Here is a 55,298-nt window from a genome sequence, read left to right as displayed (position 1 = left end):
CCGAAGGCCGGGTGCGCTCCATCGGCCAGACGCGCTCGCGCCGCTGGCTGTCGCCGCCGCTGGCGGGATTCACGACGATCTTGTTACTCCCCGCTGCGCTGCCGTTTGAATAGAGTTGTCTCCAGGCGCCAATCCGAGGCGTTTCACAAGGAGCCAACGATGAGCAGCAACAACAAGACGAGCAAGAGCAGACCCCAGCCCACCGTGCGGCCGGCCGAGATCGTGCGCGAGTACGGCCCCTTTGCCGACGCCACCCAGGTGGCCGGCGTGACCTACGACGGCCAGCGCGTCTGGGCCGCCACCGGCGCCAGGCTGGTGGCCTTCGACCCCGCCAGCGGCGAGACCACGCGCACGCTGAACACCGCCTGCGATGCCGGCACAGCCTTCGACGGCAAATACCTCTACCAGATCGCCGAGTCGCGCATCGACAAGATCGACCCGGCCACGGGCAAGGTGCTGGCGTCGATCCCCTCGCCCGGCCATGGCAACGACTCGGGCCTCACCTGGGCCGAAGGCAGCCTGTGGGTGGGACAGCACCGCGACCGCAAGATCCACCAGATCAACCCCGAGACCGGCGCCGTCGTGCGCACCATCGAGTCGAACCGCTTCGTCACCGGCGTGACCTGGGTCGACGGCGAACTGTGGCACGGCACCTGGGAGGCTGAAGAAAGCGACATCCGCCGCATCGACCCGCAAAGCGGCGCTGTGCTCGAGCGGCTCGAAATGCCGCATGGCATCGGCGTCAGCGGGCTCGAGTCCGACGGGGCCGATCTTTTCTATGCCGGCGGCGGCAAGAGCGGCAAGGTCCGCGCCGTGCGCCGTCCCCGCAACTCAACGGAGCATTGACATGACCGAAATCAATCACGCAGCAAACCACCCCGTCGTGTCCAGCGACCAATGGCTCGCCGAGCGCAAGGCACTGCTGGCGCGCGAGAAGGAGCTGATGCACCTGCACGACCAGATTGCCCGCGAGCGCCGTGCGCTGCCATGGGAACGTGTCGAGAAGAACTACGTCTTCGACACGCCCGAGGGCAAGCGCACGCTCGCCGAGCTGTTCGAGGGACGCCGCCAGCTGATGGTGCAGCACTTCATGCTCGGCCCGGGGTGGGAACAAGGCTGCCAGAGCTGCTCTTTCATGGCCGACCACACCGACGGCATGAACGTGCATCTGGCGCCTCGAGACATCACGATGGTGGCCGTCTCGCGCGCACCGCTGGCCGAGATCGCGCGCTTTCGCGAGCGCATGGGCTGGCAGTTCAGGTGGGTGTCGGCGAACGGCAGCGACTTCAACCACGACTTCCACGTCAGCTTCACGCCCGAGGAGCAGGCCACCGGCAAGGTCTACTACAACTACGCCGTACAGCCCTTTCCCCAGGAAGAGGCGCCCGGCGTCAGCGTGTTCTACAAGGACGACGCAGGCGAGGTGTTCCACACCTACTCGACCTTCGGTCGCGGCGTGGAAGTGATGATGGGCGCCTACTACATGATGGACCTCACGCCCAAGGGCCGCGACGAGCGCGAGGTGCCCTACAAGATGGAGTGGGTGCGCCACCACGACCGCTACGAGCCGCAGGCAAAGACGGCGGGCGATTCGTGCTGCTCGGCACACGGCTGAAGCGCGAAACATCATGGCAAGCCTCTGGCCCTGGCTGGCGGTTGCGGGGATCGGCGCCCTTCACGGGCTGAACCCCGCCACCGGCTGGGCCTTCGCAGCCGCCTGGGGCGTGCGCTCACGCGACCGGTCGCAGGCGCTGCGGGCCCTGGTGCCGATCGCGGTCGGGCACGCCGCATCGGTCGCACTGGTTGCCGCTGCTGTAGCGCTGGGCCTGTCGATGGATCGGATGGCGCTGCAGGCGCTGGCGGGTGGGTTGCTTGTCGCGGTCGTGGCGTACCACGTGTGGGGCCGCAGCTCGGGCAAGACGGCCGGGCATGCCGGGCTGGCGCTCTGGTCTTTCATGATGTCCACCGCGCACGGCGCCGGACTGATGCTGGTGCCGGCGCTGATTCCGCTGTGCATGGGCGACGCTCCGGCAGCTCGCGAGATCACCGCATCGGGCTCGCTGATGCTGGCGCTCGCGGCCGTCGGCGTTCACACAGCGGCGATGCTCGGCGTTACCGGCGTGATCGCTACCGGCGTGTGCCGCGGCTTCGACTTCAGGCGGAAGTCGCCCGCAACGCCACATTGAAGGCGATGCCCGGCCGCACCACTACCGCCCTTTCGGCACGTGGAAATCCGGCGACCCGGCCACCACCTTGCGGATCTCGTCCATCAAGGCCCGCGCGCCCGGTGAAGGAAACGCGCCCAGTCGCTGCGTCAGGCCGATCTCGCGCCGTGTTTCCTCGAGCGGAAAGTCCAGCACCACCAGGCTGCCGTCGCGAATCTCGTAGCGCAGCTGGTGCGCCGAGATCGCGGTCAGCATGTCGCTTTCCAGCAGCAGGCCGCGCAGCACGGCAAGGTCGCCTGTCTCGACCGCAGGCAGCGGCGGCGCCTGCCGCGCATCAGAGAAGAAGCGCTCCAGCAGCTCGCGCGATGGCGAGCCATGCCGAGAGAGCGTCCAGCTCGCCTCGCGCAGCATCCTGAAGTCGATGCGCTTCGCGCGTGCGAGCGGATGGCCGGCACGGGCGATCACCGAGATGCGGTCTTCGAACAGCGGCTCCTGCTGCAGGTCTTTCGCTTCACCTGCACTGCGCAGCGCGCCGAGGATGAAGTCGATGTCGCCGCTGCGCAGCGACGCGGCCAACGCGTCGTACGGGCTCTCGACCGTGGTGACGTGCAGGCCCGGATGCCGCGCGAGCAATGAGGCAATCGCCAGCGGCAGGATCTGCGTGCGCCCGAGCGGCAGCGCACCGACGTTCACGCTGCCCTGCAAGGTGCCTTCGCTGGCCGCGATGTCTGGCCCGATGTGCCGCAGCTCCGACAGCACGCGCTTGAAGTAGAAGGCCACGATCTCGCCCGCCGGCGTCGCGGTGAGCCCGCGCGCATTCCGATTGAAGAGCGTGACGCCGAGCCCGCTTTCCAAGTCTTTCAATGCGCTGCTGATGGCCGGCTGCGTGATGCCGAACTCGCGCGCGACGGCGGGCATGTTGCGCTTCTCGGCAAGGCTCGCTATCACGGCGAGGCGTCGGCCGTTCAGGATCGAAGTGAAGAGCGAATGCACGTCGGCGGAGCTGTCGATTCCGCCGCGCGCCGCCAGCTGCGTTCGCGCCTCCTCGAACTCGCGCTCGATGCGCAGGGCACGCGCCAGCACCAGTTCTCCGTATGCGTTGAGCGCCACGCCGCGCGAGCGCCGGTCGAACAGCGGCCTGCCGATCGCGGCCTCCAGATCGAGGATCGAACGCGTCACCGCCGACGCCACGCGGAACAGCGCCTCGGCAGCCGCGGCAATGCTCCCGGCAGACGCCACGGCCGAGAACGCGCGCAGGTGGCGCAGGTTGATGCCGAGCGCCACGCTGTCGGCGTGCGCAATAACTTTGTGATGCTCGTTTTTTTTGTTCACGGGTGGAGGCGTCGCTCTCGATCATGCATTTTCATGCTTAAGGGTAAACCCTTTATCGATAAAAAAGAATGATGGCAGCGCAACGCTAACTCACCCCACGCAAAGCAACCGCCGCGCAGACTTCTCTTCATGCTTGAAGCACCCCCTGCACACCTTCCGGAGCGTTGCGAATGATCATCGACTGTCACGGCCACTACACGACCGCGCCCAAAGCCCTCGAGGCGTGGCGCAACCGGCAGATCGCCGGCATCAAGGACCCGTCGGCCAGGCCCAAAGTCTCGGAGCTGAAGATCAGCGACGACGAACTGCGCGAGTCCATCGAGGGCAACCAGCTGCGGCTGATGAAGGAGCGCGGCAGCGACCTGACCATCTTCAGCCCGCGCGCGAGCTTCATGGCGCATCACATCGGCGACTTCGAGGTGTCGTCCACCTGGGCCGCCATCTGCAACGAGCTTTGCCATCGCGTGAGCCAGCTCTTTCCCGATCACTTCATCGGCGCGGCCATGCTGCCGCAGTCGCCGGGCGTCGATCCGGCCAGCTGCATTCCCGAGCTGGAACGCTGCGTGAACGAATACGGCTTCGTGGGCGTCAACCTCAACCCCGATCCATCGGGCGGCCACTGGACCAGCCCGCCGCTGTCCGACCGGCACTGGTACCCGCTCTACGAAAAGATGGTGGAGCTGGACATTCCCGCGATGGTGCACGTGAGCACGAGCTGCAACGCCTGCTTCCACACCACGGGCGCGCACTACCTGAACGCCGACACCACGGCCTTCATGCAGTGCCTCACCTCGGACCTGTTCAGCGACTTTCCGACGCTGCGCTTCGTCATTCCGCACGGCGGCGGCGCGGTGCCCTACCACTGGGGGCGTTTTCGCGGCCTGGCGCAGGAGATGAAGAAGCCGCTGCTCAAAGACCACCTGCTGAGCAACATCTTCTTCGACACCTGCGTGTACCACCAGCCCGGCATCGACCTGCTCACGCGCGTGATCCCGGTCGACAACGTGCTCTTCGCCAGCGAAATGATCGGCGCGGTGCGCGGCATCGACCCCGAGACCGGCTTCTTCTACGACGACACGCGCCGCTACATCGACGCCACGCCGATGCTCGACGACAAGGCGCGCCATCAGATCTACGAAGGCAACGCGCGCCGCGTGTACCCGCGGCTGGACCGCGCACTCAAGCAAAAAGGACTTTGAACATGTCGACCACTCCCCTCCTCCAGGAACTCGGCGTCGTGCACCGAAACGTGGTGCGCGCCGATGCGGCCGCCGTCGAGAAGCTGTCGCGCTTCGGCGTATCCACGGTGCACGAAGCACTCGGCCGCCTGGGCCTGATGGCGCCGCGCATCCGCCCCATCCATCCTGAAGCGCGCATTTGCGGCACCGCCATCACGGTGCTGCTGCAGCCCGGCGACAACTGGATGCTGCACGTCGCGGCCGAGCAGATACAGCCCGGCGACGTGGTCGTGGCCGCCTGCACCGCCGACAGCACCGACGGCTTCTTCGGCGACCTGCTCGCAACCTCGTTCAAGGCGCGCGGCTGCAAGGGCCTGGTGATCGACGGCGGCGTGCGCGACGTGCGCGACCTCATCGCCATGGACTTTCCCGTGTTCAGCCGTGCCATCCATTCGAAGGGAACGATCAAGTCCACGCTGGGTTCGGTCAACGTGCCGGTGGTGTGCGCCGGCGCGCTGGTGCAGCCGGGTGACGTGGTGGTGGCCGACGTTGACGGCGTGGTCGTTGTGCCGGCGCAGCTGGCCGCACGCGTAGCCGATGCCGCCGAGGCCCGCGAAGCCAACGAGGCCGGCAAGCGCGCGCGCTTCGCGGCCGGCGAGCTGGGGCTGGACATGTACGCCATGCGCGAGCCGCTTGCCAAGGCCGGCCTGCGCTACATCGACTGAGCAAGGGACCGCACTGTGGCTCGCATCATCGGCGCCGTCGCCTGCTCGCACACGCCCACCATCGGCTTCGCCTTCGACAAGAACAAGCAGCAGGACCCGGTCTGGGCGCCCATCTTCGAGGCCTTCGCGCCGGTGCAGCAGTGGCTGGCTGAGAAGAAGCCCGACGTGCTCTTCTTCATCTACAACGACCACGTCAGCTCGTTCTTCTTCGACCACTACTCGGCGTTCTCCCTGGGCGTGGGCGAGCGGCACGAAGTGGCCGACGAAGGCGGCGGCGCGCGCGACCTGCCGGCCCTGGCGGGCCATCCGGCACTGGCGCGGCACATCGGCCGCTCGCTGGTGGCCGACGAGTTCGACATGTCCTTCTTCCAGGACCGGGCGCTGGACCACGGCGTGTTCTCGCCGATGTCGCTGTTGTGCCCGCATGAGCCCGCATGGCCGATACCGGTGGTGCCGCTTCAGGTTGGTGTGCTGCAGTCGCCGGTGCCGTCGGCACGGCGCTGCTACAAGCTCGGCCAGGCGCTGCGGCGCGCGATCGAGAGCTATCCGGACGACATCAAGGTGGCAATCGTTGCCACCGGCGGGCTCTCGCACCAGGTGCATGGCGAGCGCGCGGGCTTCAACAACACCGCCTGGGACGCCCAGTTTCTCGACCTGATCGAGAACGACCCGGTGCGGCTCACCGAGATGACGCAGGCCGAACTGGCAACGCTCGGCGGCATGGAAGGCGCCGAAGTCATCATGTGGCTGGTGATGCGCGGCGCCCTGTCGTCCAACGTGCGCAAGACGCACCAGAGCTACTACCTGCCCTCGATGACGGGCATTGCCACCGCCATCTACGAGAACCTGGCGAGCCCGCCCGTCGCCGGTGAAGTCGAGCGGCATCTCCGCCACATCGACAAGGAACTGGCGGGCGTGGAAGCGCTGCAGGGCACCTATCCGTTCACGCTCGAGACCAGCGTGCGCGCCCACCGCCTCAACAAGTTCCTGCACGGCATGACGCGCCCGGCGCACCGCGCGGCCTTTCTTGCCGACGAAGAGGCCGCGTTCGACGCTGCCGCGCTGACGGGCAAGGAGCGCGACATGGTGCGCGGCCGCGACTGGCGCGGCCTGATCCAGTACGGCGTGATCTTCTTCATGCTGGAGAAGCTGGGTGCGGTGGTGGGCGTGTCGAACCTGCACATCTATGCCGCGATGCGCGGCCAATCGCTGGAAGAGTTCCAGCAGACCCGCAATGCGCCCGGCGCCCTGTATTCGGTGGCCGGCAAGGACGCCGCGCCGCAGGCATGGGACCGCCGCTGAGCCGCACCTGATTTTTTGATTCTGGAGACAACACAAATGAAGCCCCTTTCCCGACGCCTCGCCCTCGGCGTTGCCGCACTGGCCGCATTCGGCCAGCTCGGCATTGCCAGCGCGGCCGACGCCTTTCCGTCGAAGCCCGTGAAGATCCTCGTGGGCTACAGCGCCGGCGGCGCGGTCGATGCCATTGCGCGCTCGGTCGGCCTGCGGATGTCGGCCATCCTGGGCCAGCCGGTCATCGTCGAGAACAAGCCCGGCGCGGGCACCAACATCGCGGTGAAGTCCGTCATCACGAGCGCGCCCGACGGCTACACCCTGCTGCTGGCCGCCAACGCGCTGGCCGTGAATCCTTCGCTGTTCCAGCCCACGCCCTACGACCTGGAGCGCGAGCTGACGCCGGTGGCCTCGGTCGGCCGGGTGCCCGTGGTGTTCACGGTGCGCGAAGAATCGGCCATCAAGACGCTGCCCCAACTGGTCGCTGCGGCCAAGGCCAAGCCGGGCAGCGTGACCGTCGCCACGCCAGGCAACGGATCGACACCGCACCTGGCCATGGAACTGTTCCAGCACACCGCCGGGCTGCAACTGCGGCATGTGCCGTACAAGGGCGGCGCGCAGGCGCTCACCGACGTGCTCGGTGGCCATGTGGACGTGGTTGCGGTCAATGCGCTCGAAGCACTGCCGCTGGCCAAGTCCGGCAAGCTGCGCGTGCTGGCGGTGATGAGCGCCGAACGCTCCGCCGTGCTGCCGGGCGTGCCGACCGTTGCAGAGTCAGGCTACCCGGGGTTCGAGGCCAGCGTGTGGTACGGCTTCGTGGGGCCAGCCGGGCTGCCGAAGCCCATCGTCGACAAGCTGCACGACGCCGTGCAGAAGGCCATCGACTCGCCCGAGGTGCGCTCACAGCTCGCCGCGGCCGGCGGCGTTCCGCTGCCGGGGCCGACCGAGCAGTTCGACAAGCTGCTCAAGGCCGACGTGGCGCGCTACGGCAAGCTGATCCGCGAAGCCAACATCAAGCCCGATTGATCGCCATGACCACGACAGGCATCACCCGTCGCCACGCCTGCCTCGCGGCAGCAGCTGCTGCCCTGCTGCCGGCAAGCCGCGCCGCCATGGCGCAGCAGGCCTATCCGTCCAAGCCGATCCGCATGATCATTCCCTTCCCGCCCGGCGGCTCCACCGACGTGCTCGGGCGGGCCATCGGCATCGAGCTGGGCCGCGCGTGGCACCAGCCCGTGGTGGTCGACAACCTCCCCGGCGCCGGTGGTTCCATCGGTGCCGACAAGGTCGCCAAGTCGCCTGCCGACGGCTACACGCTGCTGATGGGGCACATCGGCACGCTGGCCATCAACCCATCGCTGTACCCCAAGCTCGACTACGACCCCGTGCGCAGCTTTGCGCCCGTGGCCTGGGTGGCGCGCGTGCCGAACGTGCTCGTGGTGCATTCCTCCGTTCCGGCGCGCACGCTGGCCGAACTGGTCGCGCTGGCCAAGGCACGGCCGGGCCAGCTGGCCTTTGGCTCCGGCGGCAACGGCAGCGCGGCGCACATCGCTACCGAATATCTGAAGCTGCAGACGGGCGCCTCTTTGCTGCACGTGCCTTACAGGGGCACGGCCCCGGCCGTGACCGATCTGCTCGCGGGCCAGCTGCAGCTGCTCTTCACCGGCGCGCCCGCTTTGCTGCCGCACATCAAGTCCGGCAAGCTGCGTGCGCTGGCGGTGTCGAGCCCGAAGCGCATCGCGCTGCTGCCCGAGGTGCCGACGGTGGCGGAAAGCGGCGTGCCAGGCACCAAGGACTTCGAGGCCGACCAGTGGTACGGCGTGGTTGCCCCGGCCGGGACTCCCGCGGACATCGTCGCCATGCTCAACCGGCAGATCAACCAGTCGCTCAACACGGCGGACGTTCACGCGCGGCTGGCAGCCGAGGGCGCCGAGCCCACGCCCACGACGCCGCAGGCCTTCGGCCAGCTGATCGCGAGCGAAATGAAACGATGGGACCGCGTGATCAAGAGCGCCCACATCACCGTCGACTGAAGTTGGACAGGAACACACCGGCCATGAAATCGCTCGCCCGTCTGCTGCTCGCCCTTGTCGTCGCGGCACTGCTCGCCGCCTGCGCGCAATCGCCCCAATCGCCGCCCTCCACGAGTGGTGGCAAGACCGAAGTGCTCTGGCTCGGCCAGTCGGCATTCCGCATCACCACGCCGGGCGGCAAGGTGATCGTGACCGACCCGTGGCTCAAGCTGAATCCGCTGACGCCCGCGGCATACAAGAACCTCGAAGCCCTCGGCAAGGTCGACGTGCTGCTGGTCACGCATGGTCACTTCGACCACTTCGCGGATGCGCCTGCGCTGGCGCTGCTCAACCAGGTGCCGATGTACGCGCCCGGCGACATGAACCAGACGGTGGGCGTGCTCGGCATCCTGCCGCCCAACCTGGTGCCGCGCTTCAACAAGAGCGGCACGATCAACCCGGTGCCGGGCATCAAGGTGACTGCCGTGCACGCTGAGCACTCCTCGGTCATCGTGTGGAAGAACCCGGCCACCGGCAAGGACGAAGTGCACCCCGGCGGCGAGCCCGTGGGCTACATCATCGAGCTGGAGAACGGATTCCGCATCTACCACATGGGTGACACGGGCCTGTTCGCCGACATGAAGTTCATCGCCGACTACTACAAGCCCGACCTCGTGCTGATGCCGATCGGCGGCCACTTCACGATGGACCCGGTGGACGCCGCCTACGCCACGCGCGAATGGCTCAAGCCGCGCGCGGTGATTCCGATGCACTATGGCGCCAACCCGCTCGGCAAGGGCACGCCCGACGAATACATCCGCGCGCTAGGCAGCACAAGCACGCGCGTGCTGGCTTTGAAGCCCGGCGAGAAGGCCATCTTCTGACAAGGACACACACGATCATGGGAACGACACTGGGCCTCATCGGCTACGGCGAAGTGGGCGGCATCTTCGGACGCGGGTTGCGCGGGCAAGGCGGCGTGGATGCCGTCTGGGTCTGGGACAAGCGCTTCGCCGATCCCGCGACGGGCGCGGCAGCGCGTACTGCGGCAGAAAGCGACGGGATGCACGTGGCGAGCGGCATGCAGGAGCTTTGCAGCCACGCCGACCTGCTCATATCCGCCGTCACCGCCTCCAACACGCTGGCGGTAGCCGAAGAGGCCGCTCGCCACGCGCGCACCGGCAGCCGTTTTCTCGACCTCAATTCGGCATCGCCCGGCACCAAGCAGCGCGCCGCGGCGGCGCTGGAGCCCGTGGGCGTCGCCTACGTCGAGGCCGGCGTCATGACCTCGGTGCCGCCCTACGGCATCCGCGTGCCGATGCTGCTGGGCGGCGCGCAGGCCGCAGCGCTTGCCGAAATGCTGAGCGGCTGGGGCATGGACGTTCGCGTGGTGAGCGACCAGCTCGGCGTGGCCTCGGCGATCAAGATGAGCCGCAGCATCATGATCAAGGGGCTGGAGGCGCTGGTCATCGAGAGCTACACCACCGCCAGGCGCTATGGCGTCGAAGCGCATGTGCTGCCGACGCTGAAGGAAACCTTTCCGCAGATCGACTGGGACAAGCAAGGCGCCTACTTCTTCAGCCGCGTCGTGCAGCACGGCAAGCGCCGCGCGGAAGAAATGCGCGAAGCGGCGCAGACCGTGCGCGAGGCCGGCTTCGAGCCCCTGATGACGGCCGCCATCGCGGCCAAGCAGGATTGGGTTGCGGCGCAGGCACGCGATGGTCTGTTCGAAGGGCTGGATGCCGCAAGCGACTGGCAGGCCTACGCGGATCGCCTCATCGGCCGCGCATGACCATGTCGAATTCGATACGGGGCATCTGCTCCATGGCCACGAAGGGCCTGCTGCTGGAGCTGGCCGCGGCGTACACGCGTGCGAGCGGCGTGGCGGTTTCGTTCGAGGCAGTGGGCGGTGTGGATGCCGCACGGCGCGTCTCGGCAGGAGAGCCATTCGACGTGGTGGTTCTCGCCTCGGATGCCATCGACAAGCTGGCGGCTGCCGGCAAGGTGGACGCATCGCGCAAGACCGACGTGGTGCGCTCCGGCGTTGCCGTGGCCGTTGCCGCGAACGCCGCGCGAGTCGATATCTCCACGGAAGAAGCGGTGCGGCGCGCCGTGCTGGATGCGGCCAGCGTCGCGTATTCGACCGGGCCCAGTGGCGTTGCCCTGGCCGCGCTGTTCGAGCGCTGGGGCATCGCCGACACCATCAAGGGCCGATTGGTACAGGCGCCACCCGGCGTGCCGGTGGGCTCGTTGATCGCACGCGGAGAAGCTGCGCTGGGCTTTCAGCAACTGAGCGAGCTGATCGGCGTCGAAGGCATCGCGCTACTGGGGCCGTTGCCGCCGGCGATCCAGATCACCACGGTGTTCAGCGCAGCGCCGGGCTCTTGCGCTTCGCAGCCGGATGCCGCAAGCGGGCTGCTCGCGTACCTGGCCTCCGGCGACAGCGCAGAAGCCAAGCGCCGGCACGGCATGGAGCCTGCCTAACGGGTCACAGACTTGCGAGAGCCGTTTCCCTTCCCGGCAATGACAAGCCCCGCACTCTCGACAAAGCCGTGAATCAACCTCAGCCGTGGCGACGCCCGCAGCCACAGCACGCCGAAGCGCCGCGTCTCCGAAGGCAGCGGCAGCGGGATCTTGGCGATGCGCTGCCCGTCGAGCAGCGGCGAAGCGATGTCGGGCACGACCGACACGCCAAGGCCTCGATCGACCATCATCGCGATTGCCAGCAATGAACTGAGTTCGAAGCGCTCCTGCGGCACGATGCCCGCCGAACGCAGGTAGCGGTCGGCCTGCTTGCCGCCACCGAGGTTGCGGTCGTAGCGGATGAGCGGAGAGGTCCGCAGCAGCTCGTGGGGATCGCGCCGCGCGAGGCGGCTCGGCGCGAGCAGCACCAGGGGTTCTTCGCGCAGCAGGGCCCAGTCGAAGGTCTTCGCAAGCGCGAACGGTGGATACAGGCACACGGCAGCATCGAGCTCGCCCTGCTGCATCGCCTTGTAGAGCGTGGCAGTGTTGCCCGACTGCAGGTACACCTTGACGCCCGGATGCGTCTTCACGAAGCGCGCGAGGATGTCCGGCAGCAGGCTGTGGATGGCCGTGTTGATGGTGCCGATGACCAGCTCGCCGCCGGCCGCCTCGCTGCCCACCAGCGCCTTGATGTCGCTCACCTCGCGCAGCAGCGTGCGGGCGCGCTGCACCAGCCGGTGCCCCGCCTCGGTCGGCTGCACCGTGCGGCCGGCGCGCGCGAGCAGCGGTGCGTTGAGCTCCCGCTCCAGCGCGCGGATCTGCTGCGCCACCGCGCCGGGCGTCAGGTCGAGCCGGCGCGCGGCCTCCGACATCGAGCCCGACTCCACCACCAGAAGAAAGCTTTGCAGGTAGGCCGTTTCCATGAAGATAGATTTTCTGCGATCTGATCGCAGGGAGCAGCTGTTTTTCTCTTCTCATGAACTGCGGACACTGCATGCATGAGAAGCAAACTCTTCGTTCCCGGCACCCGTCCTGAACTGTTCGCCAAGGCACTGGCCAGTGCGGCGGATGCCATCTGCCTCGACCTGGAAGACGCGGTGTCCGAGCCGCGCAAGGACGAGGCGCGCGAGACCGTGCGCCAGCTGCTGCTTGCCAGCGGCGATGCGGCCTCCTCGCAAAAGACACTGATCGTTCGCGTCAACGCCATGGACACGCCGCACTTCGAGCGCGACGTGGCGGCGGTGGCGCAGGCCGGCGTGCATCTGATCAACCTGCCGAAGCCGCAAAGCCCGGCGCACGTACGCACGGCGGTAGAAGTCATCGAGCGCGCCGAACGCGCCAACGGCGTGCAGGCGCCCATTGGCCTGCTGCTGAACATCGAGACACCCACTGCATTGCGTACGGCAGCGGAACTCGCACTGGCGCATCCGCGCGTGTCGGGGCTGCAGCTGGGGTTGGGCGACCTGTTCGAGCCGCTGGGCATCGCCCGGCGCGAACCTTCCGCCATCCGCCAGGCGATGTTCGCGGTGCGCATCGCAGCCGGCGAAGCGGGCGTGTATGCCTACGACGGCGCGTTCGCGAACATCCGCGATGCCGAGGGCTATCGCGCCGAAGCCATGCTGGCGCGCGACCTCGGGTTTCTGGGCAAGACCTGCATCCACCCGAGCCAGATCGCCATCGCCAACGAGGTGTTTCGCCCCACCGACGAAGAGATCGCGCACGCCTGCAAGGTGGTCGAGGCGGCCCGCGAGGCCGATGCCAACGGCGTCGGTGCCTACGTGGTGGACGGAAAAATGATCGACATCCCTTTCGTGATTCGCGCGCGCGCCATCGTCGAGAGTGCACGCAGCCTTGGGCTGCTTCCCAATTGAGCCTTGGGCTGCTGCCTGGATGAGCCGAGCTTCCTATTAATAAAAACCGGAGACAAGAAAATGCAATTCCCTTCCATCCTTCGCCCTCGCGTGCTCGCTGTTGTTGCAGCGGCAGCGCTCGCCGGCGCGGCATTCGCCCAGGGCGCCTATCCCGGCAAGGCCATCACGATCGTCGTGCCCTACCCGGCCGGCGGCTCCAACGACACCTTCGCGCGCCAAGTGGCCAAGGAATTGGGCGACCAACTCAGGCAACCGGTGATCATCGACAACCGCCCCGGCGCGAGCGGCAACACCGGCACGGCGCAGGTGGCGCGCGCCGCGCCCGACGGCTACACGCTGGTGGCGGTGTCGTCCAGCATGACGACCAACGCAGCCGTGCAATCGAAGATGCCCTTCGATCCGGTGAAAGGCCTCGCACCTGTGGCAATGTTCGCCAAGGGTCCGTTCATCGTCGCGGTCAACAACGAATTTCCCGCGAAGACGCCGGCCGAGCTGATCGCCGCCATCAAGGCCAAGCCGGGCCAGTACAACTACGCCTCGTCGGGCTCGGGCAGCGTGAACCAGTTCGGCACCGAGCTGCTCAAGGCCAAGGTGGGCGACCTGCAGATCGCGCACATTCCCTACAAGGGCATGGGCCCGGCCGTGACCGACCTGATCGGCAACCAGACGCAACTGCTGATTTCAAGCGGCCCGTCGCTGCTGCCGATGGTGCGTGCCGGCAAGCTGCGCGCCGTGGGCATCACGAGCCTGAAGACAAGCCCCATCGCCCCCGATCTCACGCCAATGGCCACTGCGGTGCCCGGCTACGAATTCGAACTCTGGTGGGGCCTGCTGGCACCGGCGGGCACGCCGCCCGACGTGGTCGCAAAGCTCAACGGCGCCGTCAACCAGATCCTGGCCAGGCCCGAGATCACGGCCAACTTCCTGCGCGAAGGCGCCATCGCCACGCCGCTGACGCCTGCGCAGTTCGGCACCGTCATCGCCGACGACGTGGAGCGCTGGAAGAAGCTGGCCAAGCAACAGAACATCACAGCCGACTGAGGAAAGAAGAACCCATGAGCACTACCGCCCCCGACAACGCTGGCGACGACAAGCACCTGCCCGCGCGCCAGGGCCCCGTCGGGCCGTTGAGCGGCCTTCGTGTGCTCGACCTGAGCGCCTACATCGCGGGCCCCTACGGTTGCTCGCTGCTGGCCGACCAGGGCGCGGAAGTCATCAAGATCGAGCCGCCCACGGGCGACAACCTGCGCAAGTACCCATCGACGCTGGAAGCCGAAAGCCGTGCGTTCATCGGCGTCAACCGCAGCAAGCTGGGCGTGGTGCTCGACCTCAAGAGCCCGCAGGACCTCGCCGCGCTGATGGCGCTGGTGCGCACGGCCGACGTGCTGGTGCACAACTTCCGCCCCAGCGTGCCGCCGCGGCTGGGCATTGCGTACGACCAGCTGAAGACGGTGAACCCGCGCCTGATCTACTGCGCCGTCACCGGCTATGGCGAGACCGGGCCGCTGCGCGAGAAGGCGGGCTACGACCAGGTGCTGCAGACCATGACCGGCATGTGCGCGCTGCAGGGCAAGCGCGGCGAGCCGCCCGAGATCATCTACGGCTCGGTGGTCGACTACTACGCGGCCGCGCTGGTGGCTGCCGGCGTGGCCTCTGCGCTGTACGAGCGGGAGAAAAGCGGCGAAGGCCAGTTCGTCGGCGTTTCGCTGCTGCGCTCCGCGCTCACGATGCAGTCGGCGCGCATGGTGTGGGCCGAGGGCGAGCCGAAAGACGTGGGGCGCGACATGCGCTCGGGCGGCATCACCGGCCTCCACCCCACGCGCGAGGGGCACATCTACATCTCGGCCAACACGCCGCACTTCTGGCAGGCGCTGTGCGCCAAGGTCGACCTGCCGGAACTGGCGACCGACGAGCGCTACGACTCGGTGCGCAAGCGCGCCCAGCACGCCGCCGAGATCGTTCCGAAGCTGCGCGCCGCGCTGGCCGCGCGCACCGCACTCGAATGGGAAGAACTGTTCGGCGAGGAAGTGCCCTGCGCGGCAGCACGCACCGTGGAAGACATGTTCGACAACGAACAGGTGCTGGCCGAGGACATGGTGGCGAACTTCGCGCACCCCACGCTCGGCTCGTACCGCGGCTTCACCCGGCCGGTGCGATTCGGCCGTACGCCTGGGCCTGAGCCCTTTGCCGCGCCGACGCTGGGGCAACACACAGCAGGCGTGCTGGCCGCGCAGCGCTTGGACGAATAGGACATGCCCACCGATATCGTGGTGCCCCACAGCAGCGGCACGAACAAGCCCACCAGCACAGCGCCTGAGGGTGCATGCGACGCGCACATGCATGTGTACGACCGACGCTTCGCGCTGCACGGGCCGCCCGATGCCATGCTCGACCACGCCACGGCCGCCGACTACCGCCTGCTGCAGCAACGCATCGGCACACAGCGCACGGTGGTCGTTCAGCCGCGCGCCCACGGCACGGACAACAGCGTGACGCTGGCCGCCATTCAAGCGCTTGGCGCCGAGCACACGCGCGGCGTGGCGGTGGTACGGCCCGAGGTGAGCGATGCCGAACTCGAACGCCTGCACGCGGGCGGCATCCGCGGCATCCGGTTCACGCTGTACACACCGGCGAATGCGGCGACGGACTTCGCCATGGTCGAGCCGCTGGCGCAGCGCGTGCATGCGTTCGGCTGGCATGTGCAATTGCACTGGAACGCCGACCAGATCGTCGAGCATGCGGCGCTGCTCGCGCGCCTACCCTGCACGATCGTCTTCGATCACCTTGCCCGCCTGCCACTGCCCGATGCGCTGGCGCACCCCGCATACGACGTCGTGCGCCGGCTGCTCGACAACGGCCGCACCTGGATCAAGCTGTCAGGCGCCTACCTCGATTCGCAGGTGGGCGCGGCAGGCGGCTACGCCGACACGACCGGCATCGCACAAGCCTGGGCGCAGCAGGCACCCGACCGCGTGGTGTGGGGCAGCGACTGGCCCCACCCGACCGAGCGCACCGCCAAGCCTGACGACGCACAGCTGTTCGACCTGCTGGGCCAGTGGGTTCCCGACGAGGCCGCGCGCCGCCGCGTGCTGGTCGACAACCCGGCGCGGCTCTACGACTTTTCCTGAACTACAAGCAAACTCCGAGACATTGGCATGAAGCAACCACAGAAGCGCCTTCTGAAATCCGTCGTAGCGCTGGCCGCCTGCGCCGCTCCCCTGCTGGGCTGGGCCGCCTGGCCCGACAAGCCGATCCGCATGGTGGTGCCGTACGCCGCGGGCGGCGGCGCCGACAACACCGCGCGAATCGTCGCGCAGCAGATGAGCGCTGCGCTGGGCCAGCAGATCGTCATCGACAACAAGCCGGGCGCGGGTGGCGTGATTGGCGCCGACAACGTGGCCAAGGCGGCCGGCGACGGCTACACCGTGCTCTACGACGCATCGGCGTTCTCGGTGAATCCGTCGCTGCGCAAGCTGCCCTTCGACGCGGCGAAAGACTTCATTCCCGTGTCGCTGGTCGCCACCGCGCCGCAGATCCTCGTCGTGCCGACGAGCGCACCGTACAAGACCGTCGCGGAGTTCATCGACTTCGCGCGCAAGAACCCGGGCAAGCTGAGCTTTGCGTCGGCGGGCGGCGGCACCGGCTCGCACTTGGCGGGCGAGGCGCTGAACGAGCAGGCGAAGATCAACCTGATGCACGTGCCCTACAAGGGCGGCGCGCCCGCACTTACTGACGTGATGGGCGAGCAGGTGTCGGCCTATTTCGGCAACGTGGCGTCGACGCTGGGCTACGTCAAGGGCGGCAAGCTGCGCGCGCTGGGCGTGAGCTCCATCAAGCGCGTGCCGGGGCTGCCCGACACGCCGACGCTCGCGGAGTCGGGCCTGCCGGGCTACAACGTGGTCGAGTGGAACGGCGTGTTCCTGCCCAAGGGAACGCCGGCCGACATCGTGCAGAAACTCGGCAAGGCGGTGCAGGCTGCGGTCAACGACCCGACGGTGCGCCAGAAGCTGCTGCAGCTCGGCCTGGAGCCGGCCGGCACCACGCCCGAGGCCTTCGCGAAGTTCGTGCAGGACGAGACGGGAAGAGTGAGCGCGCTGGTGAAGGCACGCAACATCAGGGTCGATTGATCCTGCACTCGACTGGGTGTGCGTGAAACGTAGTGTGTGGGTTTCCCCCCGCGGATACAGAGGCATACGCGTTTCGCGCCACGGCAGAGCGGCCCAACGAAGAATCGGCTCCGTTCACAGACGAACGCCCGTCACTCTTCCGAAGGAACCACCATGCGCTTTCGCTCTTCCACCCTCTTCTTCGCCGTCGCCATCGCGGCCTCGGCGGCGGCCCTCACGCTGACCTTTGCCGCACCATCGCCGCTCGGCGGCGACGTTCCGGCCGCCGAGGCGGTGCCAGCGCCTGAATTCCAGAACATCGACACCTGGCTCAACTCGCAGCCGCTGAAGCTCAGTGAGCTGCGCGGCAAGGTCGTGCTGGTCGACTTCTGGACCTACACCTGCATCAACTGCCTCAACCACCTGCCTTACGTGAAGGACTGGAACGAGAAGTACAAGGACAAAGGCCTGATCGTCGTCGGCGTGCACACGCCGGAGTTCGCGTACGAGAAATCGACGAAGAACGTGAAGGACGCGATCCAGCGGCTGCAGATCAGGCACGCGGTGGCGCAAGACAACAGCTACGGCACCTGGAAGGCCTTCAGGAACCAATATTGGCCTGCGGTGTACCTGATCGACAAGCAGGGAAAGATCGTCTATTCGCACTTTGGCGAAGGCAGCTATGGCACTACGGAAAAGAAGATCCAGGCGCTGCTGGCTGAGCCTGCGCCGGTGGGATCTTGAGAACTTTGTTCAGGGCGCGATCACGCCGACGGGGGACATTCGCGGAGGGGAGCACCCGGTGTCATTCGCACTCACCCCGAACACGAACACACAAACACAACAAACGCTGGAACAACAGAATGAAGAAGCTCTGGTTCGCCCTCCTCTTCTTGGCAGGCGGCATCACGCACGAGATACGCAACCCGGTGAGCTGCCAGTGCATCACAGCACGATTCAGTCCAACGCCTCGACAGTCGAAGAAAAAACGTAGCCCTCACTGCGCACCGTCTTGATGAAGCGCGGCTCGCGCGCATCGTCTCGTAGACGCTGACGCAGCCGGCTCACGAGCAGGTCGATCGAGCGCTCGAAAAGCTCGGCCTCGCGCCCCTGCGTGAGACTCAGCAGTTGGTCGCGGCTCAGCACCTTCTGCGGGTGGTCGAGAAATACGCGCAGCAGCCGGTACTCCGCACCGCTGAGAGCCACCATCACCCCGCTGTCGTCGATCAGGTGGCGCGCAGTGGTGTCTACCTGCCACTCGCCGAACCCCAGCTTCGAAGCCGACTCGGTCGAGCGCATGTTCGGCGGCAGCATGCGCGTGCGGCGCAGCACCGAGCGCATGCGCGCCAGCAGTTCGCGGGCGGAAAACGGCTTGGCCAGATAGTCGTCGGCGCCCATCTCCAGACCGAGGATGCGGTCTGCCTCCTCGCTGCGCGCAGTGAGCATGAGGATCGGCGTGGCCTTGTACTTGCCCGTGCGAAGGTCACGGCACAGCGTGAGCCCGTCTTCGCCCGGCAGCATCAGGTCGAGGATGATGAGATCGAACGGCCCCGACTCCTCCAGCGCCGCGCGCATGTGCCGCCCCGTGGGCACCGCGACCACGCGCAGGCCGTTCTTGACCAGGTACGTGGTGAGCAGTTCGCGGATTTCCCGGTCGTCGTCGACGATGAGGATGTGGTCGGAGGTCTTCGAGGTCGTCATGCGGGTGGCCGGTACGTCGGAAGCCGCAATGTAGCCCGGCTGCGGGCCGGGACAAGCGGGTTTGTATTCCTGTGTATCCGGCGCCCCGGACGGCCACACTACGTTGCCGACGCAAGCTTCCACACCGCATCGGCAAACACCTGCGGCGTCTCCTGCGGCACGTTGTGGCCCGCGTTCACGACCAGGTGCGTGCGCGGCCCGGTGAACTTGGCAGCGTAGGCCTTGCCGTCAGTGGCCGGCACGACACCGTCGGAGTCGCCGTCCATCGTGATCGCCGGCACCTTGATCGTCGGAAACGCGGCCAGGCGCTTCTCGTATTCCTCGTACTGCGCGAAGCCGTCCGCAAGACCGAGGCGCCAGCGGTAGTTGTGGATGACGATCTGCACATAGTCAGGGTTGTCGAACGACGCGGCGGTGCGCTCGAAGGTGGCGTCGTCGTATGCCCACTTCGGCGAATTCGTGGTCCACAGGATGCGCGCGATGTCGCGCCGGTTCGCTTCCAGCCCGAGGCGGCCGCGCTCGGTGGCGAAGTAGTACTGGTACCACCAGCCCAGCTCGACCTTCGCAGGCAGCGGCAGCTTGTTGCCGGGGCGGTTGGTCATGATGTAGCCGTTGACCGAGAGCAGCCCGATGCAGCGCTCGGGCCAGAGCGCCGCGATGATGCAGCCGGTACGCGCGCCCCAGTCGTAGCCGACGATGACGGCGCGGTCGATCTTCAGGGCGTCGAGCAGCGCGATCTGGTCGAGCGCCACCGCCGCCTGCTGCGCGGAGCGGGGGTTGGCGCTGTCGAGAAAGCGCGTGGTGCCGTGGCCGCGCAGGTGCGGCACGATGACTCGGCAGCCACGGGCCGCGAGCAGCGGCGCGACTTCGGCATAGCTGTGGATGTCGTAGGGGTAGCCGTGCATCAGCAGCACCGGAATACCGTCGGCAGGGCCGGCCTCGTAGTAGCCGACATCGAGCTCACCGGCCTTGATCTGGCGGATGGGCTCCAGCTTGCGCGGCTTGGCAGCGGGCACGGCATCGGCCGCGTGGACGGTGCTGCTCATGAATGCCAGCTCGACGGCGGCGAGGCTGGCGGCGGCGCCTCCCAGCAGGAAACGGCGTTGACGGTTGACGGGTTCTTCGGACATGGGGTGTTCCTTCGTTTGTGTTGGCGACGGAACGATTGAATGCGCGGGATGTATGCGGCATGTGTCATGCCAGGGGTGTTCTTGTATGGCCGTGTGTACGGGCTGCGCCGGATACACGGCCATACAAAGCCGAAGCTGCGACGGCATCTGAGCCCCGGCAGGTAATGTTGTATGTCCCGTTTGCCGCCCAACACACTGCAATACAAAGAAGTGATCTGCGGCGCGAGCCCGGGTCTATAAACCAGCCCATGCCTACATCCGCAAGCCTCCCCGCACCCCTCGCCCCGGTCAACCCCGCAGGCCTGCGCCGGCTGCTGCCCCGCTCGCTGTTCTCGCGCGTGACGCTGATCATCGTCATCGGGCTGGCCATTGCACAGCTGCTGACCTTCACGGCGATCCGCTACGAACGCGGCATCGCGATGCGAGAGCTGATGATGATCGGCATCGAGCGCGACATCGCGAGCTCGGTCGCCATCCTCGACCGGCTGCCGGCCGCCGAGCGCGAAAGCTGGCTCGCGCGGCTGGAGCGGCGCAACTACCGCTTCGTGCTGGGCGGCAGCGCACAGGGCACGCCGCCCGACACGCCGATGTCGCAACAGTTCGCCGCCGCCATCGTCGATGCGATGCGCCCATTCGAGATCGTCAAGGTCGGCCAGGTGGGCAGCCCACCGCAAAGCTTGCAGATCCAGGTGCGGCTGTCGGACGGGTCTTCCGTGGTTGTGCATGCGCGGCGCGTGGACATGCCGGTGTCGAGTTGGGTGATGTGGCTGTTGTGGATACAGCTGCTGGTGCTGGCCGTGTGCGCCTGGTATGCGGTGAGGCTGGTCACGCGACCGCTGGCGCAGCTGGCCGACGCAGCCGACGAACTGGGGCCAGACCTGAAGGGACAGCAGTTGCCCGAAGAAGGCCCGACCGAGGTGAAGCACGCGGCGCGCGCATTCAATGCAATGCAGAAGCGCATTGCGGGCTACATGGCCGAGCGCGTGGAAATCCTCGCGGCCATCTCGCACGACCTGCAGACGCCCATCACCCGCATGCGACTGCGCACCGACCTGATGGACAGCGACCAGGACCGCGACAAGTTCCGCCAGGACCTCGATGCGATGCACGCCCTGGTGCGCGAAGGCGTGACCTACGCGCGCACGCTGCACGGCGCCACCGAGCCGCCTTGCCGCATCGACGCCGACGCGCTGTTCGAGAGCATGGTGGCCGACTACGAGGACTCGGGCGAACAGGTGCTGCTCGAAGGCCGCACGGGCAAGCCCATCGTGACTCGGCCGAATGCGCTGCGGCGGATCTTGACGAACCTGATCGACAACGCGCTGAAGTTCGGCACTGACGTGCGCCTGCAGGTGCATGCCGAGGCCGACCGGCTGGTGCTGGCCGTGGTCGACAACGGACCGGGTATTCCTCCCGACCAGCTGGAGAACGTGCTCAAGCCCTTCTACCGCGTGGAAGGCTCGCGCAATCGCAATACCGGCGGCACCGGGCTGGGCTTGGCCATCGCTCACCAACTGGCGATGGCGATGGGCGCGGAGCTGGTGCTGCGCAACCGCCCCGAAGGCGGGCTCGAAGCCCGGCTGACCATGAGCACGCGCGCCACGCCGCCGAACTGAGCCGCGCCCTCATCCCCCCATTGACCAGACCCCGACCATGCTCCTCCTCATCGTTGCCTACCTGGGTGGTGTGCTCACCATCCTGAGTCCGTGCATCCTGCCCGTGCTCCCGTTCGTGTTCGCGCGCGCCGATCGGCCGTTCCGCTCGCATGGCATGCCCATGCTGCTGGGCATGGCGCTGGCGTTCTCGGCCATCGCCACGCTGGCGGCTGTGGGCGGTGGTTGGGTCGTGGCGCTCAACGAATACGGGCGCTATGCGGCGATTGCGCTGCTGGCGGTGTTCGGCGTGACGCTGCTGTTTCCATCGGTGGCCGACCGGCTGAGCCGTCCGCTGGTGGCGCTTGGCTTGCGGTTGTCGGGGCCCGCTTCAGAGAAGAAGGCGTCGGTGTTCTCGCCGCTGTTGCTGGGGGTTGGCACGGGGCTGCTGTGGGCGCCGTGCGCGGGGCCGATCCTCGGGCTGATCCTGACTGGCGCCGCGCTCAACGGCGCGAGCATCGGCACTTCGTTGTTGCTGCTGGCCTATGCGGCCGGTGCGTGCACCTCGCTGGCGGCTGCACTGCTCTTTGGCGGTCGACTGTTCTCGGCGATGAAGGGGTCGCTGCGCACCGGTGAATGGATGCGGCGCGTGGCCGGCGTGGCCGTTCTTGTGGGCGTCGGCGCTATTGCGCTGGGGCTGGACACCGGGCTGCTCAGCCGCCTCTCTGTCGGCACAACTTCGGCGTTGGAGAAAGCACTGGTGGAGAAGATCGACATGCCCATGCCATCGCCGCAACCGAAGGCTTCCATCGACCCGGGCGGCCTGATGCTGACGTCGACGCAACCGGAGCCGAAGAAGCCCGCATTGGCACTGCCCGACGAAGGTGGCTTTCCTTCGCTGGCCGGCGCCACCGAGTGGCTCAACTCCGCGCCGCTGACGCCCGAGGGCCTGCGCGGCAAGGTCGTGCTGGTCGACTTCTGGACCTACTCGTGCATCAACTGCCTGCGCACCCTGCCCTACGTTCGCGCATGGGCAGAGAAGTACAAGGACGCGGGGCTGGTGGTGGTCGGCGTGCATGCGCCGGAGTTCGCGTTCGAGAAGCAGCCTGCCAACGTGCGCCGCGCAACGAAGGACCTGGGCATTGGCTTCCCGGTGGCCGTCGACAGCAACTACGCGATCTGGCGCTCTTTTGGCAACCAGTACTGGCCGGCGTTCTATGTCGTCGATGCGCAGGGGCGCATCAGGCATCACCAGTTCGGCGAGGGGCAGTACGCGAAGTCGGAGCAGGTCATCCAGCAGTTGCTGGCGGAAGCCGGGCGGCCGGTTGTGCCGGCCGACACGGTCTCGCCGGAAGGCCAGGGTACGCAGGCTGCGGCGGCTGCGTCGCCGGCCCTGTCGGGCGAGACCTACCTGGGCTACGAGCGCGCGCAGAGCTTCGCCTCGCCTGGTGGCATCGCGAAGGATCGTGCGCGGGTCTATCCCGCGGCTTCATCACTGCGCGCCAACCAGTGGGCACTGAGCGGCGAATGGTCGGTGGAAAGCGAACGCGCGGTGCTGGTGCGGGCCAATGGGCGCATCGCCTATCGCTTTCATGCACGCGACCTGCATCTGGTGCTCGGCCCGTCGGCCGATGGCAAGCCCGTGCGCTTCAAGGTTCTGATCGACGGCAAGCCACCGCTGGCAGACCACGGCACCGATACCGATGCGCAAGGCAATGGCACCATCGATGGACAGCGGCTGTACCAACTGGTGCGCCAGACGGCGAACGAAAAAGACCGCCTGTTCGAAATCGAATTTCTCGACGCGGGCGCGCAGGCCTACGTGTTCACCTTCGGCTGATCGCCCTTGGTGCCCCTTACAGGTGCTGCGCTACAAGCACCACGGCCCCGGCGATAGAAATGGCGCCGCCGACGAACTTCCTGAATGCCTTCATGGCGTTGTTCTCCTTCAGTGAAGCTCAATGGTGCCGCGCGGCGGGGTGTTCGTGGGTTGGGAATCCTCATGTGCGGGATAGAAAAGCCCAACCTGCAAGAGCAGCATCTACGACTTGGCACCCGGCAAGGAGAGCCGCTCTCTCGCGAACTGACTGGCCCGGAGCCGCACCCGCTGCAATGCAGCCTCCAGCGTGGGCTGCTGCATGAATACGACCACTCCCCGCCTGAGCCCACGAAGGCTCAACTCGGCAACGCCCGCATAGCGGCCGCTGGTGGTCTGCTTGATATCGATGCGGCTCGACCAGCCATCGGGCAGGTTGACGAGGAGTTGTAGTTGTTGCTGTGTGACGTTCATGTTGGGGCTGAGGATAGGCCTCGAACCCGCAGCGCCCCAAGGAACTAGTTCCTTTGCATTAGCAATACTTCAAGATTGCCATCAGGGGATATCCGGCGCACCCCTCATCCTCAATGTCTCCCAGATTGGTCGCGATCATCGGTTTGCCCGCCTCCCTCCGGCGGGCTCCTCCCTCCGACCCCACGCGCAAGAACGGGGTCCTTCAGCTCGCCTTTGTGCGAGCTTTTTTTTGGCTGCACCGTCATTCGCCACCACGCAAGCGATAGACGGCCCGACTTGCATCTTGTGTGACGCAAACTTACATTTACGCAAGAGGAGGCCACACAAGCCAGTCGGGCGACATAAGAGGTGGCAATGCAAAGCCATGCCGATCGTCTTCAATCCAGGCCCGCCTCCACGCTTCGAAGTCAGGGGCAGGAACGACTTTCAACAAAGTACGACGCTGTTCGTCGACCGATCGACCTCCTGGCTGCAACGAGCCATGTACCCTCTGGGCGGCTATAACCCGCTGGGGTTGGTCGAGCAGAGGTATCTGGCTGGTGTGCCTCACACTGGCACGACGTCAAAGACGGGGGTCTCGGTCCCCGGCCAGAACACCATGCGGGCGCATCATGTGGCCGACCATGTGATCCAGCAGTGTGTTTGCGAGTACCTGAACAAGCAGATAACCCTTGGACGATTCGTCGACCGGATCGGCACGCTCTATCTGACGAGTTGGGTCGACGTGATAGTTACCCCACGGCTCTTCGTGATCTGGGCGCAATGGGTCAGTGCGCTGGCAAAGGTGCTGGCGGTCGTCGCGGCTCAAGCAGCAGGACTGCCACAAACCAGGCAGCTGGCATACGGGAATTCATTGGCCTTGGGACTTTCCAATTCCGTGGCGAACGTGCGAATGGGACACCCGCTGACCGACAACGCGCTCTGGCACGGCATTGCTCCACGACTTCAACGAGGCCAGTACGACCTGCTGGGCTACTTTTTCGGCTGGTTGGGCAATCACGACTTCACCAAGCCCACCTTGTCAGTCGAGACATCGCTGGTTGCTGACGTCTGGGAAGACTATTTCACGAATAAGCCCTTGTTTTTCCAGAACAAGAACCGTGTCGTCGTGGGCAAAGTCTTCGTTGGTCCTGCGAATCGACCCAACGCCATCTTCATATCCGAGGAAGATCCGGTCAGGCCGCACAAAGTCGCGCACCGAAGCCTTCCCCAGTACTACCCCGGCGCCAGAGGAGTCAGAGGCTATGTGATCAGGGCAAGCAGAGCGAGCTTCCACGCGACTGCCGTGGTTGCGACCTTGTGCGCAATCGGATACGCCGGCAAGGAGTTGGTTTGGCCGAAGGAAGGTCCCAAGAAGCCGCTTTAGTCGCAGCACCAGAAGTTGGTCGGCAGTCCAACATTACTCTGGACTGATGCCGTCTATTTCTGGTTGGCTCTATCAAAGAAAAACGGGTTACGCCTTGTGAGCATAACCCGTCGTTCTATCTACTGATTTTGGTCGGTGTGAAAGGATTCGAACCTTCGACCCCTTGCACCCCATGCAAGTGCGCTACCAGGCTGCGCCACACACCGAAGCTCTCGATTATAGCGGTTGAAATTCAGCGTCCGAGAGTCAGCAGCTCACGAATTTCAAAGAGTTCGCGCCGCAGGTGCAACAACTGCGACAGGTCGACCGTCTGCGTGGCAGACGACGAGGGCGAATCCTGCACCACGGCGGCATCGAATTCTTCCTGGTCGATCTCGATGGCCTCCATGCCGTCGAGCGGCACCTCGCCCGCCTTGCGACGGTCGCGTTCACCTTGCACGAGCTCCTGAAGCTTGTTGCGCGCACCGCTGATCGTGAAGCCCTGGTCATAGAGCAGATCGCGTATGCGGCGGATCATGAGCACCTCGTGGTGCTGGTAGTAGCGGCGGTTGCCGCGCCGCTTCATGGGCCGCAGCTGCGTGAACTCCTGCTCCCAATAACGCAGCACGTGCGGCTTGACGCCGCACAGTTCGCCGACCTCACCAATGGTGAAGTAGCGTTTGACGGGAATCGGAGGGAGCGTTTTCTCCATTGAAATCAAGACTGTGCGCGGGAAACCTGAGAGATTACTCTACGCAGGCGCGCAGCACCAAGCACTATTCGGCGCCCAGGCTCCACTCGACTTCAGATGCGCCGTTCTGGTCGATGCTTCCATGAATCTGCTCCTTGAGCTTCGCACTCGCGTGGAACGTGGCCACGCGGCGCTCGCCGATCGGGATGGCCTCGCCAGTGCGCGGGTTGCGGCCCGGCCGGGGCGCCTTCACGCGGATCTGGAAGTTGCCGAAGCCCGAGATCTTCACGTCCGTGCCTTCGATGAGACTGCTGGCCACGAGCTCGAAGAACGCCTCGACCATGTCCTTGGACTCGCGCTTGTTCAGGCCGATCTGCTCGAACAGCAGGTCGGCCAGATGCGCCTTGGTGAGCGCAGGCGTTTCGAGAGCCTCGAGCGTGAATTCGGCAGCGTTCATTCTCATCATCCCCTCAAGCGGCCGCCGAGCTTGGCGTCCAGTTGTTCGACGATTGCACGGACTGCGGGCTCGACCTGCTCGTCCGTCAGGGTGGCGTTGTCGCTCTGGAAACTGAGGCGAACCGCCATGCTCTTCTCGCCTTGCGCCAACGCGCCCGGCGCAGCCACGGCACCATCGCGCAGCGGCTGCGGGCGATAGATGTCGAACAGCGTCACGTCGCGCAGCAGTCCCTGCGCAGCTGTCGTCGCGCGGATGGCCTGCACCAGTGCATCGTGCGTGACGGCTTCAGCCACCACCACGGCAAGGTCACGCTCCACGGCCTGATGCTTGGGCACTGGCTGAGCAACCGGCACGGGGCGCGCCGTGACGGCGTCGAGGTCGAGTTCGAACAACACGGGCGCTTGGGCGAAGTCCCACTTCTGGCGCCAGCGCGGATGCAGTTCGCCGACGAAGCCGATGGCCTTGCCGCCAACCAGCACACGCGCCGAACGGCCCGGGTGCAGGGCCGGATGCTCGGCCACCTCGAAGCTGGGCACCAGCGGCGCGAGCAGTGCTTCGACGTCGCCCTTGACGTCGTAGAAGTCGACGCGCTGCGGCTTGCCGTCCCAGCGCGACTCGTCGGCGTCGCCCCAGGCGAGGCCCGCCACGCGCATCGGCTGGTTCACGCCGCGCACGGTGCTGTCGGTGGTGGCAACGCTGTCGTCGCGCATGAACACACGGCCCACTTCGAACACACGCACGCGAGGCGCCTTGCGGTCGAGGTTGAACTTGAGCACCTGCAGCAGCGAGCCCAGCAGCGACGAGCGCATCACGCTCATCTGGCTGGCGATGGGGTTCAGCAGCTTGATCGGGTTGGCATTGCCTGCGAGGTCTTGCTCCCAATGCGCTTCGACGAAACTGAAGTTGATCGTTTCCTGATAGCCCAGCGCTGCGACGCTGCGGCGCACCGCGAACCGGCTGCGCTGCGCCTCGGGCCGCACGCGGGCGGTGATGGGGGCGAGCGGCGCGGTGGTCGGCAGGTTGTTGAAGCCGATCAGGCGCGCGACTTCCTCGATCAGGTCTTCTTCGATCAGCAGGTCGAAGCGATGCGGCGGCGGGGTCACGGTCAACGTGCCCTCGCCTTCGGTGATCGCGAAACCGAGGCGATTCAGCGCGTCGGCGCATTGCGCCTGCGTCAGCGGCATGCCGATCACGCGCGCCGCACGCTCGACGCGCAGCGTGACGGGCACGGCCTCGGGCACGCTCAGCGTCTGGTCGTCCATCCTGCCGGCCTCGCCGCCGCAGATCTCGACGATCAGCTGCGTGATGCGCTCGATGATCTGCACAGTGCGGCTCGGATCGACGCCGCGCTCGTAGCGGTGACCCGCATCGGTCGAGAAGTTGAAGCGGCGCGAACGGCCCTGCACCGCCTCGGGCCACCAGAAAGCGGCTTCGACATAGATGTTGCGCGTGTCGTCGGTCACCGAGGTGGCGTCGCCGCCCATGATGCCGGCGAGCGATTCGACTTCGCGCTCGTCGGCAATCACGCCGACCTTCTCGTCGACGGTGATGGTCGTGCCGTTGAGCAGCTTGAGCTGTTCGCCCGCCTTGCCCCAGCGCACCGTGAGGCCGCCGTGGATCTTGTCGAGATCGAAGATGTGGCTGGGCTGGCCGTATTCGAACATCACGTAGTTCGAGATGTCGACCAGCGGCGTCACACTGCGTTGGCCGCAGCGCGCAAGGCGCTCGACCATCCATGCCGGTGTGACGACCTTGGTGTCGACGCCGCGCACGATGCGACCCGAGAAGCGGCCGCAGAGTTCGGGAGCCTCGACCTTGACCGGCAACACGTCGGCGAACGACGTCACCACCGGCGCGATGGCAGGGGTCTTGAGCGGCGCGCCGGTGAGCGCGGCGAGCTCGCGCGCCACGCCGTAGACGCTGAGGCCGTGCGCCAGGTTGGGGGTGAGCTTGAGCGTGAGCAGCGCGTCGTCGAGCTTGAGCACGTCGCGCACGTCGGCGCCGATGGGCGCGTCGGCATCGAGCTCGAGCAGGCCGCCGTGGTCTTCGTTCAGACCCAGTTCGCGCGCCGAGCACAGCATGCCCTGGCTCTCGACGCCGCGCAGCTTGCCGAGCTTGATGAGGAAGGGCTTGCCGTCTTCACCCGGCGGCAGTTCGGCGCCGACGAGTGCGCAAGGCACCTTGATGCCAACGCGCGCATTGGGCGCGCCGCACACGATATTGAGCAAGCCGCCCTGCCCCGCGTCGACCTGGCACACGCGCAGGCGATCGGCATTCGGGTGCTGCTCGGCTTCCTTGATTTCGCCGACCACGATGCGCGTGAAAGGCGGCGCCACCGGTCGGCGCTCTTCGACCTCGAAGCCGCCCATGGTGAGCGTTTCGGCCAGTGCGGCGCTGTCGAGGGGCGGGTTGCAGAACTCGCGCAGCCAGGATTCCGGGAATTGCATCTCTTCGATCTCGATCTGGTTTTTCTATGGAGGGGTGCTTACTGGAACTGCGAGAGAAAACGCAGGTCGCCGTCGAAGAAGAGGCGCAGGTCGTTCACACCGTAGCGCAGCATCGTGAGCCGATCAGGGCCCATGCCGAAAGCGAAGCCGATGTAGCGCTCGGGATCGAGGCCCATGTTGCGCACCACGTTCGGATGCACCTGGCCCGAACCCGACACCTCGAGCCAGCGGCCGGCCAGCGGCCCGCTCGCGAACTGGATGTCGATCTCGGCGCTCGGTTCGGTGAACGGGAAGAAGCTCGGGCGGAAGCGCAGCACGAGGTCGTCGCGCTCGAAGAAGGTGCGGCAGAAGTCGGTGAAGACGACCTTCAGGTCCTTGAAGCTCACGTTCTCGCCGAGCCACAGGCCTTCGCACTGGTGGAACATGGGCGAGTGGGTGGCGTCGCTGTCGACGCGGTAGGTACGGCCCGGGGCGATCACGCGGATCTCGGGCGCCTTCACGGTGCCGGTAGTGTCGGCCGCAGCGGCTGCGAACTCGGCGGCGTACTTCTTGATGTGCTGATGCGCATAGCGCACCTGCATCGGGCTGGTGTGCGGACGCAGGTTGTAGGGGATGCCGTCGTCGCCGTTGATGTCGACGTAGAAGGTGTCCTGCATCGAACGCGCCGGATGGTTCGGCGGATTGTTGAGCGAGGTGAAGCTGTGCCAGTCGCTCTCGACTTCGGGGCCGTCGGCCACGTCGAAGCCCATGCTGGAGAAGATCTCCTCGATGCGCTCCAGGGTACGGCTCACGGGGTGCAGTCCGCCGGGAATGCGGCGACGGCCTGGCAGGCTCACGTCGAGCGCTTCGGCGCGCAGTTGCAGCGAGAGTTCTTCGTCGGCCAGTTGCTGGCGGCGGTCGGTCAGTGCGGCCTCGATGGCCTGCTTGGCGACATTGATCGCTGCGCCGCGGGACTTCTTCTCTTCGACACTCAGCGCGGCCATGCCCTTCATCAACTCGGTGATGCGGCCCGACTTGCCGAGGAACTGGGCCTTGGCGTTTTCGAGCTCGGCGGGCGTTTTCGCTTCGGCGAAGGCGGCGCGTGCGGTGTCGACCAGGGAGTCCAACTCGTTCATAGCAACAAAAATCTTCGAGGGGAAATAAAAAAGAGCTGGAGCCTTTTCAAGCGCCAGCCCTTGAGCCGTGGGCGCAGGAAGCTGCCCGGAGGCAGCATCCCTGCTGTGCAGAATCAAGCAGCCAGCTTGGCCTTGACCTGCTCCACGATGCCGGCAAAAGCGGCCTTGTCGTGCACGGCGATGTCCGCAAGCATCTTGCGGTCGATCTCGATACCGGCCTTGCGGATGCCGTTGGCGAACTGGCTGTAGGTCAGGCCCAGTTCACGCGAGGCGGCGTTGATACGCGCGATCCACAGCTGACGGAACACGCGCTTCTTGGTACGGCGGTCACGGTAGGCGTATTGGCCTGCCTTCATCACCGCCTGTTTGGCGACGCGGAAGACATTGCCGCGGCGACCGCGGAAACCCTTGGCGAGTGCGAGAACTTTCTTGTGGCGGGCGCGAGCCGTTACACCACGTTTGACGCGAGGCATGTGTGTACTCCTTGTTCGTCTGAGTTAAATGCCACGGCCGGGCAGCATGGCGGCGACAGAAACCATGTTGGTCTCATGCACTGCGACTGCACCACGCAGGTGACGCTTGTTCTTGGTGGTCTTCTTCGTCAAGATGTGACGCTTGAAGGCTTGACCGCGCTTGACGGTGCCACCGGGACGAACGCGGAAACGTTTTTTCGCGCTGCTCTTGGTCTTCATTTTGGGCATGTGAATGCTCCTTTAGTTTGTGCTCGTGAGGCGCCATGGATGCTCCACGGACTTGTTGGCCCCGAGACACTTCTTTATCCCGCCCCTGCCGGCATCTCTTGCGAGGCGCTGGCAAGGGCGAAATCCCTTCGAACCTTCTCTTCTCTACTGCAACCCTGACGCTCAGGCTGTTGCGGGCGACGCTGTCGGCGCGGCAGCGGCATCTGCAGCCGGCTTCGGCGCAGCGCCACCAGCCTTCTTGCGACCCGGCGCGATCATCATGATCATCTGCCGGCCTTCGAGCTTCGGAAACTGCTCGACCATGATCAGGTCACCCAGTTCGTCGCGAATACGCTGCAGCAAAGCCAGACCGAGCTCCTGGTGCGTGATCTCGCGGCCGCGGAAGCGCAGCGTGATCTTGCATTTGTCGCCCTCATCAAGAAAGCGCTTGATGTTGCGCATCTTGATGTTGTAGTCGCCATCGTCGGTACCGGGCCGGAACTTGATTTCCTTGACCTCAATGACCTTCTGCTTCGACTTCGCCTCGGCTGCCTTCTTCTGCTCGTGGTACTTGAACTTGCCGTACTCGATCAGGCGGCACACGGGCGGGTTGGCCGCCGCAACGACCTCCACCAGGTCCACGTCCTGCTCACCGGCAAGGCGCAGAGCCTCGGCAAGACTCACGACACCCAATTGCTCGTTATCCGGGCCGATCAGGCGGACTTCCGGGGCCATGATTTCCCGGTTCAGGCGGTGTTGGCGTTCCTCGCGGTGGCGGCGGTCGCGGAATGCAGTAGCGATGGTCAGAATCCTTCAAAATTTGCTACAAAATCTGTAGCGAACACCGGTCAGTCCTCGCGGACAAACGGCATGATTTGGCTTTGAAACATATGGGGTGTTCCGAAGACAAATCAACGCTTGTCGGCAATATCCTGGACGAGCCGTTGCACGAACGATTCGAGGGACATTGCACCGAGGTCTTGATTGCCCCGGGCGCGCACTGCGACGGCACCTGCTTCCTTTTCCTTGTCGCCTACGACAACAATATAAGGGAGCTTTTGCAACGAATGCTTCCGTATTTTATACGTAATCTTCTCGTTGTGCAGGTCAAGCTGAACCCTAAGCCCTTGATTTTGCAGCGCTTTCGCAACTTGCGCAGCGTAATCGGCCTGTCCTTCGCTGATATTGAGCACCGCCACCTGCACCGGAGCGAGCCATGCAGGCAGCGCGCCCGAGTGGTGTTCGATCAGCATGCCGATGAAGCGCTCGAGGCTGCCGACGATCGCGCGGTGCAGCATCACAGGGTGCGCGCGGCCGCTCGATTCCGTCACGTATTCGCCGCCCAGGCGCTCGGCCGTGTTGAAGTCGACCTGCATCGTGCCGCACTGCCACTGGCGGCCGATGGCATCGCGCAGCGTGTATTCGATCTTGGGGCCGTAGAAGGCGCCATCGCCCGGTGCGATGACGAAGTCGACGCCCGAGCGACGCAGCGATTCCATCACCGCGTGCTCGGCCTTGTCCCACAGCTCGTCGGAGCCGACGCGGTTCTCGGGCCGCGTGGCGACCTTGTAGAGGATGTCCGTGAAGCCGAAGTCGGCGTAGACCTTCTGCAGCTGCTCCGTGTACGCGATGCACTCGTCGAGGATCTGGTCCTCCGTGCAGAAGATGTGCCCGTCGTCCTGCGTGAAGCCTCGCACGCGCATGATGCCGTGCAGCGCACCGCTGGGTTCGTTGCGGTGGCACTGGCCGAACTCGCCGTAGCGCAGCGGCAGGTCGCGGTAGCTGCGCAGGTCGCTCTTGAAGATCAGCACGTGGCCCGGGCAGTTCATCGGCTTGAGCGCATATTCGCGCTTCTCCGACTCCGTCGTGAACATGTTGTCGCGATAGTTCTGCCAGTGGCCCGTTTTCTCCCACAGGCTCTTGTCGAGGATCTGCGGGCCCTTCACTTCCCAATAGCCCGTGTCGCGGTAGATACCGCGCATGTACTGCTCGACGGCCTGCCACACGGCCCAGCCCTTGGGGTGCCAGAACACCACGCCCGGCGCCACTTCGTCGATGTGGAACAGGTCAAGCTCCTTGCCGAGCTTGCGGTGGTCGCGCTTCTCGGCTTCCTCGATGCGCTGGATGTACTGGTCGAGCTGCTTCTTGTCGGCCCAGGCCGTGCCGTAGATGCGCTGCAATTGCTCGTTCTTGGCGTCGCCGCGCCAGTAGGCGCCAGCCAGCTTCGTGAGCTTGAAGACCTTCAGGAAACGCGTGTTCGGCACGTGCGGGCCGCGGCACATGTCGACGTATTCCTGATGGTAGTACAGGCCCATGGCCTGCTCGTCGGGCATGTCCTCGACGAGGCGCAGCTTGTAGTCCTCGCCGCGCGACTTGAAGACTTCGATGACTTCGGCGCGCGGCGTCATCTTCTTGATCACGTCGTAGTCCTGCGCGATCAGCTCGCGCATGCGCGCCTCGATGGCGGCCATGTCCTCGGGCGTGAACGGGCGCTCGTACGAGATGTCGTAGTAGAAGCCTTCGTCGATCACGGGCCCGATCACCATCTTGGCCGTCGGATAGAGCTGCTTCACCGCATGGCCGACCAGGTGGGCCGTCGAATGGCGGATGATTTCCAGGCCTTCGTCGTCCTTGGGCGTGATGATCTGCAGCTTGGCGTCATGGTCGATGACGTCGCTGGCATCGACGAGCCTGCCGTCGACCTTGCCGGCCACCGTCATCTTGGCCAGGCCGGGACCGATGGACTGGGCGACTTCGGCCACCGAAACCGGGCCGGGGAACTCGCGGCGCGAGTTGTCGGGGAGCGTGATCTGGATCATTTGAAGAAAACCTCGGGGGAGAAAAACAAAAAAGCGCGGTGGATGCCGCGCTTTGCTTGGTTGTGAAGCTGGCAGAAACCAGCGAGCGCGGGGCTACCGGCCTTTTCCTTCAGTGAAGAAAAAGCCGCTGAATCCTTGCGGAGTAGTTCGCGGTGTCATAACCAAGGTGCCTTTCTCGCTCTTGTTGAGTGCAGAGTCCGCAATTCTAGCCGCTGCCCGTTCAGGACGCGGGCGCCGCATTCTTGAGTCCCAGCACTTCAATGGGCTCGATAGACGGCGGCTTGGCGAACAGCTCGGGAGCTTTCGCCATCAGCGCCTGGGCGATCGGGCCGGTCAAATGAGCCTGGCGACCGGCTTCGTCTTCGAACGCGTCGAACACGCCGAAGGTGCTCGGCGACAGGCGCAGCGCAAACCAGATCGGCGTGGTCTTCTCGTCGCGCGCCATCGCAAGGCCGGCTTCGAGGAACCTCTCTACATCGCCTTCCCTGCCCGGCTTGGCTTCGAGGCGAGCGAACAGTGCGTACTTGATCATGGGTGATCTCCTGAGTTGAACGGCGCGCGACATTGCGCGGCGTTGGTATGGACTCTAGGCAGCCGTTGTCTCTGGAGCTATTGGCGTTTTTGACATCTTTGATATCGTTATGGCCATGAAGCTCGATGTACTCGCTCTCGATGGCGTGTTCGACACCGGCCTGTCCACGGTGCTCGACGTGTTCACCACTGCCAACGAACTCGCGGCCATGCTGCAGCTCGACGTGGCGCCGTTCGAAGTCACGGTGACGGGCGTTCGCAAGCGGGTGAGAACCTCGCAGGGGCTCACCGTTCCGGTGGCTCGCGCGCTCGACGCCGGGTCCGCGGATTGGCTGATCGTTCCAGCGCTCGGCTGCAAAATGCCCGAAACACTGGAACCCGCCTTGTGTCGCCCCGACGTGCGCGACGCCTGCGCCGCATTGCAGGAACGCGCAAGCAAAAGCGCCAATCTGGCCGCCGCCTGCATCGGCACCTTCGTGCTCGCGGAATCGGGCGTGCTCGATCACGAGAAGGCAACCACGACCTGGTGGCTGGCCACGCTGTTCCGCCAGCGCTACCCTGCCGTGCAACTGGAAGACTCACGCATGCTGGTCAGCTCCGGCAATCTGGTCACGGCCGGCGCGGCGCTGAGCCATGTCGACATGGCGCTGTGGATCGTGCGCCAGGCCAGCCCCGAACTCGCCACGCTGGTCGCGCGCTACCTGATCGTCGACTCGCGACCTTCGCAGTCGGCCTACGTGATCTCCGACCACCTCTCGCATTCCGACCCGCTGGTGGAGCGCTTCGAGCGCTGGGCGCGCGGCCGGCTGGCCGACGGCTTCTCGCTCGACGAGGCCGCACAGGCCGCGGGCACCAGCAAGCGCACGCTGGCCCGTCGCATGCAGCAGGTGCTGGGCAAGAGCCCTCTCTCCTACGTGCAGGACCTGCGCGTGGAGCGCGCGGTGCACCTGCTCAAGACCAGCGACAAGAGCCTGGAGCAGATCGCCGGCATGGTGGGCTACGCCGACGGTGTCACGCTGCGCACCCTGCTGCGCCAGCGTCTGGGCCGCGGCGTGCGCGAGGTGCGCCTCGAAGCCTGAGCACGCAACGGACGCAAAAAAGCCCGGCACGCGGCCGGGCTGAAAGAGACAGCGAAATATCTGTCTATCGAAAGACCGACCCGCGAGGGTCGATCACCCGATCAGTGGAACTGCTCTTCCTCGGTCGAGCCCGACAGCGCCTTCACGCTGGACGAACCGCCCTGGATCACGGTGGTCACGTCGTCGAAGTAACCGGCGCCCACTTCCTGCTGGTGCGACACGAAGGTGTAGCCCTTGTCGCGCGCGGCGAACTCGGGTTCCTGCACCATGTTGACGTAGTGCTTCATGCCTTCGCCGCGGGCGTAGGCGTGGGCGAACTGGAAGGTGTTGAACCAGTTGACGTGGATGCCGGCCAGCGTGATGAACTGGTACTTGTAGCCCAGGGCCGACAGGTCTTCCTGGAACGAGGCGATCTGCTTGTCGTCGAGGTTCTTCTTCCAGTTGAAGGAAGGCGAGCAGTTGTACGACAGCAGCTTGCCGGGGCAGGCGGCGTGCACGGCTTGTGCGAATTCGCGGGCAAAGCCGATGTCCGGCACGCCGGTTTCGCACCACACGAGGTCTGCGTAGGGCGCGTAGGCCACGCCGCGGCTGATGGCCTGCTCCAGGCCGTTCTTCACGCGGTAGAAGCCTTCCTGCGTGCGCTCGCCCGTCAGGAAGGGCTTGTCGTTGGCGTCGTGATCGGAGGTGATCAGGTTCGCGGCTTCCGCGTCGGTGCGGGCCAGGACGATGGTCGACACACCCAGCACGTCGGCTGCGAAGCGCGCGGCAATCAGCTTTTCGCAGGCTTCATGCGTCGGCACGAGCACCTTGCCGCCCATGTGGCCGCACTTCTTCACGGCAGCCAGTTGGTCTTCGAAGTGCACGCCAGCTGCGCCGGCCGTGATCATGTTCTTCATCAGTTCGAAGGCGTTGAGCACGCCGCCGAAACCGGCTTCCGCGTCGGCCACGATGGGCAGGAAGTAGTCGATGAACTCCTTGTCGCCCGGGTTGACACCGCGGCCCCACTGGATTTCATCGGCGCGGCGGAAAGTGTTGTTGATGCGACGGACCATCGTCGGCACCGAGTCGTAGGCGTACAGCGACTGGTCGGGGTACATCGTCTCGGAGCTGTTGCCGTCGGCGGCGACTTGCCACCCCGACAGGTACACGGCTTCCAGGCCAGCCTTGGCCTGTTGCATCGCCTGACCGGCGGAGATGGCGCCGAACGCGTTCACGTAGCCCTTCTTGGAGCCGCCGTTGATCTTGTCCCAGAGCTTCTCTGCGCCGCGCTTGGCCAGCGTGTGCTCGATGGGGAACGAACCGCGCAGGCGCACCACGTCGGCCGCGCTGTAGCCACGCTTGACGCCCTTCCAGCGCGGATCGGTGGCCCATTCCTTTTCGAGGGCGGCAATCTGCTGTTCGCGGCTGAGTTGTTCTGTGAGGGTCTGGGGCATGGTCACTCCGTGAGGTTGATTGAAGGTTGGGCGCTGCGGCCGTGGAGTTACTGTAATCGGACTGCAGACTCTTATGTCTTATAGAAGACATATTTTTCAATCAACAAAATCAACCACTTACAGATATATTTCTCAATGCAAAATTATTTTTCTCATATTGAGAAAAAATATTGCGGCGCAGCAGCCGCCGGTTTCGCAATGCGCAATCAATCTTTCGGTTGTGAAAACGAGGCATCGCTTCGTGCTGCATGCGCAATCCAATCGCCGCTTTCGATCACGCGGCGGCCCACGATGCGCGCCGGATGGATCTCGTAGATCAGGCAATCGAGCCACTGCCCGCCAACATCCACGCGCACCTGCCGCTTGATGTACTCGCCTGAGTCATCGTCAGCCACTTCCTCGAGCACGTCGAGTGCTGCCTCGACCGCGGGCTCGACGACATAGACCTCGCCCTTCACGCGCCCCACCCCACCCAGCACGACACCCGGATAGGCGCCCAGGTCATACAGCGTGCCGGAAATGCTCGCCTCACCTACCCACACCGGCGCGGGCCGATATCGCGCGATGTCGTTGCGCCCGCCGCGGCGCAGCGTGCCGTAAACAAAAACGTGGGGCATCATCGAAACCGCCTTCTCCGCAACTACAGAACTTCAGTCTATTGAACTCCGCTGCTCCCGCATCAGGCCGCCTCGTGGCCTACGGCTGCCTGGCCCTGAGCATGTCGCTCGTCGGCGGCTACGTCGCCCTCTCCAAGCCCCTTGTCGCCGCCTTTCCGGTGCTGCTGCTCGCATGGCTGCGCTTCGGCATCGCCGCACTGGCCATGCCGCATTGGCTCAAGCGCACACCCGACGAACCGCCGATGACCGCGCGCACGCGCTGGCTGGTGTTCCTCGAGTCGTTCCTCGGCAACTTCATGTTCTCGATCTGCATGCTGTTCGGCGTGAGCCTCACGAGCGCGGTGTCGGCAGGCGTGATCATGGCGTCAATCCCCGCGTGCGTGGCCGTGGCGAGCTGGCTGTTCCTGCGCGAGCGCATCACCGTGCGCATCGGCCTGGCCATCGCATGCGCCGCGCTCGGCATCGGTCTGCTGGCGCTGTCGCCTGCACACGCACCGGCATCGCCCACTGCTTCGTCGGCATCGATGCCCTGGCTCGGCAACCTGCTCGTGTTCTGCGCGGTGCTCTGCGAGACGGCCTACGCGGTGATCGGCAAGTCGCTCACGGGGCGCCTGGGGCCCAAGCGCATCGCCTCGCTCATCAACCTGTGGGGCTTCGTGCTCTCGCTGCCCTTCGGCATCTGGTTCGCGCTGCAGTTCGATTTCACCGCGGTGCGCTTCGGCACCTGGGCTCTGCTCGTGGTCTACGCGCTCGCTGCAAGCATCTGGACGGTGTGGCTCTGGATGACCGGACTTCGCCACGTACCAGCCGCACAAGCAGGTGTTTTCGCCGTGATGCTGCCCGTGAGCGCAGCCCTCGTCGGCGTGCTCGTGCTGGGTGAAAACCTCTCTTCGCCACAGCTGGTTGCGTTCGTCATTGCCCTCGCGGGTGTGGTGCTTGCGACATGGCCTGGGCGCCGAACGTGAAAAACAGGGCTTCTCCCCTCTGAAAAAACAACAACTCCCAATGAAAAAAGCGCTTTTTCCCTTGGAAACGCGTTTTTTCTCATTTAGCATCCGCATTGCCACTGGAGACGCAAGTTTTTCATTGGTGAGTGTTCAACCAAAAAAGGAAATCAACCATGGCAACTGCAAAGAAGGCTCCGGCCAAGAAAGCTCCGGCAAAGAAGGCCGCTCCCGCAAAGAAGGCGGCGGCTCCTGCGAAGAAGGCTGCACCGGCCAAGAAGGCTGCTGCTCCTGCCAAGAAGGCTGCTCCGGCGAAGAAGGCTCCTGCCAAGAAGGCCGCTCCCGCAAAGAAGGCTGCTCCCGCCAAGAAGCGCACGCCCAACGCCGCGTTCATGAAGGCCCTGACCCCCAGCCCGGCACTCGCCGCTGTGGTCGGCTCGACGCCGCTGCCGCGTACCGCTGTCGTGAGCAAGCTGTGGGACTACATCAAGAAGAACAACCTTCAAGACAAGGCCAACAAGCGCAACATCAACGCCGACGCCAAGCTGAAGGAAATCTTCGGCAAGGCCCAAGTGTCGATGTTCGAACTGGCTGCGCTGATCGGCAAGCACGTCAAGTAAGCGCTCAGGGGCCTCGCGCTCCTGAATCAAAAAGCCCGCTTCATGCGGGCTTTTTTTTCGCCTGCGGCAAGGCCACGCTTTCTTCGAAGAAGCGCGACGGCGTGCGGCCGAAGTGCTTGCGGAAGGCTTCGATGAAGGCACTCACGGAGCTGTAGCCCACCGTCAGCGCCACCGCCGTCACGGGCTCCTTCAGGCTCAGCAGCTCGACGGCCTTGAGCAACCGCGCCTGCTGGCGCCATTGCGCGAAGCTCAGGCCCGTTTCCACGGCGAAACGGCGAGTGAGCGTCCTGCGCGCCATACCGATGCGATCGGCCCATTCGTCGATGCTGTCCGGCAACGCCGGATCATTGGCCACCGCAGCAGCCATCGCGGCAAGGCGCTTGTCCTGCGGCATCGGCAGGTGCAGCGACGGCCTGGCGCTTGTCGCAAGCTCATCGATCAGCACGCCCACCAGACGCGCACGGCGCGGCTCCAGCAGGGGCTCGGTGGCATTCATCGAGGTCAGCCGGTCGACCAGCCCCTGCACCAGCGGCGTGACGGCAAACACATGCGGCCCGTCCGGCAAGGACGCCGCCATCATCGAGTCGATGTGCAAGCTCCAGCCCGCGGTGGCACCAAAGCTCTGCGCCGCATGGGCGCAGCGCGGTGCGATCCAGCCGATCCACCCCGGCGGCTGCACCCAGCGGCCCGAAGGCGTCTCGATGACCTGCAAACCCTCGCGCAGTGCGAACAGCTGGCCGGTTTCGTGCGCGTGGTAGCCCGTGACGCGCGGCGCCTCGTAGGCGTTGATCCAGAGCTTCACAGGGGCCTCAGCAGCCATGGCTGGCCCGCCAGAGGTATCGATTGGCCCCGCGCCGCAAGCCCGAACGCGCGACGCTGCCTAGCATCGAGTTGATCCTCAACAACCCATCCAAGGAACATCCATGAAAGCCCAAGACGTACTGCCCGACGGCGCAGACTTCACCGTCGTGAACGGTCGCACATTGCGCAAGGGATCGGTCGGCGCCTTCCTCGCCAACGTTCGCATCCTCGAAGACGCAAGCGCGTCGGCCGCCGACAGGCACGCCGCCGAGCAAGACCTGGTCTCCCTGATCCCCGCCCTCGACGCGCTCGGCCTGTTCGACGTGTTCGAGCTGCGCTCGCCGTCCTTGCGCGACGAAGTGGCCCGACATCGCTCGGCGCTCAGCCCTGCGCCTGCTGCTGCTTCGCCGAACGCGTGATCAACGCCAGCGTGCCGCGCGTGGTGATCACTTCAGGGTCGAGCGGGATCTCGATCAGCGTGCCCGTATCGGCCGCCAGCGCACGCAGCAGCGCGGCTTCGAACTGCGCCGTTTCCGTCACGCGCTCGGCCGCATAGCCATACGCGCGCGCGAGGCCGCAGAAGTCGGGGTTGCGCAGCGCAGTACCGCTCGTGCGTTCGGGGTACTCGCGCTCCTGGTGCATGCGGATGGTGCCGAACATGCCGTTGTTGAGCAGCACGACGATGCTCTTGCCGCTATGCTGCGCAGCCGTCGCCAGCTCCTGCCCGGTCATCAGAAAATCGCCATCGCCCGCGATGGTGAAGGCCACGCGCCCCGTCGCAAGATTGGCCGCGATGCCGGCCGGCACGCCATAGCCCATCGCTCCGCTGGTCGGCGCCAGCTGCGTCTTCGCGCCCTTCGCGAGCCCGTGATAGCGAAAGTAGCGATGCACCCAGCTTGCGAAGTTGCCCGCGCCGTTGGTAATGGCCGCGTCCGCCGGCAAGTGCTTCTGCAGCAGCGCGACGACCTCCGCCATGTCGACCGGCCCGCGCGGCGTCTCGGCGGGCATGCCGGCCAGCGCCTGCGGCACAAGGTTGGCCTCGTAGTCGGCGTGGGCCTGCAGCGTCCATTCTTCCCAGGGCAGCGTCGGCGGCGCGCTCAGCACCTCCAGGCTGCGCGCGGCTGCGCTCATGCCGGCGTTGATGGCCAGGTCGGCCTGGTACACGCGGTTGAGCTCTTCGGCGCTCGCATGGATGTGCACCAGCGTCTGCTTCGCCTTGGGCGCTTCGAGCAGCGTATAGCCGCCGGTCGTCATCTCGCCCAGGCGCGGACCGATGGCCAGGATCAGGTCGGCGTCTTTCACGCGCTGCGCGAGCTTCGGGTTGATCGCGATGCCGACATCGCCCGCATACAGCGGATGGTGGTTGTCGAAAGTGTCCTGAAAGCGGAAGGCGTTCGCCACCGGCAGTCGCCAGTTCTCCGCAAAGCGCTGAAGCGCCTGCGCGGCCTGCGTCGTCCAGCCGCCGCCGCCGGCAATCACCAGCGGGCGCTGCGACTTCAGCAGCAGTTCGCGCAAGATGCGCAGCGCACCCGGGTCGCTCCAGGGCTCCACCGCCTCCACGCGCGCCAGCGGCCGAGCCGTCGTCTCGCTGCGCAGCATGTCCTCCGGCAGCACCAGCACCACCGGCCCCGGCCGTCCGTTCATCGCGGTGGCGAAGGCGCGCGCGATGTATTCGGGAATGCGGTTCGCATCGTCGATGCGCTCCACGCGCTTGGCAAAGCCCTTGGTGCTCGGTCCGAAGAAGCTACCGTAGTCGACCTCCTGGAAAGCCTCGCGGTCGCGGAAGTCGCTGCCGACGTCGCCGACGAACAGCACCATCGGCGTCGAATCCTGGAAGGCGTTGTGCACGCCGATCGATGCGTTCGTCGCGCCGGGCCCGCGGGTGACGAAGCACACGCCCGGCCGCCCGGTGAGCTTGCCGTGCGCCTCGGCCATGAAGGCCGCGCCCCCCTCCTGCCGGTTGACGATGAAGCGCGTGCGATCGCGGTACGCATGAAAGCCGTCGAGCACCGCCAGAAAGCTTTCGCCCGGCACGCCGAACGCCATTTCCATGCCCTGTTCGACCAGGCACTCCACGATCAGGTGGCCTGCGGGTTGTGATGTACTCATGAGAAGTAGAACCTCAGCTGCAAATGTCTTCGGCAATTATGTGCGCCCGCTCCAGACGCCTTGCGTTAATTCCCCAATTGGTTAAATTCGCGCCATGAAGGCCTCCAAGGACCCCTCACCCGACGCCGCCGAAGTGATCGAACCCCGTTCGCGCGACGCCGACCGCTCGCAGCTCGCCATCCTCGCGTCGGCGCGCGACGAGTTCTCCGCGCGCGGCCTCGCCGGCGCGCGCATGGACAGCATCGCCGAGCGCGCGGGCCTCAACAAGCGCCTCATCTACTACTACTTCGGCAGCAAGGACGACCTGTTCCTCGCGGTGCTGGAGCGCACCTACGCCGACATCCGCGAGGCCGAGCAGCGCCTGCACCTCGACGAGATCGAGCCTGTCGAGGCCATCCGCCAGCTGGTTTCGTTCACCTGGCACTACTACCTCGAGCACCCCGAGTTCATCACGCTGCTCAACAGCGAGAACCTGCATTGCGCGGCGCACCTCAAGCGCTCCGAGCGCATCCAGGAGATGAACTCGCCGCTGGTACAGCTGCTCGACACCGTGCTGGAGCGCGGCCGGCGCGACAACCTGTTCCGCGCCGGCGTGGACCCCGTGCAGCTCTATATCTCCATCGCGTCGCTCTGCTACTTCTACCTCTCGAACAACCACACGCTCTCGGCCATCTTCGGCCGTGACCTGCGCGCACCCAAGGCAATGGCGCAACGCCTCTCGCACATGACTGATCTCGTGCTGGGCTACGTCCTGCACTGAGCTTCATCAGCGCGTCTTCGCACTCTCCGGGTATCTACTAGGCAGCGGCCGTTGACGCTGCGGCGCAGCCGTTCCTACAATCTATAATTCACTCACTGGTGAATTGATCGGTTCAAGAAAGCGGCCCGACCGCGCGGAGACATCCATGAAGCTCTTTGCCAGCACTGCACGCACCACCGTCGTTGCCTCACTGACCTGCATCGCTGCACTGCTACCGGGCCTGGCCGCCGCGCAGAACGGCTACCCCAGCAAGCCCATCCGCGTGATCGTTCCCTTCGCGGCCGGCAGCACCACCGACATCATTGCCCGCGCCATCACCGACAAGATGAGCGCCAGCATGGGCCAGACGCTGGTGGTCGACAACCGCGGCGGCGCCAGCGGCACCATCGGCCAGCAGGCGGTGGCCACGGCTGCGCCCGACGGCTACACGGTGATGATCCATTCGTCGTCGCACACGGTCAGCCCTTCGACCTTCGCCAAGCTGCCGTTCGACACGGTGCACGATTTCGCGGGGGTCACGCCGATCTCGTCGCTGCCCAATGCGCTGGTGATCTCGCCCAGCAAGAACATCAAGACGCTGCCCCAGCTGCTGGCCGCCGCGCGCGCCAAGCCCGGCAGCATGAACTTCGCCTCTGCCGGTCAGGGCAGCGCCACGCACCTGAACGCCGAGAAGTTCAAGATGGCCGCCAAGATCGACGCGACCAACATTCCCTTCAAGGGATCGGGCGAGGCCGTGACCGAAGTGCTTTCGGGCCGCGTCGACTACTACTTCTCGCCCATCGCCCCGGTCATCGGCCAGATCAAGGAAGGCCAGCTGCTGGCGTTGGCCGTCGGCTCGCCCAAGCGCGCCGCCGCCCTGCCCGACGTGCCCACCACCACCGAGGCCGGTGTGCCCGGCTCCGAGTTCAACTTCTGGATTGGAATGATGGCGCCCGCCAAGACGCCGCGCGACATCGTCGAGCGCCTGCACGCCGAGGTGGCGAAGGCGCTGGCCACGCCCGAGGTGAAGGAGCGCTTCGCCAAGCTCGGCGCCGACGCCTGGACGCTCAAGCCCGAGCAGTTCGACGCCTACATCAAGGAAGAGATCGCGAGCAACGCGCAGCTCGTGAAGGCAGCCGGGCTCTCGGTCCAACAGTAAACAAGCAAGTCCCCTGAAAGCCCCGGCCCTCGCCATGTTCCGCAAGCTCCTGCTCTCCCCGGCCCTGCGCCCTTTCATCCTCATCTTGCTGCTGCTGGTGCTGTGGGACCTGGCGATCCGCCTCTTCAAGATTCCGGCCTACCTGATTCCCCCGCCGTGGGAGGTCGTGAAGCAGCTCGTCGCCGAGTGGCCGCGCCTGCTCGCCGAGAGCTGGAAGACCACGCTCGCCACGCTGGGTGGTTTCGGCCTGACGATCCTGATCGGCATTCCGATCGCGATGGTCATCGCCTACTCGCGCGTCGTCGAGTCGTACGTTTATCCACTGCTGGTGTTCTCGCAGAGCATCCCGAAGGTCGCTATCGCGCCGCTGTTCGTGGTGTGGTTCGGCTTCGGCATCTTCCCGAAGGTGATCAGCGCCTTCCTGCTGGGTTTCTTCCCTGTGGTGGTGTCCACGGTGATGGGCTTCAAGTCGGTCGAGCCCGACATGCTCGACCTCTCGCGCTCGATGGGTGCGAGCCGCCTGCAGACCTTTCTCAAGATCAGCCTGCCGCAGGCGCTGCCTTCGATCTTCAGCGGCCTGAAGGTGTCGGTCACGCTGGCCGTGGTGGGCGCGGTGGTCGGTGAATTCGTCGGCTCCAACTCGGGCATCGGCTACGTGCTGCAGGTTGCCAACGGCAACTTCGACCTGCCGCTGATGTTCGCCGCGCTGGTGGTTCTCTCGAGCATCGGCGTCATTCTTTTCGTCGCGGTCGACCTGGTCGAGCGCGTGATGATTCCCTGGCACGCCTCGCAGCGCCACGCGAACTGAGTTTTCCGCTTCAAGTTCCTTCGCAAAGCCAACAACTCCCGGAGACAAGACCATGAAGAAACTGCTTCCCTCGCTGCTCGCTGCAGCAGCGCTCGCCACCTTCGCCATCGCTCCTGCGCAGGCCCAGGGCGACAAGCCCAAGGACAAAGTCACGCTGATGCTCAACTGGTACCTGTACAGCGAGCACGCGCCCTTCTTCCTCGGCAAGGAAAAGGGCTTCTACGCCGAGGAAGGCATCGACCTCGACATCCAGGAAGGCCGCGGCTCCGCCGTCACCGCGCAGGCGGTGGCCGCCAAGTCGGCAACCTTCGGCTACATCGACGTCACGACCATGATCAAGGCCGCCGCCAAGGGCGCGCCGCTGAAGTCGACCGGCGTGCTGTTCCAGGTGAGCCCGATGTCGGTCATGGGCTTCACCGAGAAGAACATCAAGACGCCGAAGGACATCATCGGCAAGACGGTGGCCGTCACGCCGGGCGACTCGATGTCGCAGATGTGGCCGCTGTTCCTCAAGGTCAACAACATCACGGCCGACCAGGTGAAGATCGTCTCGGGCGACGGCCAGACCAAGCTCAATGCCGTGACCAACGGCCAGGCCGACCTGCTGCTGGGCTACGTGATGGACCAGGCCATCAAGCTGCAGGACGCGACCGGCAAGCCCGTTACGCCGATCCGCTTCGCCGACTCCGGCGTGAACCAGATCAGCTCCGGAATCATCACCAACAAGAACCTGCTGACCGAGAACCCCGACCTCGTGAAGCGCTTCATGCGCGCCTCCACCAAGGCCGCCGAAGCCGCCGAGAAGAGCCCAGAGGCCGCGGTCGACGCCATGCTCAAGGCCAACCCCAAGGCCGGCGTGCGCGACACCTTGATCGTCGGCATGAAGCAGAGCGTGGCGCTCTATCACACGAAGGAAACGGCCAACCAGCGCCCGTACCGCGTGGCGATGAAGAACGTGAGCGACTCACTCGACCTGCTGGTGCAGTACGGCGGCATGGATGCGTCCACACGCGGCAAGCCCGAAGACTACGTAACGCTCGACTTCCTGCCGTAAGCAGGCTCGCCCCCAGGCTCCGCGCACTTCGTGTCGCTTCTCCTTCCCCCCTACCGGGGGCAACACCTGCGGCCCGGCAAAGCCGGTTCCGCGGTGTTCCCCGAAAAGACCTCAGCATCCCGCCGCCTCGTCCGCTTCCGTCCTTTAACTACTCTCCATGTCCACTGAAGTCCTGATCGAAGCGCGCGGCGTCTCGAAGATCTACCAAAGCAAGGACGGCCCGGTCGAGTCGCTGAAGCCACTCGACTTCGCCATCAAGGAAGGCGAGTTCGTCTCCGTCGTCGGCCCCTCGGGCTGCGGCAAGAGCACGCTGCTGAAGATGGTGGCGGGCCTGCTGCCCATCAGCGGCGGCAGCCTCACGCTGGCCGGCAAGCCGATCAAGGGTCCGCAGAAGGATGTGGGCATCGTGTTCCAGAGCGCGGTGCTGCTGCCCTGGCGCAGCGTGGAAGACAACATCCTGCTTCAGGCCGAGATGCGCCATCTGCCCAAGGAGGCTTCGCGGGCCCGGGCACGCGAGCTGATGGCAATGGCCGGCCTGAAGGGCTTCGAGGGCAAATACCCCTGGCAGCTCTCGGGCGGGATGCAGCAACGCGCGTCGATCTGCCGTGCGCTGTTGCATGACCCGTCGGTGCTGCTGATGGACGAGCCCTTCGGTGCGCTCGACGCGATGACGCGCGAGAAGATGAACCTGGAGTTGCAGCGCATCTGGATGGCGTCGAAGAAGACGGTGATGCTCATCACGCACAGCATTCCGGAAGCCATATTCCTGTCGGACCGCGTGATCGTGATGAGCGAGCGGCCCGGCTCCATCGCCGCGGTGTACGACATCGACCTGCCGCGCCCGCGCACGCTCGACATGATGGCCTCGGCCGAGTTCGGCGCATATACGAAGCTGGTGCGCGCGCATTTCTTCTCGCAGGGCATCCTGGACCACTGAAAGCGCCAGCCATGGATGCCATCCGTTTTCACGTCGAGGAGATCCGCTTTGCCGAGCGCAACGTCACGCTGCGGCTGCCGTTCCGCTTCGGCGCGGCCACCGTCACCGCCTGCCCGCAGGTCTACGTGAAGGCCCGCATCCGCTTTTCGGACGGCCGCACGGCCGAGGGCTGCGCCGCCGAGATGATGGTGCCCAAGTGGTTCGACAAGACCCCCGCGCTCACCAACGAACAGAACTTCGAACAATTGCGCTTCGCCTTGCGCGACGCGCGCGAGGCCTACACCGCCGAGCCCGATGCACAGACCGCCTGGACTCACTTCGCGTCGAATTACGCCGCGCTGCAGGCGCGCGCCAAGGCCAAGGGCCTGCAGCCGCTCGTGGCCAGCTACGGCCCGGCGCTGATCGACCGCGCGCTGCTCGACGCACTATGCCTGCACAGCGGCGTGAGCTTCGCGACGGCGATGAGCGGCAACCTGAGCGGCATCGACGTCGCAGGCAGCGGTCTGGCCGATGACCTCGCAGGCTTCGAGATGCCCGGCTTCCTGTCTAGGCAATCGCCGCGCACGCGCATCGCGGCGCGCCACACAGTCGGGTTGGCCGATGCCATCGACGACAGCGACGCCCAGCCCGACGCCCCCACCGACGGCCTGCCCACGACGCTCGCAGCGGCCGTGCGCCGCTACGGTCTCACGCACTTCAAGCTCAAGCTGTGCGGCAACACCGCGCAGGACATCGACCGACTCCAACGCATCGCCCGCGTGATAGACGGCCACGCACAGCTCGTGACGCTCGACGGCAATGAGCAATACGCCGATGCGGACGACTTCGGCGTCTTCCTCGACCGCATGCTGTCCACCCCCGTGCTGTGGAAGCTCTCGCAGAAGACGGTCTTCGTCGAACAGCCGATCCGCCGCGATGCAGCCCTGCAGCGCGACGTGTCCGCGCTCGGCAAGCGCATTCCGCTGCTCATCGATGAATCCGACGCCATGCTCGATGCCTTCGTGCAGGCCCGCGCGCTTGGCTACACCGGCGTATCGAGCAAGAGCTGCAAGGGCTTCTACAAGTCGGTCATCAACGCAGCGCGCTGCGCGCATTGGAACGCCTCCGAGGAAAAGCCGCGCTACTTCCTCTCCGGCGAAGACCTCACCATGCAGGCCGGCATCGGCGTGCAGCAAGACCTGGCGCTGGTCTCCTGGCTCGGCCTCTCGCACGTGGAGCGCAACGGCCACCACTACGTCAACGGCCTTGCCGCGGCTCCCGAGGCTGAACAGCAGGCACTGCTGCGCGCCCATCCAGGCCTGTACGAACAAAGCGACGGCGCAGTGCGCCTCGCCATCCGCGACGGGCAGCTCGACCTGTCCTCGCTCGCCACCGCGCCCGGCTTTGCCACCGGAAAACCCGGCGCCGGCATCTCGTGGGACGCCATGCGTTCCGTCTACTGAAGCCCCCCGCTTCGATCTGCAATCTCTCTCGCATCTCAAGGAAGAAAACGATGGCCACCCAACGTCTAGGAATCATCATGCACGGCGTCACCGGTCGCATGGGCATGAACCAGCATCTGATCCGCTCGATCTGCGCCATCCGCGCGCAAGGCGGCGTCACGCTGTCGAATGGCGACAAGGTCATGCCTGACCCGATCCTCATCGGCCGCAACGCCGAGAAGATGGAAGCGCTCGCCAAGGCCCACAACATCGCGCGCTGGGGCACCGACCTCAACAAGGCCCTGGAGAACAAGGACGACACCATCTTCTTCGACGCCGGCACCACGCAGATGCGCCCCACGCTGCTGGCCAAGGCCATCCGCGCCGGCAAGCACGTGTATTGCGAGAAGCCGATTGCCACCAACCTGAACGAAGCGGTGGAGATCGCACGCCTCGCCGAAGGCTCGGGCCTGAAGCACGGCGCCGTGCAGGACAAGCTCTTCCTGCCCGGCCTGCGCAAGCTCGACATGCTGCGCCGCGCCGGCTTCTTCGGCCGCATGCTCAGCGTGCGCCTGGAGTTCGGCTACTGGGTGTTCGAGGGCGACCTGCAGCCCATCCAACGCCCGAGCTGGAACTACCGCAAGGAAGACGGCGGCGGCATGATCCTGGACATGATGTGCCACTGGCGCTACGTGCTGGACAACCTGTTCGGCGAAGTGAAGTCGGTGTCGTGCATTGGCGCCACCCACATCCCCAAGCGCTGGGACGAAGCCGGTAAGCCGTATGAGGCCACCGCCGACGACGCGGCCTACGCCACCTGCGAGCTCACCGGCCACAACGGCGAACCCGTCATCGCGCAGATCAACATGAGCTGGGTCACGCGCGTGCGCCGCGACGATCTCGTGACCTTCCACGTCGACGGCACCGACGGCTCGGCCGTGGCGGGCCTGTCGAGTTGCCGTGCCCAGTCGCGCGTGGCCACGCCGCGCCCGGTGTGGAACCCCGACGAGAAGCAGATGATGAATTTCTTCGACCAGTGGCAGGAGATTCCGGACTCGCAGGTCTACGACAACGGCTTCAAGATCCAGTGGGAGCACTTCATTCGCCACGTGGTCGAGAACGAGCCGTACAAGTGGACGCTGCCCGAAGGCGCCAAGGGCGTGCAGCTGGTCGAGGCCGCGCTCGAATCGTGGAAAGACCGTCGCTGGGTCGATGTTCCGGCGCTGAAGGTCTGAGGTCCCTCGCCATGGCTCTTTCGCTGAACCTCCCTACCGCCGGCGGCACGCTCGCGCCCTACGCGCTGCGCGGCACCGCACCGGTGAAGCCCGATGCGGGCATCAAGTTCAACCGCATCGCCTACTCGGCCGCGCACGTGGTGGCCGATCCTCTGGCGGCCATCGATCCGTGGCTGCAATGCGCGGTCGACTGGGACACCACCATCGCCTACCGCCGCCGCCTGTTCTCGCTTGGCCTGGGCGTGGCCGAAGCCATGGACACCGCACAGCGCGGCATGGGCCTGGACTGGCCGACCTCGCTGGAGCTGATCCGCCGCTCGCTCGACGCAGCCAAGGACGTGCCCGGTGCGCTGGTCGCCTCGGGCTGCGGCACCGACCACCTGAACATCGACGACGTGAAGAGCGTCGACGACGTGATCCGCGGCTACGAAGAGCAGATGGCCGCCATCGAGGCGCTCGGCGGCAAGCTGATCGTGATGGCCAGCCGCGCGCTGGCCCGCGTGGCCAAGAGCCCGGCCGACTACGAGCGCGTGTACGACCGCATCCTGAGCCAGGCAAAGCAGCCGGTGGTGCTGCACTGGCTGGGCGACATGTTCGACCCTGCGCTGGCAGGCTATTGGGGCACGAAGGATGTCGATGCGGCGATGGACACGGCGCTGGGCATCATCGCGGCGCATCCGGAGAAGGTCGACGGCATCAAGATCTCGCTGCTCGACAAGGACAAGGAAATTGCGATGCGCCGGCGCCTGCCGAAGGGCGTGCGCATGTACACGGGCGACGACTTCAACTACGCCGAGCTGATTGCCGGTGACGGCTTCGGCAGCGAACCGACGCACGGCAAGAGCGATGCGCTGCTGGGCATCTTCGACGCCATCGCCCCCGCCGCGAGCGCCGCCCTCGGTGCGCTTGCGCAGGGCAACACCGAGAAGTTCCACGCCATCCTCGGCCCCACGGTGCCGCTGTCGCGCCACATCTTCGCGGCGCCCACGCGCTTCTACAAGACCGGTGTGGTGTTCATGGCGTGGCTCAACGGCCACCAGAAGCACTTCACGATGGTCGGTGGTCAGCAAAGCACACGCTCGTTGCAGCACTTTGCCGAGCTGTTCCGGCTGGCCGATGCGGCCAACCTGCTGGAGCAGCCGGAGCTGGCGATTCAGCGCATGAAGACGCTGCTGGCTTTGCACGGCGTGGAAGGCTGATTCGGACCATGCGCGATTTCTCTCAGAACCACGACTGGCTGTCGATCAACACCGCCACGGTGCGCAAGCAGTCCGGCGCGGAGGTTTCGCTCGACCGCATCATCGACCAGTGCGCCGAGCGCGGCATCCGCGCGATCAGCCCCTGGCGCGACCAGGTGGCGGCTGTCGGACTCGACAAGGTGGCCAGGCAGCTGAAGGCGCACGGCATCGGCCTCTCGGGCTACTGCCGCGGCGGCTTCTTCCCCGCGCCCGATGCGGCTGGCCTGAAGGCCGCGCTCGACGACAACCGCCGCGCCATCGACGAAGCGAAGACGCTCGATGCGCCCTGTCTCGTGCTCGTAGTCGGCGCCCTGCCCGGCGCGCTCGAAGGCAAGGTCACCTACAAGGACATCGGCCGCGCGCGCGGCGAGGTGCGCGACGGCATCGCCGCATCGCTCGAATACGCCCGCGAAGTCGGCATGCCGCTCGCCATCGAGCCCCTGCACCCGATGCAGGCGGCCGACCGCGCTTGCATCAACACGCTGGAACACGCACTCGACCTCTGCGACGAACTCGACGCAGGCAAGAGCGGCATGATCGGCGTGGCCCTCGACATCTATCACGTGTGGTGGGACCCGAAGCTGCAACAGCAGATTGCCCGCGCCGGTCGCGAGCGGCTGCTGGCGTATCACGTCTGCGATTGGCTCACGCCTACCCGCGACCTGCTGAGTGACCGCGGAATGATGGGCGACGGCGTGGTCGAGCTGAAGAAGATCCGCGGGTGGGTAGAGGACGCTGGCTTTACCGGTTTCAGCGAGGTCGAGATCTTTTCGAACCTCGACTGGTGGCGGCGGCCCGGCGCGGAAACGCTGGACGTCTGCATTGAGCGGCACAAGCAGGCTGTCTAGAGCTGTTCATTGTTCAGGGCGTGGGCACGGACCACCGGGCATTCCCCCTCCACAAATGCCCCGCAGCCTGCGGGCTCCATATTTATTTCGCTGCAGGGAGCACCCGATGGCCTGCGCACAATGAGCGCAGCTGTGACGCTGGCAGCTTGACCGCTGCTGCGGATCGCAGATGAGCATGCGGGAGCGCACCACTGAGCTTTTGTGTGAGACGAGCAGCGGACAAGCAGAAGTTCGAAGGGTTGATCCTGGCCGCGGTCGAAATTGGAGTGACTGCGTTCAATGTTCGATTCAGACTGGGTGCTGACCTGCGATAGCGCTGGTCGGAGGGGTACTATCGGCCAGAACCAGACGTTCACGTCGGCCGCTCAGTCTTGGGCTCCTGTGCCGTGGAACGAGGGCCATCCGCGGGTACATTCGGTCAAACATTCAAATTTGGAGTGAGCTTGATAAAAGTGCTGCGCCTCTTCCTGCTTCTGCTGATGATGCAGGCATTCGTCGCTCCAGTTCAGGCACAAAAGAGAGCAAATCACATGGGGTTTTGGACCTTCGGCGCAAACGCAGACTGGTCGCCTGAGCCAGGCGGAACGCTAGACAGGGCGCTCGTGGCCTTCGGCGAACTCAAGGGCAGGTACGGGGACCGCTTCAACGTGGTCGTTGAAGACCTTCACCAAGAGGGGACACCCAAGGCCGACGGGTCGAAGACCGCCAAGATTCAAATCAAAGTCTTCGTTGCACCTCCGAGTGACGACATCGAGCGTCAACTGAGGGCGCTCGGCCTCGTCTACTTTCCCTAGGTCCGCAAACTCGGCTCTCGGCCACTACCGGCCGTTCGTCATGCTGGCGCAACGCAGCCAAGACCGGACATCCCGAGGCTAGATTAAGACTGACTTCTTTGTGGCGCGAAATGAAGAACCCAACCCACTTGCCTCAAGCAGTTTTCGATTCGGTCTCGCATCTTCTGGAGCCAGACTGGATGGCGCTTGTCATTGACTACCATGTGGATGAGACACAAAGCTCCTTACTGGGCAGCTATGTGACTCGCTCGCCTGAAGGCCTCGAGGAAGTCGGGATAGTTCTGCCGAATGACCTGGATGGGCTATTGAGAGAACTTCGAGAAAGACTTCCAGACGGCGACGTCCGGGTGTTTTCACGTTGCAAATTTCGCTTGTCCCGCGATGGTGCCTTCGAGGCGCAATACTCCTACGAAGAGGTAGATTGGGACGCACTACTTGTTCCCGATTGGAACTTTCCCGGCGTCGTCAAAAAACGAGTAGTTGCTTAAATTTCCGCTCTTGCGCCAGTCGTACTTAAGGCTACAGTCGGCCAGAACCCGACACTCGGAACTAAGGCGAAATTCAGCTGAAGGCGGCCCTGATCGGAGCGGATTGGGGTGTTGCGTAGTGCGGCTGAATATCTCAAGCTTTCAACATGGGTTATCAATTCAACGGTTTTCTGACTGCGAACGCGGAAGCGGCGGATACGGCGTTGCGGCGCTGGGATTTCTGTGAGGCCAAGCGCCTGGACGACCAGTTTGACGGCTTCATCGTCCGCTGCCCGAACATGCTCGACCTTCATCCACTTGAAGGAGAGGATGCTGCGGAACGTCTCCTCACCCAGATCGATGAAGTGAAAACGGGCTTGGCAGCGCTCTCGGCGCAATTTCCGGAGGCGTTCTTCGTCTACATCGAAGTTGACTGCTTCGGCGGTGTATGCATGCACGAGGGAATGCATCTCCAGGGCGGAGCGGTCGTCGCGACATTCAGCTCAGGCAAGTACGAGGTCGACCTAGCCACGCTTCTGCAGCCGCTTGGTGTCCGTCTGAACGAAGATCAGTTTTTCAGGCCGTTGACCCGTGGCTTCTTCCAGCGCGATCAGCTTCAAAGCTGGTCAGCCTCGCCAGTGCATGCTCAAGCAGATAAATCAGGAGCAGAAGTTGAGTCGGTTCGCACAGGATGGTGGCAGTTTTGGCGACGGTAGTGCTTGCCCGTTCGTCAAAGATCTCCTCCTGGCTTCAATCGGCTGCTGTTGGGGGCTTCGGTCCACTCAGAAGCAGGGGCCCTTGCGCCACCAACGTCTGAGACTACAGTCGGCCAGAACCAGTCACTCAACTTTCCCGTCCAACTTCAGGCCCGCTCATGACAGAGTTCCGATTCCGTACCCATCAAGAGCTCACCCGCGCAGCATTCGAAGAAGCCTCGGTCTGGGTGGAATGGGAGGAGCCAGAGCAGGACATCGAAATCGCCTCTTGGGGGGTGGATGTCGCCGCAGCATGGAAGCGTCGCAGGGCAGAGCCTGACCCGAACGGCGAGTACTTCTATCCGTACCTCGGAAACACGCCAGTGAGTTTGGTTCGGGGCACGCATGTAGGCGCGGAGGCGCGCTTTTCGTCGGGTCAAACTTTGCCTGGGTACCTGACCGGCGGCTTTGCATTCGCTGTGTTCTGTGGCGATGAGGAAATCATGTTCAACGTGAACATGAAGCGCGAAGGCCAGGAAGCAGCGGCTCGCGTGGCTCGACACTTAGGTGTACCGGAGGCGACGCTTTTTCCGATAACCTTCCTCGCCGCCGATGGCCGGAGCGCCAAATATGAGAAGTACTGGTAGCGGCCAAGAGCCGACATTTGGCATCGCCCCTCCATCGCGCCGATAACCAACGCTCCAAGGCGAAAATCATGTCCAACGCTGACGACATGTGGCCCTTCGAAGACCCTCCGAACCTAGCATGTTTCACCGTGAGGTCGATCATGAATGGGGCCGCGCCAATCCTCTACGTTTCCCATGATGCAGACGATGGCGCTTGGCAGATGCTGACGAGCGATGCCGCTGATATGTCGCAAGCGATGCTTGTGGCTCTGGCGCAATTGGTAGCGCGCGACAGAACCCTAGTTGAACTGGCAGACCTGCCACTCGGATGGACCGCCTCGCGTGCGGACGCGGGCTCGCCTTGGGTGCGCCGGGCTGGAGCCAACTGAAGAGCGCTATTCGGCCAGAACCGGTCGTTCGACGGCGAGGCAGAATTTGCGCCGAAGAGCAACCACCCTCTATCGAATACGGAGAATCCCATTTCGTACCACGCCAAGGAATACGAAGTTTATGTCGTGCTCGGCGCACCTGGCGTGTTGCCATGGGCATGGTCGGTGTGGCGAGAGATTGCGCCGCTACTGTCCCCCTTTGTGGGCTCTCCTCGAGGAAAACCGTTTGTCCGTTCGAGCCAGACGATGGGCCTTGGAAAACAGCACCGGTCGGTGGCGTTCGGTCGAATGGGGTGGGACCAAAAGTCACACGCCAGTTGGACTCACGGTTCACCTACGAGCAGCCCCGACGCAGAGACTTGGAATTTCGTTGGAACCGAAGTCTGGGCGCCTTCTTGGAACGTGTGCGAGAAGAACCTCGAGGCTCCGGATTTCTACATGCACCTCCTTTGCGCGCCGCCCTGCAAGCAGGACCACTCACCTCAATTCAGCTCCATTCTCGTCGTCGCGTTCGCTGCGTCCTCCGCTGGTGCTCGCCGAGTCGAACTGCGTGCTGCGATGACCACCATTGCGAAGCTCCTGGACAGTCCCTTCTCGGTGTGGAAGCATCGCGCTTGGGGCATCCCGGTTGGCCTTTCCGGCGGCTTTCGGGACGCTGTGCAGGATTTCGGAGTCGGTTCCGGCCTCTTCAAGAATGCAGACCCTCACGAACGGCGGCTGGGCCTGGACACCTTCACCGAGACTTGGGCGACCCTCTACCAGAATTGAACAACCGGGACCTGCAACCGCGGACAGAATTCGGCCAGAACCGGACCTTCGTACCAACCTTCCATTGAGCCAGAAATATGACCGGCAAGACCCTCCAAGGCACCATTGATGCGGCATGCGCCCATCTGGAAAAGACGGCGACGGACATGGGGGCAAAGCTCTCGTTCAACCTCGGTTCGGTGCGGGTGCTCGAAAAAATTTTGACCGCCCTGAAGGACATCGGAGCCGACCAGTCCACCCTCAACGGCGCTGGCTTTCTCGTGGGGGCCTACCTAGGTGAAATCCTTCGCCGTGAACTCCAAGGAGAGTGGGTCGCCGGGAGAGATGGTGAAGGATTTGCCGTGAGGGCTGGTGATACGAACATCTTTCCCGTCGAGCGTGCGCGGAAGTTCATCGTTGACCCCGATGCAAACGGCCTCGTATTCTTCGCTGACGTGTTTGTGTCGCAGCAAGGGACCGTCCGCCCCTAGAGCGGCATGCGGCCAGTAGCCGACCTTCACCGCCTCGGTCTACCTTCCACCCCAACTCGCCAATCACAGAAACATGACAGTCGCGATGTCACCGCTGTGGATCA

At 65.1% G+C, this 55,298-nt stretch carries 59 protein-coding genes and 1 tRNA gene (1 of these 60 running past the window's edge); 41 read left to right on the top strand and 19 right to left on the bottom strand.

What is annotated here, in order from left to right; translation table 11 throughout:
- The 4 genes in view from BLW48_RS16900 to BLW48_RS16885 are tightly spaced (at most 46 nt apart) and all read left to right on the top strand, a layout consistent with a single transcriptional unit that may run on beyond the window.
- Positions 1–113, top strand: the 3' portion of a protein-coding gene (locus BLW48_RS16900) for a helix-turn-helix domain-containing protein (protein ID WP_093176483.1). Its footprint begins 1,108 nt before the window's first position; the window shows 113 of its 1,221 coding nt (coding positions 1,109–1,221); its start codon lies off the left edge, out of view; its stop codon occupies positions 111–113.
- A gap of 46 nt (positions 114–159) precedes the next feature.
- Complete coding sequence (locus tag BLW48_RS16895; protein ID WP_093176481.1) at positions 160–846, top strand: Vgb family protein; 687 nt, start codon at positions 160–162, stop codon at positions 844–846.
- A gap of 1 nt (position 847) precedes the next feature.
- Complete coding sequence (locus BLW48_RS16890; RefSeq protein ID WP_093176479.1) at positions 848–1,615, top strand: DUF899 domain-containing protein; 768 nt, start codon at positions 848–850, stop codon at positions 1,613–1,615.
- A gap of 13 nt (positions 1,616–1,628) precedes the next feature.
- Positions 1,629–2,186 carry a hypothetical protein gene (locus BLW48_RS16885; RefSeq protein WP_093176477.1) on the top strand — a complete coding sequence of 186 codons (558 nt, stop codon included), beginning with the start codon at positions 1,629–1,631 and terminating at the stop codon, positions 2,184–2,186.
- 21 nt (positions 2,187–2,207) lie between these two features.
- Here the strand turns inward: BLW48_RS16885 and BLW48_RS16880 are convergent, their stop codons facing one another.
- Complete coding sequence (locus tag BLW48_RS16880; RefSeq protein ID WP_093176475.1) at positions 2,208–3,497, bottom strand: LysR family transcriptional regulator; 1,290 nt, start codon at positions 3,495–3,497, stop codon at positions 2,208–2,210.
- Between the two features lie 170 nt (positions 3,498–3,667).
- Here BLW48_RS16880 and BLW48_RS16875 point away from each other — a divergent pair, with 170 nt between their 5' ends.
- From BLW48_RS16875 to BLW48_RS16840, 8 genes are read left to right on the top strand one after another with little or no spacing between them, the layout of a single operon-like run.
- Positions 3,668–4,696, top strand: coding sequence for an amidohydrolase family protein (locus tag BLW48_RS16875; protein WP_093176474.1), 1,029 nt, complete (start codon positions 3,668–3,670; stop codon positions 4,694–4,696).
- A 2-nt stretch (positions 4,697–4,698) separates the two neighbouring features.
- On the top strand, positions 4,699–5,400 hold the full coding sequence (gene ligK, locus BLW48_RS16870; protein WP_177142347.1) for a 4-carboxy-4-hydroxy-2-oxoadipate aldolase/oxaloacetate decarboxylase: 702 nt from the start codon (positions 4,699–4,701) through the stop codon (positions 5,398–5,400).
- 15 nt (positions 5,401–5,415) lie between these two features.
- Positions 5,416–6,702, top strand: coding sequence for a gallate dioxygenase (locus tag BLW48_RS16865; RefSeq protein WP_093176472.1), 1,287 nt, complete (start codon positions 5,416–5,418; stop codon positions 6,700–6,702).
- Between the two features lie 36 nt (positions 6,703–6,738).
- Entirely contained in the window at positions 6,739–7,719 is a 981-nt protein-coding gene (locus tag BLW48_RS16860; protein WP_093176471.1) for a Bug family tripartite tricarboxylate transporter substrate binding protein, read from the top strand.
- Positions 7,720–7,724: 5 nt separating this feature from the next.
- A complete protein-coding gene (locus tag BLW48_RS16855) occupies positions 7,725–8,726 on the top strand; it encodes a Bug family tripartite tricarboxylate transporter substrate binding protein (protein ID WP_093176817.1) in 1,002 nt (333 codons plus the stop codon).
- 23 nt (positions 8,727–8,749) lie between these two features.
- Entirely contained in the window at positions 8,750–9,589 is an 840-nt protein-coding gene (locus BLW48_RS16850) for a metal-dependent hydrolase (RefSeq protein ID WP_093176469.1), read from the top strand.
- A gap of 17 nt (positions 9,590–9,606) precedes the next feature.
- A complete protein-coding gene (locus BLW48_RS16845; protein WP_093176468.1) occupies positions 9,607–10,497 on the top strand; it encodes an NAD(P)-dependent oxidoreductase in 891 nt (296 codons plus the stop codon).
- Between the two features lie 2 nt (positions 10,498–10,499).
- Positions 10,500–11,189: a substrate-binding domain-containing protein gene (locus BLW48_RS16840; RefSeq protein ID WP_371127555.1), complete on the top strand. Its 690-nt coding sequence runs from the start codon at positions 10,500–10,502 to the stop codon at positions 11,187–11,189.
- On the opposite strand, the gene BLW48_RS16835 is transcribed toward BLW48_RS16840, so the two are convergent.
- Complete coding sequence (locus BLW48_RS16835) at positions 11,186–12,091, bottom strand: LysR family transcriptional regulator (protein ID WP_093176467.1); 906 nt, start codon at positions 12,089–12,091, stop codon at positions 11,186–11,188. The genes BLW48_RS16840 and BLW48_RS16835 overlap by 4 nt on opposite strands.
- Before the next feature lie 75 nt (positions 12,092–12,166).
- Between BLW48_RS16835 and BLW48_RS16830 the strand changes: the two genes are divergently transcribed.
- The 6 genes from BLW48_RS16830 (at position 12,167) to BLW48_RS16805 (ending at position 17,889) form a co-directional block, all read left to right on the top strand.
- Positions 12,167–13,039, top strand: coding sequence for an HpcH/HpaI aldolase/citrate lyase family protein (locus BLW48_RS16830; protein ID WP_093176465.1), 873 nt, complete (start codon positions 12,167–12,169; stop codon positions 13,037–13,039).
- 60 nt (positions 13,040–13,099) lie between these two features.
- On the top strand, positions 13,100–14,080 hold the full coding sequence (locus tag BLW48_RS16825) for a tripartite tricarboxylate transporter substrate binding protein (RefSeq protein WP_093176464.1): 981 nt from the start codon (positions 13,100–13,102) through the stop codon (positions 14,078–14,080).
- A 14-nt stretch (positions 14,081–14,094) separates the two neighbouring features.
- Positions 14,095–15,288 (top strand): CoA transferase, encoded by a 1,194-nt coding sequence (locus BLW48_RS16820; protein ID WP_093176462.1) that lies wholly within the window; start codon positions 14,095–14,097, stop codon positions 15,286–15,288.
- A gap of 3 nt (positions 15,289–15,291) precedes the next feature.
- On the top strand, positions 15,292–16,167 hold the full coding sequence (locus BLW48_RS16815) for an amidohydrolase family protein (protein ID WP_177142345.1): 876 nt from the start codon (positions 15,292–15,294) through the stop codon (positions 16,165–16,167).
- Between the two features lie 27 nt (positions 16,168–16,194).
- Positions 16,195–17,166, top strand: coding sequence for a tripartite tricarboxylate transporter substrate binding protein (locus tag BLW48_RS16810; RefSeq protein WP_093176461.1), 972 nt, complete (start codon positions 16,195–16,197; stop codon positions 17,164–17,166).
- Between the two features lie 153 nt (positions 17,167–17,319).
- Positions 17,320–17,889: a thioredoxin family protein gene (locus BLW48_RS16805; RefSeq protein WP_093081647.1), complete on the top strand. Its 570-nt coding sequence runs from the start codon at positions 17,320–17,322 to the stop codon at positions 17,887–17,889.
- Positions 17,890–18,102: 213 nt separating this feature from the next.
- Here BLW48_RS16805 and BLW48_RS16800 read toward each other — a convergent pair whose 3' ends face one another.
- Both BLW48_RS16800 and BLW48_RS16795 read right to left on the bottom strand, forming a co-directional pair.
- Positions 18,103–18,846, bottom strand: coding sequence for a response regulator (locus BLW48_RS16800; RefSeq protein WP_093052769.1), 744 nt, complete (start codon positions 18,844–18,846; stop codon positions 18,103–18,105).
- Positions 18,847–18,944: 98 nt separating this feature from the next.
- On the bottom strand, positions 18,945–19,976 hold the full coding sequence (locus BLW48_RS16795; RefSeq protein ID WP_093176459.1) for an alpha/beta fold hydrolase: 1,032 nt from the start codon (positions 19,974–19,976) through the stop codon (positions 18,945–18,947).
- Positions 19,977–20,224: 248 nt separating this feature from the next.
- Between BLW48_RS16795 and BLW48_RS16790 the strand changes: the two genes are divergently transcribed.
- Together BLW48_RS16790 and BLW48_RS16785 are read left to right on the top strand one after the other, a co-directional pair.
- Positions 20,225–21,592 (top strand): ATP-binding protein, encoded by a 1,368-nt coding sequence (locus BLW48_RS16790; protein WP_093176457.1) that lies wholly within the window; start codon positions 20,225–20,227, stop codon positions 21,590–21,592.
- A gap of 37 nt (positions 21,593–21,629) precedes the next feature.
- A complete protein-coding gene (locus BLW48_RS16785; RefSeq protein ID WP_093176454.1) occupies positions 21,630–23,408 on the top strand; it encodes a cytochrome c biogenesis protein DipZ in 1,779 nt (592 codons plus the stop codon).
- 201 nt (positions 23,409–23,609) lie between these two features.
- Here BLW48_RS16785 and BLW48_RS16780 read toward each other — a convergent pair whose 3' ends face one another.
- On the bottom strand, positions 23,610–23,858 hold the full coding sequence (locus BLW48_RS16780; protein ID WP_093176451.1) for a hypothetical protein: 249 nt from the start codon (positions 23,856–23,858) through the stop codon (positions 23,610–23,612).
- Positions 23,859–24,222: 364 nt separating this feature from the next.
- Between BLW48_RS16780 and BLW48_RS16775 the strand changes: the two genes are divergently transcribed.
- On the top strand, positions 24,223–25,224 hold the full coding sequence (locus BLW48_RS16775) for a hypothetical protein (RefSeq protein WP_093176449.1): 1,002 nt from the start codon (positions 24,223–24,225) through the stop codon (positions 25,222–25,224).
- 129 nt (positions 25,225–25,353) lie between these two features.
- On the opposite strand, the gene BLW48_RS16770 is transcribed toward BLW48_RS16775, so the two are convergent.
- The 10 genes from BLW48_RS16770 to BLW48_RS16725 all read right to left on the bottom strand — a co-directional run bounded on the left by BLW48_RS16770 (position 25,354) and on the right by BLW48_RS16725 (position 33,944).
- Positions 25,354–25,430, bottom strand: a tRNA-Pro gene (locus BLW48_RS16770).
- Between the two features lie 26 nt (positions 25,431–25,456).
- A complete protein-coding gene (locus BLW48_RS16765) occupies positions 25,457–25,915 on the bottom strand; it encodes a MerR family transcriptional regulator (RefSeq protein WP_093053060.1) in 459 nt (152 codons plus the stop codon).
- 64 nt (positions 25,916–25,979) lie between these two features.
- Positions 25,980–26,351, bottom strand: a complete 372-nt coding sequence (locus BLW48_RS16760; protein ID WP_093176447.1) for an integration host factor subunit alpha — start codon at positions 26,349–26,351, stop codon at positions 25,980–25,982.
- A gap of 5 nt (positions 26,352–26,356) precedes the next feature.
- On the bottom strand, positions 26,357–28,798 hold the full coding sequence (gene pheT, locus BLW48_RS16755) for a phenylalanine--tRNA ligase subunit beta (RefSeq protein ID WP_093176445.1): 2,442 nt from the start codon (positions 28,796–28,798) through the stop codon (positions 26,357–26,359).
- A 38-nt stretch (positions 28,799–28,836) separates the two neighbouring features.
- A complete protein-coding gene (gene pheS, locus BLW48_RS16750) occupies positions 28,837–29,913 on the bottom strand; it encodes a phenylalanine--tRNA ligase subunit alpha (protein WP_093053069.1) in 1,077 nt (358 codons plus the stop codon).
- 113 nt (positions 29,914–30,026) lie between these two features.
- Complete coding sequence (rplT, locus tag BLW48_RS16745; RefSeq protein WP_007832499.1) at positions 30,027–30,386, bottom strand: 50S ribosomal protein L20; 360 nt, start codon at positions 30,384–30,386, stop codon at positions 30,027–30,029.
- A gap of 24 nt (positions 30,387–30,410) precedes the next feature.
- Complete coding sequence (rpmI, locus tag BLW48_RS16740) at positions 30,411–30,614, bottom strand: 50S ribosomal protein L35 (RefSeq protein WP_007832497.1); 204 nt, start codon at positions 30,612–30,614, stop codon at positions 30,411–30,413.
- Positions 30,615–30,776: 162 nt separating this feature from the next.
- Positions 30,777–31,403 carry a translation initiation factor IF-3 gene (infC, locus tag BLW48_RS16735; RefSeq protein ID WP_093053072.1) on the bottom strand — a complete coding sequence of 209 codons (627 nt, stop codon included), beginning with the start codon at positions 31,401–31,403 and terminating at the stop codon, positions 30,777–30,779.
- A 101-nt stretch (positions 31,404–31,504) separates the two neighbouring features.
- Positions 31,505–33,412 (bottom strand): threonine--tRNA ligase, encoded by a 1,908-nt coding sequence (gene thrS, locus BLW48_RS16730; protein WP_093081667.1) that lies wholly within the window; start codon positions 33,410–33,412, stop codon positions 31,505–31,507.
- Positions 33,413–33,632: 220 nt separating this feature from the next.
- A complete protein-coding gene (locus BLW48_RS16725; RefSeq protein WP_093176442.1) occupies positions 33,633–33,944 on the bottom strand; it encodes a putative quinol monooxygenase in 312 nt (103 codons plus the stop codon).
- Positions 33,945–34,059: 115 nt separating this feature from the next.
- On the opposite strand from BLW48_RS16725, the gene BLW48_RS16720 reads away from it, so the two are divergent.
- Positions 34,060–35,022 carry a GlxA family transcriptional regulator gene (locus BLW48_RS16720; protein ID WP_093176813.1) on the top strand — a complete coding sequence of 321 codons (963 nt, stop codon included), beginning with the start codon at positions 34,060–34,062 and terminating at the stop codon, positions 35,020–35,022.
- A 101-nt stretch (positions 35,023–35,123) separates the two neighbouring features.
- Here BLW48_RS16720 and aceA read toward each other — a convergent pair whose 3' ends face one another.
- Both aceA and BLW48_RS16710 read right to left on the bottom strand, forming a co-directional pair.
- Positions 35,124–36,455: an isocitrate lyase gene (gene aceA / locus BLW48_RS16715; RefSeq protein ID WP_093053080.1), complete on the bottom strand. Its 1,332-nt coding sequence runs from the start codon at positions 36,453–36,455 to the stop codon at positions 35,124–35,126.
- Positions 36,456–36,661: 206 nt separating this feature from the next.
- On the bottom strand, positions 36,662–37,075 hold the full coding sequence (locus BLW48_RS16710; RefSeq protein WP_093176440.1) for a gamma-glutamylcyclotransferase family protein: 414 nt from the start codon (positions 37,073–37,075) through the stop codon (positions 36,662–36,664).
- A 38-nt stretch (positions 37,076–37,113) separates the two neighbouring features.
- Here BLW48_RS16710 and BLW48_RS16705 point away from each other — a divergent pair, with 38 nt between their 5' ends.
- Positions 37,114–38,037 (top strand): DMT family transporter, encoded by a 924-nt coding sequence (locus BLW48_RS16705; RefSeq protein WP_093053086.1) that lies wholly within the window; start codon positions 37,114–37,116, stop codon positions 38,035–38,037.
- Positions 38,038–38,192: 155 nt separating this feature from the next.
- On the top strand, positions 38,193–38,636 hold the full coding sequence (locus BLW48_RS16700; RefSeq protein WP_093081677.1) for an SWIB/MDM2 domain-containing protein: 444 nt from the start codon (positions 38,193–38,195) through the stop codon (positions 38,634–38,636).
- Positions 38,637–38,676: 40 nt separating this feature from the next.
- Here BLW48_RS16700 and BLW48_RS16695 read toward each other — a convergent pair whose 3' ends face one another.
- Positions 38,677–39,456, bottom strand: coding sequence for an AraC family transcriptional regulator (locus BLW48_RS16695; RefSeq protein ID WP_093176437.1), 780 nt, complete (start codon positions 39,454–39,456; stop codon positions 38,677–38,679).
- A gap of 103 nt (positions 39,457–39,559) precedes the next feature.
- Here BLW48_RS16695 and BLW48_RS16690 point away from each other — a divergent pair, with 103 nt between their 5' ends.
- The gene (locus BLW48_RS16690) at positions 39,560–39,856 is read left to right on the top strand and encodes a hypothetical protein (protein WP_093081682.1); all 297 of its coding nucleotides are present in this window, start codon (positions 39,560–39,562) and stop codon (positions 39,854–39,856) included.
- On the opposite strand, the gene BLW48_RS16685 is transcribed toward BLW48_RS16690, so the two are convergent.
- Entirely contained in the window at positions 39,819–41,546 is a 1,728-nt protein-coding gene (locus tag BLW48_RS16685) for a thiamine pyrophosphate-binding protein (RefSeq protein ID WP_093176434.1), read from the bottom strand. The two genes, BLW48_RS16690 and BLW48_RS16685, sit on opposite strands and share 38 nt — an antisense overlap.
- Positions 41,547–41,640: 94 nt before the next feature.
- On the opposite strand from BLW48_RS16685, the gene BLW48_RS16680 reads away from it, so the two are divergent.
- From BLW48_RS16680 to BLW48_RS16610, 16 genes are all read left to right on the top strand, one after another.
- Complete coding sequence (locus BLW48_RS16680) at positions 41,641–42,306, top strand: TetR/AcrR family transcriptional regulator (RefSeq protein WP_093053100.1); 666 nt, start codon at positions 41,641–41,643, stop codon at positions 42,304–42,306.
- A gap of 145 nt (positions 42,307–42,451) precedes the next feature.
- A complete protein-coding gene (locus tag BLW48_RS16675) occupies positions 42,452–43,444 on the top strand; it encodes a tripartite tricarboxylate transporter substrate binding protein (protein ID WP_093176431.1) in 993 nt (330 codons plus the stop codon).
- A 34-nt stretch (positions 43,445–43,478) separates the two neighbouring features.
- Positions 43,479–44,252, top strand: coding sequence for an ABC transporter permease (locus BLW48_RS16670; RefSeq protein WP_093053105.1), 774 nt, complete (start codon positions 43,479–43,481; stop codon positions 44,250–44,252).
- Positions 44,253–44,304: 52 nt separating this feature from the next.
- Positions 44,305–45,306: an ABC transporter substrate-binding protein gene (locus BLW48_RS16665; protein WP_093053108.1), complete on the top strand. Its 1,002-nt coding sequence runs from the start codon at positions 44,305–44,307 to the stop codon at positions 45,304–45,306.
- Positions 45,307–45,463: 157 nt separating this feature from the next.
- Positions 45,464–46,243, top strand: a complete 780-nt coding sequence (locus BLW48_RS16660; protein WP_093176428.1) for an ABC transporter ATP-binding protein — start codon at positions 45,464–45,466, stop codon at positions 46,241–46,243.
- Positions 46,244–46,254: 11 nt separating this feature from the next.
- Positions 46,255–47,685 (top strand): enolase C-terminal domain-like protein, encoded by a 1,431-nt coding sequence (locus BLW48_RS16655; protein WP_093176426.1) that lies wholly within the window; start codon positions 46,255–46,257, stop codon positions 47,683–47,685.
- A 50-nt stretch (positions 47,686–47,735) separates the two neighbouring features.
- Positions 47,736–48,899: a Gfo/Idh/MocA family protein gene (locus tag BLW48_RS16650; RefSeq protein ID WP_093176423.1), complete on the top strand. Its 1,164-nt coding sequence runs from the start codon at positions 47,736–47,738 to the stop codon at positions 48,897–48,899.
- An 11-nt stretch (positions 48,900–48,910) separates the two neighbouring features.
- Positions 48,911–50,098, top strand: coding sequence for a dihydrodipicolinate synthase family protein (locus BLW48_RS16645; protein WP_093176420.1), 1,188 nt, complete (start codon positions 48,911–48,913; stop codon positions 50,096–50,098).
- A gap of 8 nt (positions 50,099–50,106) precedes the next feature.
- Positions 50,107–50,985: a sugar phosphate isomerase/epimerase family protein gene (locus BLW48_RS16640; RefSeq protein ID WP_093176418.1), complete on the top strand. Its 879-nt coding sequence runs from the start codon at positions 50,107–50,109 to the stop codon at positions 50,983–50,985.
- 443 nt (positions 50,986–51,428) lie between these two features.
- Positions 51,429–51,779, top strand: a complete 351-nt coding sequence (locus BLW48_RS16635) for a hypothetical protein (protein WP_143047753.1) — start codon at positions 51,429–51,431, stop codon at positions 51,777–51,779.
- A gap of 110 nt (positions 51,780–51,889) precedes the next feature.
- Complete coding sequence (locus BLW48_RS34995) at positions 51,890–52,267, top strand: hypothetical protein (protein WP_143047752.1); 378 nt, start codon at positions 51,890–51,892, stop codon at positions 52,265–52,267.
- Positions 52,268–52,413: 146 nt separating this feature from the next.
- Complete coding sequence (locus tag BLW48_RS16630; RefSeq protein ID WP_093176412.1) at positions 52,414–52,962, top strand: hypothetical protein; 549 nt, start codon at positions 52,414–52,416, stop codon at positions 52,960–52,962.
- Between the two features lie 158 nt (positions 52,963–53,120).
- Positions 53,121–53,588, top strand: coding sequence for a hypothetical protein (locus BLW48_RS16625; protein WP_093176410.1), 468 nt, complete (start codon positions 53,121–53,123; stop codon positions 53,586–53,588).
- A 68-nt stretch (positions 53,589–53,656) separates the two neighbouring features.
- A complete protein-coding gene (locus tag BLW48_RS16620) occupies positions 53,657–53,956 on the top strand; it encodes a hypothetical protein (RefSeq protein WP_093176407.1) in 300 nt (99 codons plus the stop codon).
- Between the two features lie 558 nt (positions 53,957–54,514).
- Positions 54,515–54,724, top strand: a complete 210-nt coding sequence (locus BLW48_RS16615) for a hypothetical protein (protein WP_256330794.1) — start codon at positions 54,515–54,517, stop codon at positions 54,722–54,724.
- 77 nt (positions 54,725–54,801) lie between these two features.
- Positions 54,802–55,194 carry a hypothetical protein gene (locus BLW48_RS16610; RefSeq protein ID WP_093176404.1) on the top strand — a complete coding sequence of 131 codons (393 nt, stop codon included), beginning with the start codon at positions 54,802–54,804 and terminating at the stop codon, positions 55,192–55,194.
- Positions 55,195–55,298: the final 104 nt, after the last annotated feature.

It is taken from the genome of Variovorax sp. YR266, from assembly GCF_900107295.1.
GTDB lineage: Bacteria > Pseudomonadota > Gammaproteobacteria > Burkholderiales > Burkholderiaceae_C > Variovorax.
This window is presented reverse-complemented; position numbering and strand designations above follow the sequence as displayed.

Bases quoted from the DNA above. Each gene is read 5' to 3' on its own strand.
- pheS (WP_093053069.1), bottom strand. From the start codon at position 29,913: ATGAACGAGTTGGACTCCCTGGTCGACACCGCACGCGCCGCCTTCGCC.
- BLW48_RS16855 (WP_093176817.1), top strand. From the start codon at position 7,725: ATGACCACGACAGGCATCACCCGTCGCCACGCCTGCCTCGCGGCAGCA.
- BLW48_RS16630 (WP_093176412.1), top strand. From the start codon at position 52,414: ATGGGTTATCAATTCAACGGTTTTCTGACTGCGAACGCGGAAGCGGCG.
- BLW48_RS16810 (WP_093176461.1), top strand. From the start codon at position 16,195: ATGAAGCAACCACAGAAGCGCCTTCTGAAATCCGTCGTAGCGCTGGCC.
- BLW48_RS16800 (WP_093052769.1), bottom strand. From the start codon at position 18,846: ATGACGACCTCGAAGACCTCCGACCACATCCTCATCGTCGACGACGAC.
- BLW48_RS16615 (WP_256330794.1), top strand. From the start codon at position 54,515: ATGACCACCATTGCGAAGCTCCTGGACAGTCCCTTCTCGGTGTGGAAG.
- BLW48_RS16895 (WP_093176481.1), top strand. From the start codon at position 160: ATGAGCAGCAACAACAAGACGAGCAAGAGCAGACCCCAGCCCACCGTG.
- BLW48_RS16690 (WP_093081682.1), top strand. From the start codon at position 39,560: ATGAAAGCCCAAGACGTACTGCCCGACGGCGCAGACTTCACCGTCGTG.
- BLW48_RS16765 (WP_093053060.1), bottom strand. From the start codon at position 25,915: ATGGAGAAAACGCTCCCTCCGATTCCCGTCAAACGCTACTTCACCATT.
- BLW48_RS16840 (WP_371127555.1), top strand. From the start codon at position 10,500: ATGTCGAATTCGATACGGGGCATCTGCTCCATGGCCACGAAGGGCCTG.
- BLW48_RS16625 (WP_093176410.1), top strand. From the start codon at position 53,121: ATGACAGAGTTCCGATTCCGTACCCATCAAGAGCTCACCCGCGCAGCA.
- BLW48_RS16815 (WP_177142345.1), top strand. From the start codon at position 15,292: ATGCCCACCGATATCGTGGTGCCCCACAGCAGCGGCACGAACAAGCCC.
- BLW48_RS34995 (WP_143047752.1), top strand. From the start codon at position 51,890: ATGAAGAACCCAACCCACTTGCCTCAAGCAGTTTTCGATTCGGTCTCG.
- BLW48_RS16835 (WP_093176467.1), bottom strand. From the start codon at position 12,091: ATGGAAACGGCCTACCTGCAAAGCTTTCTTCTGGTGGTGGAGTCGGGC.
- BLW48_RS16790 (WP_093176457.1), top strand. From the start codon at position 20,225: ATGCCTACATCCGCAAGCCTCCCCGCACCCCTCGCCCCGGTCAACCCC.
- BLW48_RS16830 (WP_093176465.1), top strand. From the start codon at position 12,167: ATGAGAAGCAAACTCTTCGTTCCCGGCACCCGTCCTGAACTGTTCGCC.
- rplT (WP_007832499.1), bottom strand. From the start codon at position 30,386: ATGCCTCGCGTCAAACGTGGTGTAACGGCTCGCGCCCGCCACAAGAAA.
- BLW48_RS16695 (WP_093176437.1), bottom strand. From the start codon at position 39,456: ATGGCTGCTGAGGCCCCTGTGAAGCTCTGGATCAACGCCTACGAGGCG.
- BLW48_RS16725 (WP_093176442.1), bottom strand. From the start codon at position 33,944: ATGATCAAGTACGCACTGTTCGCTCGCCTCGAAGCCAAGCCGGGCAGG.
- BLW48_RS16785 (WP_093176454.1), top strand. From the start codon at position 21,630: ATGCTCCTCCTCATCGTTGCCTACCTGGGTGGTGTGCTCACCATCCTG.
- aceA (WP_093053080.1), bottom strand. From the start codon at position 36,455: ATGCCCCAGACCCTCACAGAACAACTCAGCCGCGAACAGCAGATTGCC.
- BLW48_RS16805 (WP_093081647.1), top strand. From the start codon at position 17,320: ATGCGCTTTCGCTCTTCCACCCTCTTCTTCGCCGTCGCCATCGCGGCC.
- BLW48_RS16620 (WP_093176407.1), top strand. From the start codon at position 53,657: ATGTCCAACGCTGACGACATGTGGCCCTTCGAAGACCCTCCGAACCTA.
- BLW48_RS16675 (WP_093176431.1), top strand. From the start codon at position 42,452: ATGAAGCTCTTTGCCAGCACTGCACGCACCACCGTCGTTGCCTCACTG.
- BLW48_RS16875 (WP_093176474.1), top strand. From the start codon at position 3,668: ATGATCATCGACTGTCACGGCCACTACACGACCGCGCCCAAAGCCCTC.
- BLW48_RS16760 (WP_093176447.1), bottom strand. From the start codon at position 26,351: ATGAACGCTGCCGAATTCACGCTCGAGGCTCTCGAAACGCCTGCGCTC.
- rpmI (WP_007832497.1), bottom strand. From the start codon at position 30,614: ATGCCCAAAATGAAGACCAAGAGCAGCGCGAAAAAACGTTTCCGCGTT.
- BLW48_RS16825 (WP_093176464.1), top strand. From the start codon at position 13,100: ATGCAATTCCCTTCCATCCTTCGCCCTCGCGTGCTCGCTGTTGTTGCA.
- BLW48_RS16710 (WP_093176440.1), bottom strand. From the start codon at position 37,075: ATGATGCCCCACGTTTTTGTTTACGGCACGCTGCGCCGCGGCGGGCGC.
- BLW48_RS16660 (WP_093176428.1), top strand. From the start codon at position 45,464: ATGTCCACTGAAGTCCTGATCGAAGCGCGCGGCGTCTCGAAGATCTAC.
- BLW48_RS16845 (WP_093176468.1), top strand. From the start codon at position 9,607: ATGGGAACGACACTGGGCCTCATCGGCTACGGCGAAGTGGGCGGCATC.
- BLW48_RS16680 (WP_093053100.1), top strand. From the start codon at position 41,641: ATGAAGGCCTCCAAGGACCCCTCACCCGACGCCGCCGAAGTGATCGAA.
- BLW48_RS16720 (WP_093176813.1), top strand. From the start codon at position 34,060: ATGAAGCTCGATGTACTCGCTCTCGATGGCGTGTTCGACACCGGCCTG.
- BLW48_RS16820 (WP_093176462.1), top strand. From the start codon at position 14,095: ATGAGCACTACCGCCCCCGACAACGCTGGCGACGACAAGCACCTGCCC.
- thrS (WP_093081667.1), bottom strand. From the start codon at position 33,412: ATGATCCAGATCACGCTCCCCGACAACTCGCGCCGCGAGTTCCCCGGC.
- BLW48_RS16610 (WP_093176404.1), top strand. From the start codon at position 54,802: ATGACCGGCAAGACCCTCCAAGGCACCATTGATGCGGCATGCGCCCAT.
- BLW48_RS16890 (WP_093176479.1), top strand. From the start codon at position 848: ATGACCGAAATCAATCACGCAGCAAACCACCCCGTCGTGTCCAGCGAC.
- BLW48_RS16655 (WP_093176426.1), top strand. From the start codon at position 46,255: ATGGATGCCATCCGTTTTCACGTCGAGGAGATCCGCTTTGCCGAGCGC.
- ligK (WP_177142347.1), top strand. From the start codon at position 4,699: ATGTCGACCACTCCCCTCCTCCAGGAACTCGGCGTCGTGCACCGAAAC.
- BLW48_RS16650 (WP_093176423.1), top strand. From the start codon at position 47,736: ATGGCCACCCAACGTCTAGGAATCATCATGCACGGCGTCACCGGTCGC.
- BLW48_RS16640 (WP_093176418.1), top strand. From the start codon at position 50,107: ATGCGCGATTTCTCTCAGAACCACGACTGGCTGTCGATCAACACCGCC.
- BLW48_RS16775 (WP_093176449.1), top strand. From the start codon at position 24,223: ATGCCGATCGTCTTCAATCCAGGCCCGCCTCCACGCTTCGAAGTCAGG.
- BLW48_RS16685 (WP_093176434.1), bottom strand. From the start codon at position 41,546: ATGAGTACATCACAACCCGCAGGCCACCTGATCGTGGAGTGCCTGGTC.
- BLW48_RS16885 (WP_093176477.1), top strand. From the start codon at position 1,629: ATGGCAAGCCTCTGGCCCTGGCTGGCGGTTGCGGGGATCGGCGCCCTT.
- BLW48_RS16860 (WP_093176471.1), top strand. From the start codon at position 6,739: ATGAAGCCCCTTTCCCGACGCCTCGCCCTCGGCGTTGCCGCACTGGCC.
- BLW48_RS16670 (WP_093053105.1), top strand. From the start codon at position 43,479: ATGTTCCGCAAGCTCCTGCTCTCCCCGGCCCTGCGCCCTTTCATCCTC.
- BLW48_RS16665 (WP_093053108.1), top strand. From the start codon at position 44,305: ATGAAGAAACTGCTTCCCTCGCTGCTCGCTGCAGCAGCGCTCGCCACC.
- pheT (WP_093176445.1), bottom strand. From the start codon at position 28,798: ATGCAATTCCCGGAATCCTGGCTGCGCGAGTTCTGCAACCCGCCCCTC.
- BLW48_RS16850 (WP_093176469.1), top strand. From the start codon at position 8,750: ATGAAATCGCTCGCCCGTCTGCTGCTCGCCCTTGTCGTCGCGGCACTG.
- BLW48_RS16780 (WP_093176451.1), bottom strand. From the start codon at position 23,858: ATGAACGTCACACAGCAACAACTACAACTCCTCGTCAACCTGCCCGAT.
- BLW48_RS16645 (WP_093176420.1), top strand. From the start codon at position 48,911: ATGGCTCTTTCGCTGAACCTCCCTACCGCCGGCGGCACGCTCGCGCCC.
- BLW48_RS16700 (WP_093081677.1), top strand. From the start codon at position 38,193: ATGGCAACTGCAAAGAAGGCTCCGGCCAAGAAAGCTCCGGCAAAGAAG.
- BLW48_RS16795 (WP_093176459.1), bottom strand. From the start codon at position 19,976: ATGTCCGAAGAACCCGTCAACCGTCAACGCCGTTTCCTGCTGGGAGGC.